We start from the raw sequence: 57,671 nt of genomic DNA, 5'->3' as shown, positions 1-57,671 counted from the left end.
ACCCTTGCTGCCTGGAGCAACGCGCTGATGTTCGACCTGCCGCCCGGCGCGGTGATGTTGAACCCGCTGCCGCAATTCCATGTCGGCGGCTCGATCTTCGGCGCCTTGTCAGGCGTCGCCGCCGGCTGGACGGTTGTGATCCCGACGCCGCTCGGCGCCCGCAATCCCAATGTGGTGCGCGATTGGTGGAGCATCGTCGAGCGCAACAAGGTGACGATCGGCGGCGCCGTGCCGACCAGCCTGGCCGCGATCATGAACGTGCCGCGCGACGGCCACGACCTCTCGTCCCTCAAGGTCTTCGTGTCGGGCGGCTCGACGGTGCCGGTCGAGCTGATCCGCCGCATCGAAAGCGAGATCGGCGTGCCGGTGGTCGAGGGCTATGGCATGACCGAGGTGCATTGCTATTCGACGATGAACCCGATGCACGGCGAGCGGCGGCCGGGCTCGGTCGGGCTGCGCCTGCCCTACACCGAGGTACGTATCGCCAATGTGGCCGGCGACGGCACGATCCGCGGCGACTGCCCGCTGGGCACGATCGGCCACGTCCTGATGCGCGGGCCGCAAGTGACGCCGGGCTACCTCGATCCGCGCCACGACAAGGGCGCGATGCTGGCCGACGGCTGGCTCGACTCAGGCGATCTCGGCCGGCTGGATGCCGACGGCTATGTCTGGCTCACCGGCCGCTCGAAGGACCTGATCATCCGCGGCGGCCACAACATCGACCCGATCGTGATCGAAGAGGCGCTGGTCCGCCATCCCGCGGTCGAGACCGCCGCTGCGGTCGGCCTGCCAGACACTTATGCCGGCGAGCTGCCGATGGCGTTCGTGCAGCTCAAGCCCAACGCGACGGCGACACCCGAGGAGCTGCGCGAATTCTGCCGCCAGGAAATCCCCGAACGCGCCGCCGTGCCGGTGCAGGTCGTGCCGATTCCGACCATGCCGCTCACCGGCGTGGGCAAGATCTTCAAGCCGGCGCTGCGGCTCGACGCGGCGCAGCGCGCGTTCGACGCCGCGCTGATGCCGCTGCGCGCTGACGGCGTGACGGCCGACGTCACGGTCGGCAACGATCCGACCCACGGCACGCTGGCGACGGTGCGGGTCGACGGGCCCTCCAGCGCGGCGATCGTGAAGCGCTGTGCGGAGCTGCTGGGCGGCTTCCAGATCCGGCACGCCGTCCGGTTCGGCTGATACCCATGGCGAAGAAACGCAGCGCCGGAATCCTTCCCTTTCGTCCGCGACGCGACGGGCCGGAGCTGTTCCTGGTCCATCCTGGCGGTCCGTTCTGGAAGAACAAAGACGAAGGGGCCTGGTCGATCCCCAAGGGCGAGATCGATCCGAACGAAGACCCGCTGACGGCCGCCCGACGCGAGTTCCGCGAAGAGACGAGCCTAGCGCTGGAAGGCACCTTCATCGAGCTCGACCCGGTCACAATCGCCAGCGGCAAGGAGATCCTGGTCTGGGCGGTCGAGCGCGATCTCGACGCGACGGCGATGAAGAGCAACACCTTCACGATCGAATGGCCGCCGCGCTCGGGCAAGGTCGAGGAATTCCCCGAAGCCGACCGCGCCGCCTGGTTCGCCTGGCCGGTGGCGCTGCAGAAGGTGACGGCCGGCCAGGTGCCGGTGCTGCTGCAGCTCCTGTCGATCCTCGGGATCTCGGCGGCGGCGCCCGCTCTGCCGGCGCCGCCGCCAGACGACCCGCCGGGTCCGCACGGTCCAGCGGGAAAGCGCGAACGCCGAAAACGCACAGCGCGTCAGAAAGCGTAGGCGCCATCGCGGGAAGCCCCGGGAACCGGACACAGGGCACTCACGTTACGCCCCGTGCTCGATCAGCAGGATACCACCCAGGACGATCTACGGGGCGGCTGTGCCCCTTGGCGCAAGGGTGGCCGGCCGCCCAGCCGCATCCTCGAGGACGATCGCCGCTGCGAGGTTCTCGTCGTCGGCGCGGGTATCACCGGGGCGATGGTGGCCGAGCACCTGACGTCGCTCGGCCACGAGGTCTGCCTCGTCGATCGCGAGCGGCCAGGCTTCGGCAGCACGGCGGCGAGCACCGCGATGCTGCAATGGGAGATCGATCGATCGCTGACCGAGCTCACCACCCTTTACGGGTTCGAGCGCGCGGCCAACATCTACCGGCAAAGCCTGCACGCCGTGACTGGCCTGAAGGAACTGATCGAGACGCAGCACCTGCCCTGCGAGTTCCGCCCGCGGCGCTCGCTCTACCTCGCCAGCGGCGCGGGAACGGGCGCCGCCGAGCTGCGCGCCGAGCACGAATTGCGCGAGCGCGCCGGCCTGCCGGGCTTCTATCTCGACCACCCGACCCTGCTGCGCGAATTCGGAATCGCACGCGAGGCCGCAATCCTTTCTCCCGGCTCGGCCGAGGCCGATCCGATGTGCCTTGCCCATACGCTGCTGGTGACCGCCATCCGGCACGGCGCCGTCGTGTATGACGGTGAAGCGACCCGGTTCGAGGCGATCGGCGGAGGCGGTCTCGCCGTCGGGCTGGCGTACGGCCAGACGATCGAGGCCCAACGCGTGATTCTCGCGACCGGCTACGTGATGCCCGACTTCGTCGTCACCGACATGCATCGCCCATCGTCGAGCTGGGCGATCGCCACGCCACCGCAGAAGCCGCAAGTATTATGGCCCGGCCGGCCACTGATCTGGGAAGCGACGACGCCCTATTTCTACGCGCGCACCACGACCGACGACCGCATCATCATCGGCGGCGAGGACGACCCTGCGCTGGTCGAGCCCGCGGCGCGGGATGCCGCGATGCCGGAGAAATCCGAACGCATCCTCCGGCAGCTGAAGACCCTCTGCCCTGAGGCAGAGCTACGCGCCGACTACTGCTGGTCTGGCGCCTTCAGCGAGACCTCGGACGGCCTGCCCCTGATAGGCCGGGTGCGCGGCTATCCGCACCTCTATGCCGCCTACGGCTATGGCGGCAACGGCATCACCTTCAGCTTCCTCGCCGCCCGCATGATCGCCCGCATGATCGCCGGCGAGGACGAGCCCTGGTATACCGATCTCGCGGTGGATCGGCCGAAACCTTGAAGCAGGACACGTATCGCCTCGCCGGCGAGCGGGCTGACGGCCAGTCGCGGCGGTGAAGAACGAATTCTTGACCAGGACTCATCGCTAATAAAGAACTCGTTCTTAACGAGAATCGGTATGAACGAATACGTTCTCCGATTGGACCGAACACTGGCGACAGTCAGCCAACGACGACACGCGCGATCGAAATCCTGCGCAGGGCCGGAATCCTGGTCGAAACGACGGGGCGGAAGAGAGATCGCTCCTTCGCCTATCAAGCCTATCTGAGGCACCTGCAAGCCGGCACCGAACTGGAGCAGCGGTAGCTGCCTTATTCCGCCGCTACCTTCGTCCTGAGCCGCGCCGTCTCGGCGGCGTCGAGCACGCCGTCCGCATCGACCGCCACGCCATAGTGCTCGCGTGCCGCCTCGACCGAGACCAAGCCGCGAGCCACGTCGTCGGCGACCTTCCCGGCCGGGCGCTTGTGCGGGTCGCCGTAGCCGCCGCCGCCGGGCATGGAGACGATCAGGCGGTCACCGACCGCGATCGTCGATTGCGCCTTGGGCGGCAGGGTGCGGCCGCTGCGGGTCTCGACCCGGCCGGTCGTGCCGTTCTTGCCGCCGGCCCGGCCGCGCGGCGGATAGACCACGCGGTCGAAGCTGGTCGAGATCGCGAACGGCATGTCCTCGGCGGTCTCGATCTCCATCACCTGGCCGAGGCCGCCGCGGAACTCGCCGGCGCCGCCGGAGTCCTGGCGGTATTCCTTGCTCCACACCAGCACCGGCGCGTTTGTCTCGGTGATCTCGACCGGCACGTTGCGCACGCCGCTCGGGAAGGCCGTTGCACTGAGGCCATCGAGCTTGGGCCGCGCGCCGGTGCCGCCGGAGTGGAAGCCCGTGACATTGTAGGGCGTTGCGCCCTTCAGCTTTTCGGGATCGGCATCGACCCGGCCCATGCCGCCCATCAGCCGCACGTTCCACAGGCACGACGTTCCTTCGGCCGGCACACCCTCGGGCATCGCTTGCTGCAGGCAACCGAACACCACGTCGGGCAGCATCTGGCCGATGATCGAGCGGCCGGCGACCGGCGCGGGATGCTTGGCGTTCAGGATGCAGCCCTCGGGCGCGGTCACGCGAATGGTGGCGAGGGAGGCCGCGTTGTTGGGCACATGCGGCGCCACGATGCATTTCACGCCGAAGCTCGTGTAGGCCTCGGTGTAGCAAAGCGGCACGTTGATGCCGAGCTGCACCACGCCCGCGGAGCCCGCAAAGTCGACGTCGATGCCCTCGGGCCCGATGGTGAGCTTGGCCTTCAGCTCCATCGGCTTGCCGTTGATGCCGTCGACCATCATCGAATTATGGTAGGTGCCGTGCGGCAGCCTGTTGATCGCCTCGAGGCTCGCCTCCCGCGAATGGTCGAGGATGTGCTTGGCGAGATCGTCGAGATGCTCGAGGCCGAACTCGTCCATCATGGCGACCAGCCGCTTGCCGCCGACCTCGTTGCTGGCGATCTCCGAATAAATGTCGCCGATCACCTGGATCGGCTCGCGGACGTTGGCCTTGATGATGTCGATCAGCCACTCGTTCATCTCGCCGCGATCGACGATCTTGGTGATCGGGAGGTAGATCCCCTCCTCGTAGACCTGCTTGGCCTCCCCGATGATGCCGCGGCCGCCGATGTCGACGACGTGCAAGGTGCAGGCGAACAGGCCGACCGGCTTGCCGCGCCGGAAGGTCGGCGTGACGATGACGATGTCGTTCAGGTGGCCAGTGCCCTGCCACGGATCGTTGACGATGAAAGCGTCACCCTCGTTCATCTTGGTGATCGGCACCTTGTCGAGCACGTAGCCGGTGCTCATCGCCATCGAGTTCACATGACCCGGCGTGCCGGTGACGGCCTGGGCCAGCATGCGGCCCTTCGTGTCGTAGACGCCGGCCGAGAGATCGCCCGCCTCGCGCGTCGCCGTGCCGAAGGCGGTGCGCACCAGCGTCTGCGCCTGCTCCTCGACGACGGAGATCAGTCGGTTCCACATCACCTGGTATTCGATGCGGCTCAGCGGATGGTTGGCCCTCTTCGCTGAACTTGGGGTGCTCATTGCGCGGCCTCCTGCAGAACGGCCTTCCTGGCCAACAGACGAATGGCGCCCGAGGGATCGAGCGTGGCGGTGAAACCCGAGGTGATGATCGTGGTGGTCTCATCCTCGGCGATGACGGCGGGTCCCTGGATCGACTGGCCGGGCTTCAGCGCGGTGCGAGCATAGACCGGGACGCTGGCGAATTCCCGCAGCATCGGATCGAACAGGGTGCGCGTGCCGAGCGCCGCCGGCGCGCCGCCTTCGGAGGCCGCGGCCATCGGCAGTGCGGCAGCGCGGCCCGGCGCGGGCGCCTCGGCCTTCAGGATCCACCCCACGACCTCGATGTCGAGCGCGGGGATCACGCGGTTGAACAGGGCGCGGTAGCCGGCATCGAAGCGTTTCTGCAGCTCGGCGACGGAGTCCTTGGTGAATGGCCCGTCCGGCAGCTCGACCAGGATCTCGTGACCCTGGCCGGCATAGCGCATGTCTGCGCTGCGGCTGATCGTGATCGGAGCGGACCCTGCGCCCAGCTTGACCACGTCGGTCGCCTCCTTGCCCATCTCCACGAACATGGCGTTGATCGCGGCCGGATCGAAGGTCGAGAGCCGCGCGAAGCGGCTGCGGACGACTTCGAAGGCGATCGGAGCGCGCAGGAAGCCGACGGCCGAGCCGACACCGGCGCTGGCCGGGATCAGCACATCGGCGATGCCGAGCTTTTCCGCGAGCCGTGCGGCATGGAGCGGGGCGCCGCCGCCGAAGGCGATCAGGGTGCGGCCTTCGAGCTCTGCGCCGCGCTCGACGGCGTGGACGCGGGCGGCGTTGGCCATGTTCTCCTCGACCACCTCGGAGACGCCGAACGCCGACAGGGTGGTGTCGAGGTCGAGCGGCGTGCCGACATGGGTGTCGAGCGCCTGCTTGCTCAGGGAGGCATCGAGCTGGATCGAGCCGCCGGCGAAGCGGTCGGGATCGATGCGGCCCAGCACGACGTTAGCGTCGGTCACGGCCGGCCGGCTGCCACCGAGCCGGTAGCAGGCCGGACCGGGATCGGAGCCGGCGCTTTCGGGGCCGACGGTGATGCGCTTCATCGGATCTACGCCCGCGAGCGAGCCACCGCCCGCGCCGATCTCGACCATCTCGATCACGGGGATGCGCACCGGCAGGCCGCTGCCCTTCATGAAGCGGTAGCGGCGATCGACCTCGAAGCTGCGCGAGGCCATCGGCTTGCCGTCGTCGATGATGCAGATCTTGGCGGTCGTACCGCCCATGTCGAACGACAGGATGCGATCGATGCCCATGTTCTCCGCTATCCAGGTCGACAGGATCACGCCGCCGGCGGGTCCCGATTCGACGAGGCGGATCGGGAAGCGCGCTGCCGTCTCGAGCGTGGTAAGGCCGCCGCCCGAGGTCATCAGCAGCAGCGGGCAGGCGAAGCCCGCGGCATGGGCGCGGTTCTGCAAGCTCTCGAGATAGCGCGCCATCAGCGGCTGGACGTAGGCATTGGCACAGGTCGTCGAGAAGCGTTCGTATTCGCGCACCTCGGGGCAGACTTCAGACGAGATCGAGATGCGCACTTCGGGCAGCTTCGCCGCCAGGATCTCCGCCGTGCGCCGCTCGTGCGTGGGATTGGCGTAGCTGTGGAGGAAGCCGATGGCGATCGCCTCGACGCCCTTGGCTTTGAGCGTATCGGCCAGCGCTTCGACTGCCGCCTCGTCGAGCGGCAGCCGCACGCCGCCCTTCGCGTCGGTGCGCTCAGGCACGGTGAAACGCAATGTGCGCGGCGCCAGGGGCTCGGGCTTCTCGATGAAGATGTCGTACTGCTCGAAGCGGTTCTCCTGAGCCATCTCGATCGAATCGCGGAAGCCTTGGGTGGTGACCAGCGCCGTCTTCGCGCCCTTGCGCTCGATGATCGCGTTGGTCGCCAGGGTCGTGCCGTGGACGATCAGGCCGACCTGGCCCGGCTCGATGCCGCCGAGCTTCAGGGCGCGCATCATGCCGTCGAGCACGCCCTCCTCGGGGGCCGCCTTGGTGGTTAGCACCTTGGTCGAATAGCGCGCCTCGGGCGTCTCCAGCACCACGTCAGTAAAGGTTCCGCCGATGTCCACCGCGAGGCGGACCGACTCAGGCGAAATGGCAGGCGGCATGATGTCCTTCTCCAATCGGCCGCAGCAGCGGCTCCTCCGCCCGGCAACGTTCCGTCGCGGCCGGGCAGCGTGAATAGAATCGGCAACCCGCGGAAATATCCGTTGTCGCGAGCTCGCCCTTGATCGGCGGCGCGCTCCGCTTGTGGGTCGGATCGGCCGAAGGCACCGCGGCGAACAAGGCCTTTGTGTACGGGTGCCGTGGGTTCCTGAACAAGGTGCCGTGCGGCGCGCTTTCCACGATGCGGCCGAGATACATCACCAGCACCCGGTCGGCGAAGTAGCGCACCACCGACAGGTCGTGGCTGATGAACAGGTAGCTGAGGCCGAGGTCGCGCTTGAGCTCGACCAGGAGGTTCAGGATCTGCGCCTGGATCGAGACGTCGAGCGCCGAGACCGGCTCGTCGCACACAATCAGCGCCGGCCGCAGGATCAGCGCGCGGGCGATGCCGATGCGCTGGCGCTGGCCGCCGGAGAATTCGTGCGGATAGCGGTCGAGCGCGTCGATGGGCAGGCCGACCTTGGCAACGATCTCGCGCATCTGCCGCTCTCGTTCGGGCCGGTCGCCGAGGCGGTGCACTTTCAGCGCGGTGTCGAGGACGGTGCGGATAGTCTGGCGCGGGTTGAGCGAGCCGAACGGATCCTGGAAGATCATCTGCATGCGCCGGCGGTGCGGCGCCATGGCCGCGTCGCCGAGCCGCGTGATGTCCGCGCCGTCGAGCGTGATGGCGCCCTCGGCCGACGGCACGAGACGCAGGATGGTCTTGCCCAGCGTGGACTTGCCGCAGCCCGACTCGCCCACCAGCCCGACCGTCTCGCCACGCTCAAGCTCGAACGAGACGCCGTCGACCGCACGCAGCATCTGCTTGCCAACGGCATAGCGCGTGTGCAGGTCGCGGACGGAGAGCAGAGCGGTCATCGTGCGCTGCCTCTGTTCACGTGTCGACCCTCGGACAGGCGACTGCGCGCTCGCCGTGCGTGATGAGCGGCGGCGGTGCGAGCCGGCAGCCGGGCACGACGATCGGGCAGCGCGGCGCGAAGGAGCAGCCCGCCTCGCCGGCCGCCGAGCCGACGCTGCCGGGAATCTCGCTCAGGCGATTGAGCGAGTAGTGCTCGTCGGCCTCGACATCGACCCGGGCCCCCAAGAGCCCACGCGAATAGGGATGCAGCGGCTCGGCGAAGAACGGCCGGATGCCGGCCTGCTCGACGATGCGGCCGGCATACATCACCGAGATGCGGTCGGCCCACTGCGCGACGACACCGAGATCGTGGGTGATCAGCAGCACCGCCATGCCGAGCCGGTGGCGCAGGTCGTCGAGCAGGTCGAGCACCTGCGCCTGCGTCGTGACGTCGAGCGCCGTGGTCGGCTCGTCGGCGATCAACAGCTTCGGGCTGCAGGCGACGGCCATGGCGATCATCACCCTCTGCCGCATGCCACCGGACAGATTGTGCGGATAGTCGTCTATCCGGCGGTGCGCATCGGGAATGCTGACCAGGTCGAGCAGCTCGGTCGCGCGCGCGCGCGCAGCCTTGCGCGAAACCTTCTCGTGCCGGCGCACGACCTCGGCTATCTGCAGCCCGATCGACAGGACGGGATTGAGCGAGGTCATCGGTTCCTGCTGGATCAGCGAGACCTTCTTGCCACGCACCTCGCGCATCTCGGCGGGTGACAGAGCGAGCAGATCGGTGCCGTCGAACAGGATGCGCCCCGACGTGACCCGGGCGTTGGGCGGCAGCAGGCGCATCACCGAGAATGCCGTCACCGACTTGCCGCAGCCCGACTCGCCGACCAGCGCGAGCGTCTCGCCTGGCGCGATGGTGAAGCTGGTCTCGCGCACGGCGATCTGGCCGGGAAAGGCGACGGTGAGCTTCTCGACCGACAGGAGGTTCGTCCGGTTCATGACTGGTCGGAGCGTGGATTGAGGATCTCGTTCAGCCCATCGCCGACGAGATTGAGCGACAGTACGGCCATGGCGATCGCCGCTCCCGGCAGCGCCGTGAGGAACCAAGCGTTGCGCAGCTGGTCGCGGCCGTCGCCGATCATGCCGCCCCAGCTCAGCACGTTTGGATCACGCATGTTGAGGAAGCTGAGGCCTGCCTCGGTCAGGATGGCGTTGGCGATCATCACCGAGGCCGCCACGATCACCGGCGGCAGGGCGTTCGGCAGGATCTCCTGCACGATGATGCGCAGGCGCGAATAGCCCAGGCTGCGCGCGGCCATGACGAAATCGGACTCGCGCAGGGAGCGGAACTGCGCCCGCACCAGGCGCGCCACGGTCGGCCAGGAGGAGACGCCGATTGCCATGGCGATGGTCGGCAGGCTGGGATCGACGATCACCAGGATCACGATCACCAAGAGGAAAGTCGGCGTCGTCTGGAACAGCTCGACCAGACGCATCAGCAGCGTGTCGGTCCAGCCGCCGAAGAAGCCGGCCGTTGCACCGACCACCATGCCGATGGCGAGCCCGATCGCGGCCGAGAAGACGCCGACCAGCAGCGAAGCGCGCGTCCCGTAGACGAGCTGGGCCAGCACGTCGCGGCCGAGCGAATCGGTGCCGAGCGGATACTCTGCATCCTCGCCCGGCCACAGCAGCGGCTGGGCCACCATGTCCTGCGGATCGCCGGGGAACAACACACCCGCCAGCAGGGCCAGCAGGACGAAGAAGCCGAGGATCGCCACCCCGGCGATGAAGGTCGGATTGCGCAGGAAGGCGCGCAGGCGGCGCCCCTTGCGCGGTGCCGCGCGGCTGCCAACGTCCGCGATCCTGGGGTCGGCCACCTTGGGTGTGAGCTCGGCGTCGATCGTCACGTCACGCCTCGCCGATTCGCGGATCGAGCCAGGCGTGCAGCAGGTCGATCACCACGTTGGCGACGATCACCAGCAGCGACGACAGCAGCAGCACGCCGAGCAGCACCGAGAAATCGCGCCCCAGCACGGCCTCGAGCGCGAGCCGTCCCATGCCGGGCCAGCCGAACAGCGTCTCGACCACGACGGCGCCGCCCAGCAGGTTGCCGAGATGCATGCCCGCGACCGTCGTCACCGGGATCAGGGCATTGCGCAGCGCATGGCGCAGCTGGATCAGCAGCGGGTGAAGGCCCTTGGCGTGGGCGGTGCGCATGAAGTCCTGGCGCTGCACCTCGAGCATCGAGGCCCGCACCAGCCGGGCGTAGACCGCGACGAAGAACGAGGCCAGCGCCAGCGCCGGCAGCACGAGGTGCACGGCGCGATCGGCGATCATGGCCCAGCCCGTGAAGTTCGAGCCGATGGTCATGTTGCTGTCGTTCGGCAGCCAGCCGAGCTTGACCGAGAACAGCACCACCGCCATCAGACCGACCCAGAAGCCAGGCATGGAATAGAGCAGCAGCACGACGACCGAGAGCACACGGTCCGGCCAGCGCCCGGCCCACGCCGCCATAACCGAGCCGACGACGATGCCGAGCAGCAGCGCGAACGACAGCGCAGTCGCCATCAGCAGCACGGTATTGGGCAGCCGAGTCATGATGATGTCGAGAACGGAGGCATTGAAGCGCGGCGAATAGCCGAGATCGAGCTGCGCGAGGTGGCCGAGGAAGCTGGCGAGCTGGCTGAGCATCGGCTGGTCGAGGCCGAAGCGCTCGCGCATCATCGCCATCGTTTCCGCAGTGGCAGATCCCGCTTCGAACGCCATCACGTCAGCGACGTCGCCCGGCATGAGCTGCAGGAACAGGAAGTCGAGCACGATGATGCCGAGAATCGTCGGCCCGGCATGGATTGCCGTCCGCTTGAGCGTCGCCGCGATGCGCCGGCCCATCCTCATGGATAACTCCGTCGTCTCGACCAAGGCCCGAAGGGCCGCGTGGAGAGACCTTCTGTCAGCGACAAGCCGCCAATCGTGGAGAGAAGGTCTCTCCACTGCGCGCTTCGCGCTCCGGTCGAGACGACGGGAAAAGTCACGCGTCGACCCATACGCGCGACATGTTGGCCTCGACGCCGTCGGCGGTTGGCGAGTCCTCGTGCACGCGCTTGTTCTTGATGGTCAGATAGAGCGGCGTGTAGAGGCTGATGTCCGGCGCTTCCACGGCGTAGATCTTCTGGAACTCGATGAACATCGCCTTCCGCTTGACCGGGTCGTTCTCGACCGCGGCGCCTTCGAGCAGCGCATCGACCTTGGGGTTGTTGTAGTTCGAGCCGTTGGAGAACGGCACGCCCTTCTTGAAGTTCTTGGACCAGTAGATGCGCTGCACGCCGACCGTCGGATCAAACAGGTTCGAATGCCCGTTGTAGGTCATGTCGAATTCGCGATCGGTATAGATGCGCTTGGCGAAGGCCGAGAGATCCTGGGCGCGGATCTCGACGGTGATGCCGATGCGGCCGAGCGCCGCGCGGGTGAATTCGCAGACCTTGCGGCTCTCGTCGCCGATCGGATTGTAGTCCATCGGCACCTTGAAGCGGACCTTGTCCGGACCGCGCGGGAAACCCGCCTCGTCGAGCAGCTGCTCGGCCTTCTTGAGGTCGAAGGCGTACGGACTCGGCGTCGGATCGTGGAACTCGCTCTTGGGCGAGATCGGCACGTGGCAGACCGTGCCGACGCCGTAGGCGACGGCCTTGAGCATCGCGGCGCGATCGATCGAGTGGAGCACGGCTTGCCGCACCTTGAGGTGCTTGAAGTACTGGCTGTCGAGATTGAACTGGATGGTCTGGACGTTATACGAGTAGCTCGTGCCATCGGTGCTGAACACGAGATGTGGCAGCTTCTTCAGCCGCTCGAGGTCGGCCAGCGCCACCGGCGTGCGGTAGCCGATGTCGCCGGAGCCGTTCTCGAAGGCCACCGAGCGCGCTCCTGCATCGCGCACGAACTTGCAGACCATCCGGTCAATACGCGGCAGGTCGGCATCCCAGTAGTTCGGATTGCGCTCGTAAATGACGTGGCTGCCGCGTACCCATTCCTTGAAGAGGTAGGGACCGGTGCCGATCGGCGCATTGCCGTTCTGGTTGGTAAGGGGATCGCTCCCTTCGTAGATGTGGCGCGGCACCATCGGCGATTCGGCCGCCGTCAGCGCCTTGATCAGATAAGGCGCAGGCTTCGACAGCACGATGACCGCCGTCAGCGGGTCGGGCGTCTGGACCTCGACCACGTTGGCATAGGTGTTGCGGCCCCGCGGATGCACCGTCTTCAGCAGCTGGATCGAATAGGCGACGTCGGCCGAGGTGAACGGCTTGCCGTCATGAAACTTCACGTTCGGCCGGAGCTTGAAGCTGTAGCGCGTGCCGTCCGGGCTGATCGACCATTCGGTGGCGAGCGCGGGACGCGGCTTGATGTCGTAGTCGTATTCCAGCAGGCCTTCGGTGGTCTTTGCGCTGCAGGTCAGCGACGGCGTCGCCACCGTCGTGAGCGACACCAGGGTCGTCGGCTCGGCATTCTGCAGGAAGGTGAGCGTGCCACCCTTCTTCGGTGCCTGCGCGCGAGCGCCGCCGGCAAAGGCAAGGGCGGATAGTCCGGTGAGCGTCGCACGGCGTGTAGTACGGAATTTAGCAGTCATGTCCGGATCTCCAGGTACGGTGCGCGAGATGAGCCTAATAACGTCCGGCCATCGCGACACGCAGCAAAATGTAGGCCACAGATCAGAATCTTGTGGCGCACGCGGCAATTGGACGTTCATTCTTCCGCCGCGCCGAATGTTGGAAATGATTTCCGCGCGTACGGCAATTCGCTGGGAATATATAAAATCCTGACGGGTTTGCCGTGTCGGAATACGGCACAGGGTGAAGGGAAACGACATGACGCTACCAGTGGCAACGCTCGACCACGTCGTGATCAATGCGCGCGACGACATGGACCGCGCCGCCGACATCTACCGGCGGCTGGGCTTCACCCTGACAGAGCGCGGCTACCATTCGCTCGGATCGATGAACCACCTCGCGATGTTCGGCACCGACTATCTCGAGTTGATCGCCGTTCCCAAGGGGGCAACGTCAGGTCGTCTCGATCTGCTGGACTTTCCCTTTGGGCTCAACGGGCTGGTGTTCGGCTCGGAGGATTCGGCGGTCACCTATGACGCGCTCTCCAAGGCCGGCGTCCCGGTCGAGCCGCCGGTCGAATTCACGCGTCCCGTGAAATACGACGGCGGTCAGGGCGATGCGCGTTTCCGCACTGTTCGCATGAAGAGCGGCGTCGTGCCCTATGGCCGCGTCTACTACTGCCACCACTTCACCCGTGACCTCGTATGGCGCGACGAATGGCGCCACCACGCCAACGGGACCGTCGCCGTGCAGCGCGCGCTGATCGTCGAGCCCGATCCGGCGGCCGGCGTCACGCTCTATTCCGACATGTTCGGGCCGGAGGCCGTGCGCGACATCAAGGGCGGCAAGACGGTCGTGATCGGCAATTCGCGCTTCGACATCGTGACCGCGGCCGAGCTCGCGGCGCAGGTCGGCGATGCCGCCCCCGACGCCGGAGGCCGCACGGCCTATATGGCAGGGCTCACTTTCCGCACCACCTCGCTATCCAGGGCTGCGGCTGCCCTGACCGCCGGCAAGATCGCCTTCACCCAGAGCGGCGGCCGCATCGTCGTGCCCGCAAAGGAGGCGGTGAACGCCGTGCTGGAATTCATCGAATAGGGGCTTGCGGAGTGGCGATCGATCTCTTCTGGACCGCATGAGCATGGGCAACATCAAGTACGACAACCAGGGTGATGCGCTGTCGCGCGACGTGCCGGCCGACTCGCTGGCGCTGATCGACGAAGGCGGCAACGGCACGGAGCGGCGCTACAGCTACGCCGATCTGATCCGGCTGAGCGGCGCGGTTGCGCGCGGCCTGTTGAAGCGCGGCCTGCAGCGCGGCGATCGGTTGGCCATCCTGTCGGCCAACCGGGCCGAGTTCCTGCTGACTTTTCTCGGCACGATGCAGGCGGGCCTCGTTTCGGTGCCCGTCAACTGGAAGCTGCCGCCGGAAACCGTCGCCTACATCGTGGGCGATTCGGACGCCACGCTGATGATCGGCGACGATGCGCGCCTCGCCCTTGCACCGGAGTCGGTGCCGAAGATTTCCTTCGACGGGGACTGGGACGCCTTCCTCGACGAAGGGCCGTTCACGCCGTTCGCGATGAAGCCCGAGGAACCGGCGATGTTCCTCTACACTTCGGGCTCGACCGGCCGGCCCAAGGGCGTGGTGCTGTCGCACTACTCGCATCTCTGGGCGATGAGCCAGCGGGTGCGCCGGCCGGTGCCGCAGGGCCAGCGCTCGCTGGTTGCGGCGCCGCTCTATCACATGAACGGGCTGGCGATGAGCCAGACCACCCTCAGCCACGGCGACACCGTCGTGCTGCTGCCGCAGTTCACGACCAAGGGCTATATCGAGGCCGCGGCCAAGCACAGGGCCGGCTTCCTGACCTCGGTGCCGACAATGATCGCCATGATGCTGCGCGAGAAGGAGCTGCTGGCGACCACCGACCTCTCCGCCGTCGAGGCGGTGCGCATGGGCTCGGCGCCGATCACCCAGTCGCTGATCGACCAGGTGCGCCAGGTGTTCCCGAAGGCCGTGATCAGCAACGGCTACGGCACGACCGAAGCCGGGCCCGTCGTGTTCGGCCCGCATCCCGCGGGCATCCCGCAGCCCGAGCTGTCGACCGGCTATCCGCATCCCGAGGTCCAGCTCCGCCTCGTGCGCGATGGCCGGGAGGTACAGGACGAAGGCGAGCTCCACATGAAATGCGGCGCGCTGATGACGCATTATCACAAGCTGCCCGAGACCACGGCCAAGGTGATGACCTCGGACGGGTACTACCGCACCAGTGATGTGTTCCGTCGCGACGAGAACGGCTTCTTCTATTTTGTGGGCCGGGTCGACGACATGTTCGTCTGCGGCGGCGAGAACATCTATCCCGGGGAGGTCGAGAAGATGCTGGAGAAGCATCCCGCCATCCACCAGGCCGCCGTCATCCCGGTGCCCGACGAGCTGAAGGGCCACAAGCCCGTCGCCTTCGTCGTGCGCGCCAACGGCGCCGAGGTCGACGAGCAGGCGGTGAAAACCTATGCCCTCGCCAACGCGCCGGCCTATCAGCATCCGCGCCGCGTCTTTTTCGTCGACGAGATGCCGCTCGCCGGCACCAACAAGATCGACAAGCGCGTGCTCGCTAGACAAATCCCGGAAGGAATGGAGATCCAAAAATGAAAGCAGCCGTCGTTCGCGCCCATGGCGGTCCGGAGGCATTGGCCTTCGAAACGAATTTCCCCGATCCCGCACCGGGCGAGGGCGATGTGATCGTGGCGGTGAAGGCCTCGTCACTGAACTACCACGACGTCTTCACGCGCCGCGGCATGCCCGGCATCAAGGTGCCGATGCCCGCCATCATGGGCCTCGATGTTGCCGGCGAAATCGCCGAGGTCGGACCGGGCGTCACCGGTTGGAAGAAGGGCGTTCGCGTGCTGGTCGATCCGATCAACCGGATCGAAGGCGGGCTGATGGGCGAGACAGTTCATGGCGGACTGGCCGAACTGTGCAAGGCGCGCGCGCACCAGCTGATCAGGATTCCCGACGGCGTGTCGTTCGCGGACGCGGCCGCGCTTCCCGTCGCCTACGGCACGGCGCTGCGCATGATGGTAACCAACGGCCACGTCTCCAAGGGCGAGAAAGTCCTCATTCTGGGCGCTTCGGGCGGCGTCGGCGTGTGCTGCCTGCAGCTCGCCAAGCTGGCGGGCGCAGAGGTAATTGCCTGCGCCGGCACCGATGCCAAGGCCAAGCGCCTGATGGAACTCGGCGCCGACAAGACGATCAATTACGTCGAGAAGGATTTCATGAAGGAGGTCTTCGCGATGTACGGCAAGCCGACAAGGCGCGGCAGCGGCAGCGATCAGGGCGTCGACGTGGTGGTGAACTACACCGGCGGCGACACCTGGGTGAACTCGCTGAAGACGCTGAAGGTCGGCGGCCGGCTGCTGACCTGCGGCGCGACGGCGGGCTATGCGCCGACCGAGGACATCCGCTTCATCTGGACCTTCGAGCTCAAGATCCTGGGCTCCAACGGCTGGATGCGGAGCGACATCGAGAAGCTGCTCGAGCTGGTGCAGAGCGGCAAACTCAAGGTGCTGGTCGACAAGGTCTTCAAGCTCGAGGAGGCGCGCGAGGCACTGCGCGTGATCGAGGACCGCGAAGTGTTCGGCAAGATCGTGGTGGCACCATGAGCGACGACGCCAGGCCGCCGCTGAGCGGTGACGCGCTGCAGAACATGCTCGACCATTCGCCGTTCATCGCCTTCCTAGGCCTCAAGGTCACCGAGGCCGATCCCGCGCAGGAACGGGTCACCATGGAATGCGAGATGCGGCCGGAGTTCGAGCGCGGCAAGGGCACCGGCCAGTGGCATGGCGGCCCGATCGCGGCGATCATCGACACGGTCGGCGACTACGCACTGATCATGGCCCTGCGCCGTGCTCTGCCGACCATCAACTTCCGCGTCGATTACCTGCGGCCGGCGATCAAGACGAAGCTCATCACCACCGCGACGGTGCGCCGCAATGGCAAGAGCGTCGGCGTCGTCGATGTTGACGTCTTCAATGACAAAAGGGTGCTGCTCGCGATCGGCCGCGCGACCTACTCGACGCTTGCTGGCTAGGGAGGCTCTCTATCGGGGAAGCGGTCGGGACGGACGTTGCCTTGGTGGGACGGAATCGAAGGGGCTCATGGTGAAGGTTACCCGTCGAGTCTTCGGAGCCGGCGCGCTGGCGACCAGCCTGGCGGCCAACCTCAAGCCGGGGTGGGCACAGGACGAGCCGCGGCGCGGCGGAACGCTGGTCGCGACCTGGGGCGGCGGCGAGCCGCAGGCTTGCTACGTCCCTGCGGGCGGCGGCTCGAGCCCGACCTTCTCGTCGTCCAAGCTGTTCGAGCGGCTGGCCAACCGCAAGATGACCGGCGAATTCGAAGGCGAGCTGGCCGAGAGCTGGAAGCCCGCCGACGACTTCAAGTCCTACACCATCAAGCTGCGGCAGGGCGTGAAATTCCACGACGGCAAGCCGATGACTGCCGACGACGTGGTCTATTCGATCGACGAGATCTGGAAGAGATACGCCGCCGCTGCGGCGCTCACCGACTACACCGGCATCGAGGCGCCGGATGCGGGCACGGTGATCGTGAAGTTCGCCAAGCCGATTCCCGAGTTCTTCCTCTCCTCGCTGCTCTGCGGCAGCGTGAACTATATCGTGCCCAAGCATGTCTACGCCGGCTCCGATGCAGCCACCAATCCGGCCAACAACGCACCGCTCGCAACCGGACCGTGGAAGTTCAAGGAGTGGGTGCGCGGCAGCCACTTCGAGTACGTCCGGAACGAGGACTACTGGCGCAAGGGCTTTCCCTACATGGATCGCTTGATCATCCGCTACGTGCGCGATCCCGCGGGGCGCGCCGCGGCAATGGAATCGGGCGAGATCCAGATCGGCGTGTTCAATCCGGTCGCGCCGCCCGACATCAAGCGCCTGACCGGCACCGGCAAGTTCGTCGCCACGCCCAAGGGCTACGAAGAATGCGTGTGGTCGAGCACGCTGGAGTGCAACATGCGCAATCCAGTCTTCGCCAAGCGCGAGGTGCGGCAGGCGATGTTCCATGCGGTTGATCGCAACCTGATCGCCAAAACGGTCTACTACGGTTACGCCCGCGCGGGGACGAGCCCGATCTTCTCGCCAAACAAGGAATTCTTCACGCCCGACACCTACAAGACGGGCTTCGATCCGAAGAAAGCCGCCTCGCTGCTCGACGCGGCAGGCTATTCGAAGAAGGGCAACGCGCCGCGCTTCAGCGTGAACCTGCTGGCCGCCGGCTGGTTCGCGGAGAACGGCAAGATCGGCGCGATCGTGAAGCAGCGCCTCGAAGACATCGGCATCGCCGTGAACCTCACCGTCCCCGACCGTCCGACCTCGATCAAGCGGATCTACACCGACTACGACTTCGACCTGGCGATTTCGAACCAGGCCAACCCGTCGGAGCCGGTGCCCTCGACCACGCAATACTACACGACGGATGGCATCAAGAAGGGCGTGCCCTTCCGCAACGCCTCGGGCTTCTCGCTGCCGGCGATGGATGCGCTGGTCGAGAAGATCAAGGTCGAGACCGACCCGGCCAAACGCAAGGCACTGGTCGTCGATTTCCAGAAACTGGCGACGCTCGAAGCACCCAACCTGCCGCTGGTCGAGCTCGAATCGATCACCGTGGCCAGCACCAAGGTGCAGAACCACTCGAACGACCCGAACTACCTCGCCGCGAGCTGGTACGACATATGGCTGGCGGCCTGACCGCATCGTCCCTTCCCTGGTGGTGGTCAACTTCGTGCTGATCCATATGGCGCCGGCCGCAGCACCCTACACCAGGGCGCTGCACGAGACGGCACCGGTCGCCAATCCCGGGCTTGCCCGCGCTCGCAAGCGGACCGTGCTGCAAGGCGACCTGCCCAGCCCGCTCAGCCCCTGGCCGCCGGCCCCTCCCATTCACGCTGCCCGATCACGCAGGATCGCTGCAAATCGTCCCGGCCCAAGCTGCGGCCTGTTGACGGCGGCAGCCTGGCGGCCTGTCACTTCGTCTAGCGCTCGTCTAGGGTAACCTCATGATGGGGCGGCATATTCTGGGCGTGATCGGCATTGCCGCCGTCGCTGTCGTCGCCCTGCTGGCCTTCGCGTGGCGGACGGCGATCGAGCCGATCGCGCCGCCCTCGCCGACCGGCTTTCCGCGCGATCTCGTCGACTCCGGCGAGACGCTGGCCAGTGCCGGCAACTGCATCGACTGTCATACCGCACCCGGCGGCACGCCGAACACCGGTGGCAAGTCGATCTATCGGAGATTCGGTACTTTCTTTTCCACCAACATCACGCCCGATCCGGAAACCGGCATCGGCACCTGGTCCGAGGCCGCTTTCGCCCGTGCCTTGCGGGAGGGCGTGTCGCGTGACGGCACCCACCTCTTCCCGGTCTTCCCCTATATGCATTACACGCAGCTCGCCGACGCCGATGTCCGCGCGCTTTACGCCTACTTCATGACCCGGCCGCCGGTGAAGGCGCAGAACCGGCTCAACACGCTGTATTTCCCGCTCGATGTCCGGCCGCTGCAGGCTCTCTGGAAGAGCCTTTTCTTCAAGCCCGGCCCCTATCGTCCCGATCCCGGCCACGATCCGCAATGGAACCGCGGCGCCTACCTCGCCGAGGCGCTGGCCGGCTGCGCGGTGTGCCACACCGACCGCAACCTGCTGGGCGCCCAGCAGGGCGGCCATCCCTATGCCGGGGCCGCGTTCGAGGGCTGGTACGCGACATCGCTCGACATCAGCCCTTCGCCCGCGCGCTGGAGCGCGGAAGAGCTGTTCACCTTCCTGCGGCGCGGTGACAGCCCGCCGCACGGCGTGGCACTCGGCCCGATGCGCTCCGTCGTGCGCAACCTCTCCAGGATATCGGACGATGACCTGCGCGCGATGACGGCCTACTTCATCAGCCTCAACACGCCGTCCGGCGCGGCGCTCGAGCCCCGGATCGCCCGCGCACTCGCCCCCGTCCCGCCGACGACCGACAAGCAGCGCGTCGGCCACAAGCTCTACATGGAGAATTGCGCGAGCTGCCACGGCGCGCCGGGCAGCGCCCCCACGGTCGCGCGCTCGCCGCTCGGCCTGTCCGAGGCGATGTGGAACCCCTACCGGGCGTACAATCTGGTGCTCACCGTCCTGGATGGTATCGATGGGCGCGACGGCCTGCCGGGCGCCATGCCGGGTTTCCGAGATAAATTTTCGGACGATGACATCGAGGCACTCGCGATCTATCTCCGGACCGCCTACACGACCATGCCGATATGGGGCCTGCTGGCCGAGCGAATCAAGCTCTCGCGCAACGATCCGATGTCCCTGCCCTGAGACTTGTCTATGATCGACCGCATGCTCCTGCGCTGCCTGCCGTTCGTCCTCGCCATGACCGCAGTCGCGGGCACGGCCTCCGCCCAGACCATGGAATTCGCCTGCCCACCCCCCGGCACGACCTTCGTCTTCGACAGCGGCGCCAACATCGTCGCGCGCGGCCAGGAGGGCATGGACTGCAGGATGGAGATCGTGGGCGGCAAGCCGTTCAAGGTGCGCGGCCTGCTGTTCGACAATCCGGCCGCGGACGGCAGCGACAAATCGGCCTTCATCGAGGCGCTCAAGCCAGAGCGGCTATGGCCGCTGGCCGTCGGCAAGAAGATCGAGGCGACCTACAGCGTCGGCGGCCGAAGCTGGAAATACATCCTCACCGTCGCCCGCTATGAGAAGCGTATGGGCCCGGACAACGCACTGTTCGACGCCTTCGTGGTCGAGATGAACGAGCAGGGCGACAAGGGCGAGCGCTCGGTGTCGCGCTGGTGGATATCACCGGTCGAGAAATACGCGCTGCGCTTCGACTGGAGCAACGGCGCGGGCGGCGCCAATCGCGCCGTCGTCACCAGCGTGAAGCACTGAGGCGGTCTTCAAGCCCGATTACTCGAGCATTGCGTATGCTCCTGCCGGGAGCGCGGATCTGGAAACCCGCGCTCCCGGCCGAGATTCAGACGACGGACCCGGGATCCGTATTGGCGCCGCAGACCAGTGTCGCCACCCGCTCGCCGGACGCGGGCTTGTAGGCGCCGGACATCAGGGCTGCGAGGGCCGTGGCGCCGGACGGCTCTGCGACGATCCGCAGCTCTTCCCACAGCGCGCGTTGCGCGGTCCGCACGGCGTCGTCGCTGACCAGCACCGAGTCGCGCACGAGCTTCTGGGCGATCTCGAAATTGGGTGTGCCGATCCGGCTGGCGCCCAGAGCATCGGCGGCGATCCCCGAAATCGCCACGTCGACCGGCCGGCCGGCGCGGCGCGCTTCGTAGAGCGTCGGCGTGCCCTCGGTCTCGACGGCGACGATCCTGGTACCCTCGCCGATCGCTGCGGCGCAGCCTGCGATCAGCCCCCCGCCGCCGACCGCGACCAGCAGCGTGTCAAACGTCGCCTGCTCGGCGAACTCCAGCGCGACGGACCCTGCACCCGCGAACACGACTTCGTCCTCGTAGGCCGGCACGATCAACGCACCGGTCTCCGCCGCGCGCTTCTCCGACAGCGCCCGCGCCTCGGCATAGACCGCCCCGACCTGATGGACCACTGCGCCGTAGCTCTCGAGCCGCGCGACCTTGGTCGGGGAGGCCACGGTCGGCACGAAGATCTCGGCTTTGTGGCCGAGAGCGCGCGCAGCATAGGCGGCGGCGGCACCATGGTTTCCGCCTGACGCGGCGACGATGCCGGTTGAACGCACCTGCGAGGCAAGCAGCTTGTGGAACGCGCCGCGACCCTTGAACGAACCGCTGAGCTGCATCGATTCGAGCTTGAGGGCGAGCGGAGCGGCAATGCCGAGCGCGCCGGCCGGCAACTCGATCACTGGCGTGCGACGAACATGCTTCCTGATCAGCCGCCAGGCCGCCTCGACTTCCTGTCGGCCGATCATGGGACCCGGCACGCCTCGACATGGCGCAGGAAGTAATCGAAATCCGGCGTCGACGCGCGCGGGTCCTTGGCCTGCTCGTCGATGCGGCGCAGCCGTACCGCCTCTCGGTGCAGAGGATTGGAGCGGAACGCCTCGACCTCGTCGGCCGACATCAGCCCGCCCTGCAGCTCGAGACTGCGGACTGAGTCGGGCGCGAGCTTGCCGAAGTAATCCGGCTCAACCGTGCAGAGATAGCGCTTGGCCGCGACATGCAGGCGGACCGGCTCACTGACCTCGGGCCCGAAGCGCTCGGCCAGCCAATCGGCACCGAGCTGCTCGTGCACGTCGTCGACGCCGCGGCTGGCCGGGTCCTCGCCCAGCCGATGGATCATGTGGCCGACATCGTGCAGCAGGCAGGCCAGCACGGTCGCCGGCGGCGCCTTGTCGGCTTCGGCCAAGGCCGCGGACTGGAGCGCATGCTGCAGCTGGTTGATCTCGCTCAGGCCGTAGCGCCGCGTGGCGCGCCCGACGAAGATGTCGAGGAGTTCCTGACGAAGGGGATCGCTCATGCGCCCTTCTTACCAGCGCGCACCGTTTGCGGGTACCCGGGAATCATCGTCAGCGCCTGTTTGAGCGGATCGGGCCCCCAGGCGCGTGTCATGAAATCGCCATGCATCTCCAAGCCACCGCACGGCACGAAGGCATTGGTGCCGGGCGTCAGGGTCGTGGGCAGGCCGCTGGTGAACGGAATGCGCCGCTTGCCGAGCAGGCTCTGCAGCGTGCTGTTCTCCTCGCGCGTCGATTCGGTGAAGGCGCTCAGCAGGAAGGCAAGCCTGCGCCGCGCCGCGGCCCAGGCGGCGAATTTCTCCTCATCGCCATAGAGCGAGTCCATCAGGATCACGCCCTTGATACGATGAACTGCGCCGCCGTGCGCCAGCGCATAGGCAGTCGACACATAGCCGCCGCTGTAGGAGACGATGACCACGCCCGAGGCGTTGAAATGCGCACCGGCGCGCTTGTTGCCGTAGAGTCGCATCAGCCGCTCGGCGGCCTCGTCGATATAGGCCGCGAAATGCCCCGGCTTCCAGAAATTGCCGGCGCTCGAATCTGGCGCGTCGAACGCCAGCTGGGGCGCAACCAGCGCCACGTTCTGGCCGGAGTCGGCAATCTGGCGGGGGATCGCCTGACGCGCCTGCACGTCGCGCTCGAGCGTCGCGCCCTGGCCGTGAAGGTAGAGCACGATCAGACCCGGCAGCTCCGCATTATAGCCGGGCGGCAAATACAGCAGCGAGCGGCGGTCGCTGTAGGTCGTATCCTCCCAGCAGACATCGCCTTTGAGCGTCGTGTGCCCGACGCGCTTGCCGTTCCGGACATCGAGGAACGGCTTCTTGCTGTCGGGAACGGTGCCACGATAGGGGAAGGCCGACGCATTGAAGGCGACGAGCTGGGTCTTCCCTTCCATCGGACGTTGCGATTGAACCGGGGGCCGCGGCTTCGGCGCCGGTTGTTTCGGCGGCCTCTTGAATTTCTGCTTTGGCTTCGGCTTTGTCGTTCGGGCGTGCGCGGCCATCGGCATCAGAAGAGCCCCTAGCAGCAGCGCGCGACGCTTCACGCAGCCGCTGGCCGCCCCTTCACGAGCGGCATCAGCACCGAGAAGAACGCCGGCAGCGCGACAAGATAGGCGAACGCCCCGACCAGCACGACGGCCGGCAGGCCGAAGCTGGTGGCGATGATCGGCACCAGCGCCGCGCCGATCACCGAGAAGCAGCCGTTGATGCCCCAGGCCCACAGGAACATGTGATCCTTGCCGAGCCGCCCGAGCGTGGTCATCGCCGTCGGCATCGGGAAGCCCATCAGGAACGCCGGCGGCATCACCAACAGCAGGCAGAGCAGGATGCGCAGCGCGTAGGGCAACGTACCGATCCAGTCGAGCGCGAAGTCGATGGTGAAGGCGTAGAGCGCCAGGATGGCGAAGATCGCGAGGAAGATGCGGGGCATCACGCGGTGTGCGCGGTCGATGTAGCGCTCGGAGAGGAAGCTGCCCAGCCCCGAGAAGACCAGCATGCCGGTGATCAGCACCGAGGCCGACACGGTCGGGTTGGAAAGCGCCAGCACGAAATGCGAGATCATGCCGACCTCGACGATGATGTAGCCCAGCCCGAGACAGAGGAAATAGACCATCGTGCCGGCCTTGCCCGGATAGCGGCTGAAGATCGTGCGCCAGCCGAAGATCACCGGAAACAGAACCAGCGTGAAGGCAAAGACCGAAGCGATGCCGAGCGTCGCCCACAGCAGCAGATAGCCCCATTCGTCCTGCACCAGCTCGAGCCGGTCGGTGAACTTCAGCAGGTCCTGCACCTTGATGTAGGCGGCGAAGTACGGCTGGTGATTGGTCAGGACGCGAGTATCGAAGACATACTGGTCGGCCACCTTTTCCCAGCCGCCGTCGACCAGGAAATGCCACCACAGCCGGCCCAGCACTGTCGCCGGCACCTTGGGAACCGGCGGCGCCTCGCCATCGGCCTTGGCCGGCTCGGCGCCGGGGGCGCCGGGCGGCGGCTTGTCGTTCGGCTCCTTCTCCGACGGCCCGGTCGGGTCGACCGCCTCACCCGTGGCGAAGAACTGGTCGCGATAGTCCTGCAGGATCTGGGCGAGGTCGGACTCATCGACCTTCATGCCGGGATGGTAGATCTGGTCGAAGGACATCGCCTTGGTGTGGGCGTTGAGCTTCTCGATCTCCTCTGGCGTGAAGCCGCCGCGCTTGTAGAGCACGGTCGCGGTCGAGAGATAGGATGACACGACGTAGAACTTGTCGGCGATGTTGCCGCCGTCGACGTCGCGCGCCGCGGCCGCCATGGTGGCGTAGAGCTTGAGCACCGACTTGGGCGGCTCTTCCTTGTTCCATAGCGTGACCGACAGGATACCGCCCGGCTTCAGCGCGCGCATGTAGGCGCTCATCGCCTCGCGCGTGTAGGAGTATTTCTCGACGATCGAGAAGCCGCCGGGGCTCGACAGGCCGGCCGAATCGGCCAGCGACAGGTCGACGATGTCGTAACGGTTCTTGGTGTTGGCGAGGTAGAGCCGGCCGTCATAGTCGATGACGCTGATCTTGGGATTGCGCAGCACGTCGCTGGTGAAGGCGCGCAGGCCGGGGTCCTCTCGGAACGCCGTCAGCACCGCGGGATTACCTTCAGCGACCGTGACGTGGCTGGAGCCCGATTTCAGCGCCACCGCCGTCGAGATGCCGCCGCCGAACTGGACCACGAAGGTCTCGGGCGCCTGCTTCAGCACGTAGGGATAGAACATCGGCAGGTAGCGGAAGTAGGGCGTCTCCTCGGCGGGCAGGTCCTTGATGATGCCCGACGGCCCCTCCGAATCGATGTACATGCCGAGATAGGCATTGGCCGGCATGTTCTTGAGGTTGAACGCGGCGTTGTCCGACTGGCCCGGCGCGAAATGCAGATAGGAGGAGGAATAGACCTCCATGTAGCCGAACGGCGAGGCACGCTCGTAGGTGCGCTTGTTGTCCGGGAACTTGCGCGCGTAGGACACGCCCTTGTAGTCCGACACCGCGAGCTTGGGGATACCGAGCGCTGGCGGCACGACATAGTGGACGGCTGCCGACAGCACCGCGACGGCGAGGATGGCCAGCATGCCGCGCCGGTCGCCGAGCGCCACGAACCACAGCAGGCCGCCGGCCAGCCACAGCGCCAGCGGCGCCATGATGATGTCCTCGGGCGTGAAGAGGTACATCGCCAGCAGCACGGCCAGGCCACACAGCCCCGAGCCGACCAGATCGGCGAAGTAGACGCGGTTGAAGGTCTTCTGCGCCTTCAGGAAGATCGTGCCGAGATAGAGCGCGCCGGCCAGGAACGGCAGGAAGTAGAGCACGAAGTTGGCGAGCAGCCGCCACTTCTGCATCGGATCGGAGATCAGGAAGATGGCGTTGAACGGCACCTGCTGGGCGGCGAGGTTGCACACCACCATCAACGGTCCGAAGGCCAGCAGCGCACCCTTCACGGCGCCGATCCAGTGGCGCTCGAACCAGCCCTTGCCGACGCACATCACCGCCGAGGTCAGGCCGAAGCCGAACATGGCGAGGCTGACAACGAGCGAGCCGAAATGCGCCCAGCTCCCGACGGAGAAGACCCGCATGATGCCGATCTGCAGCGCGATGATGCTGCCCGCGACCAATCCGACGGACAGGTAGAAGGAAAGCGGCGGACGATGGTCGAGGTCGACAGAAACGCTCAACGGGCTGATCTCCGGCAAAGTGACAGTGTCATCCCGAGCGCAGCGAGGGATCTAGGGTCGGCATCGCGATAGATCCCTCGCTTACGCTCGGGATGACACAGAGGCGGGTCGCGTCTCTACCGGTTATGGCTGCCGACGATCTTGTCGCCTTCGAGCTTGGTGAACGGCACGAACGGCACGATCTTGCCGCCGTAGATGTCCTCGCGCGACGTCGTGATCGAGCCGTCGGCGCCCTGGATCTTGGAGACCTTCAGCACCCGCTGCGCGCCCGGCGGACCGACAGGGATCACCATCAGGCCGCCCGGCTTGAGCTGCTGAAGCAACGGCGGCGGCACATGGTCGATGCCGCAGGTCACGATGATCTTGTCGAACGGTCCCGCCTCCGCCCAGCCGTAGTAGCCGTCGGCGGCCTTGGTCTTGATGTGCTGGAACTCGGTGTAGCCCTTCTCGATCAGCTTGTCGTAGATCCCGCGGGTACGGTCGGCGAGCGGCTTGATGATCTCGATCGTGTAGGCGTTCTCGGTCAGGTTGGCGATGTAGGCCGACTGGCAGCCCGAGCCGGTGCCGATCTCGAGCACCTTCTCGCCTCGCTTGACGTCGATCACGTTGGTCATGCGGCCCTGGATATGCGGGCCGGACATGGTGACGCCGTAGCCGATATCGAGGAACGCGTGCTCGTAGGCGCGCTTGTGGATCGCGGCGCTGACCGCCGAGAACTCCTCGCGCGGGGTCAGCAGGAAGGCGCGGATGGTGGCGGCGCCCCAAAGGTCCTTGTTGCGCACCATGGCCTGATAACGGTCCCAGCGCTGGCCGAGGAAAAACGGGTCCTCGCCCCGGCCCTTGCCCCAGGCGATGAAGTTATCGCGGGTGTCGGTCGGCGGGTTGAGGTCCCAGCTGTAGGGCTTGATGGTCGCGGCGAACGCGGGGCGGGCCAGAGCGGCGGCGGCGAGCGCAGCCGTACCGGAGACGAAATTGCGTCTCTTCAAATTATCCTCCTTGGCGCGGGTCCCTTTGTGGGAGGGGTAGTCCGGGGTGACCGCACACGTCATTAAATAAGGGAATTATGGCAGATTTGCCAGTGCGGCCGAGGTGCGGCACGGTCGCGGCAAGAAACTGGAGGAAACAATGACCCGCCGTCTCAGCCGCCGTGCCGCCCTGGCCGGCACAGCCGCCCTGCCTGCCGCGACTTTCCTGCCCGGCAGCCTCAGGGCGCAAGCCGCCTGGAAGCCGACCCAGGGCGTCCGGATCGTCGTGCCCGCCGCACCGGGCGGCACGACCGATATCCTTGCCCGCATGATTGCAGCCCACCTGCAGCAAGCCTGGGGCCAATCCTGCGTTGTCGACAACAAATCGGGCGCCGGCGGCGTCATCGGCTCGGCCGAGGTCGTCAAATCGGCGCCGGACGGGCTGACCGCGCTAATGGGCAACATCGGCCCGCAGTCGATCGCCTACTCGCTCTACCGCAACCTGCCCTACACGCAGGCGAGCCTGATCCCGGTATCGAACGCCATCACCGCGCCCAACGTGCTGGTGGTCCACCCGTCGGTGCCGGCCAAGACCGTCCCCGAGTTCGTCGCCTGGCTCAAGGCCCAGAACGGCAAGGCGTCCTATGCCTCCTCGGGCACCGGCCAGTCGCCGCATCTCTCGGGTGCGTGGTTCCTGCAGCTCACCGGCACCAAGGCCGAGCATGTGCCCTATCGCGGCGCGGCGCCGGCGCTGAACGACCTGCTCGCCGGCGTTACGCAGTTCTTCTTCGACAACCTCACCAGCAGCATCGAGTTCATGCGCGCGGGTAAGCTGCGCGCGCTCGGCCTCACCTCGGCCCAGCCCAACCCGATGGTGCCCGACGTGCCGCCGATCTCCGGCACCATGCCGGAACTGAAGCCGTTCGACGTCTCGACCTGGTTCGGTGTCTTCCTGCCGGCCAGGACGCCGCGCCCCATCGTCGATGCCTTCAACGCCGAGATGAAGGCATGGCTCTCCGATCCGAAGACCCTCGAGCGCATCTCGGCCATGGCCGGCTTCCCAGCCTATGGCACGCCCGAGCAGTTCGACGGCTTCGTCAACGCCCAGATCGCGCTCTGGAAAGGCGTGATCGACAAGGAAGGGCTGAAGCTGGACGTGAATTGAGGCTGGGAGCGCGGCTCTCCAGAGCCGCTCGTGGGATGTGGCAAGCCGATAGAAGAGCGGCTCTGGAGAGCCGCGCTCCCAGCAGGCACGTCCCCATCATGTATACTTCCGCACGTCATCGATGACCTTGCCGTCGTTGGGCAGGCTGCCGACCGAGGCGAACTCGACCTTGCCGCCGACCTTGCAGACGGTACGGATCGTGTCTGCCATCGCCTTCTCGAGATCGACCGACGGCGCGGTAGCCTCGACCTTGAGGGTCATGACGTCGGCCTGGTTCACCCAGTCGATGACGAGGCGCAGGCGGCCGAGGCCGGGATGTTTCTTCGCGATCTCGGCGATCTGCTCGGGATCGACGAACATGCCGCGCACCTTGGTGCGCTGGTCGGCGCGGCCCATCCAGCCCTTGATGCGCATGTTGGTGCGGCCGCATGGGCTCGGTCCCGCCAGCACCGCCGACATGTCGCCGGTGCCGAAGCGGATCAGCGGATAGGCCCTGTTGAAGGTCGTGACGACCACTTCGCCGACATCGCCATCGGGCACCGGATCGCCGGTGCCGGGCCGCACGATCTCGACGATCACGCCCTCGTCGACCGTCATGCCCTGGATGGCTTCGGACTCGTAGGCGATCGTGCCGAGATCGGCGGTGCCGTAGCTCTGCTGGCAGGTCATGCCTTTGTCGACGAACATCTGGCGCAATGACGGCGGCAGCGCCTCGGCACCGACGAAGGCGTGCTTGATCGAGGAGATGTCCTTGCCCAGCTCGGCCGCCTTCTCGATCAGGATCTTCAGGAAGGATGGCGTACCGACATAGCCTTTTGGCTTGATCGCCGCGATCGCGTCGAGCTGCAGCTCGGTATTGCCGACGCCGCCCGGCACGATCACGCAGCCCAGCGCCTTGAGCGCCGATTCCATCATGATGCCAGCCGGCGTCAGGTGATAGGAGAAGGTGTTGTAGACCACGTCGCCGGGACGGAAGCCCGCCGCATGCATTGCGCGCGCGCCGCGGAAGTAGTCGGGATCGTCGGTGTCGATCTCGAAGATCGGGCCGGGCGACATGAAGATGTGCCGCGCCCTCGACAGCGGCACCGCGATCAGCCCGCCCATCGGCGGGTCCTTCTTCTGCACCTCGCCCAGCATCGACTTGCGCAGCACCGGCAGGGTCGCGAGCGCGGCACGCGAGGTGACGGCGGCGGGATCGACGTCCTTCAGCCATCGGGCGAAGAACGGCGCGTTCGCCTTGGCGTGCGCGATCTGCTGCGGCAGCGCCTGCATCAGCGCCTTCTCCCGCTCCTCCGGCGTGCGGGTTTCCAGGGTGTCGTAATGCTTGGACATCGGTGCGTTTCCCTCGATTTGCGCGAACCGTACCGTTCGGGGGATTGCTTGGGTAGTCTCAGCGCGGCGGCGGCAGGGCCGCGACGATCGCTTCCATGTACGAGACAAGCAGGGGTATGTCGCGGCTTGCCGTCTTCCAAAGTTCGTCGGGATCAACGCGGCCATATTCATGGGCGATGATGTTGCGCATTCCGATTATGTCTCGCCATGCAATGAACGGATAGGCCTCTCGCGTGCCTACTGAGATTCGCCTGGCACATTCGCCAACGAGTTCTAAAGACCGCTCCAGCGAGCGCAGGAATGCCCGATCGCTGTCGAGATCTTCGCGGTTGCGCCCACGGATAAAAATGACGACTTCGCGAGCAAAGCCCAGCATGTCGACCAATGAAGCAGGGTCCCGCGCGTCAGGACGCATAGAGCTGCCGGCGATCCCGCCTAATCGAGGCGAGCCTGTAGGGATTGGTGACGTTGCGCTCGCGCACCAGATCGACCGGTCGGCCGAACAGCTCGGCGAGTTCAGCGCGCAGCCGTGCCGTGTCCAGGAGGCTCCAGTCGGCCGTTGGCTCGTATTCAACAAGCAGGTCCACGTCACTGTCGGGCGCGGCCTCACGACGGGCCTGTGAGCCGAACAAGCTCAGCTCACGGATCTTCCAGCGGCTGCACAGCGCCTTCAGCTGTTCGGGCGGCGGTAGGATGGGTGCGGACATGGTGTCATTTTATCATGCCGGGAAGCGCGGCCCAACGTCAGTGGCCGGCGCCCAAAGCCTGCTACGTTCCCCGCCAGAAGCGTTTCGGGAGAGTGCAATGGGCAAGACGCGCAAGATGCGCCTGGTGGCGTTCCTCAAGACCGGGCCGACTGCCCACCACCACGGCATGTGGCGGCATCCCGAGACCGACAACGATTTCCTCGACCCCGCCTGGTACGAGCACGTCGCGCGGGTGCTGGAGAAGGGCAAGTTCGACTGCCTGTTCTTCGCCGACACGCTGGGCCTGTTCGACAATTACCGCGGCACCTTCGAGGCCATCCTGCGCGGCGGCGGCCAGATGGGCTTTCTCGATCCGCTGCCGGTGCTGGCGGTGATGTCGCGTGTCACCCAGCACATCGGCCTCGGCGCCACCCTGTCGACGACCTTTCACAATCCCTACCAGATCGCCCGCACGCTGGGCACGCTCGACGTGCTGAGCAAGGGCCGCATGGCGTGGAACGTCGTGTCCTCGATCAGCAACCTCGAGGCGCGCAACTTCGGTCATGACGAGCTGCCGCCGCGCAACACGCGCTACGACCGCGCCGACGAGGTGATGGAGGCCTGCTTCAAGCTGTGGGAAAGCTGGGAGCCCGACGCGCTGATCGTCGACAAGGAAAGCGGCGTCTTCGCCGATCCGTCCAAGGTCCATTATGTTGACTATGCGGGCAAATGGATCAGGACGCGCGGGCCGCTCACCGTGCCGCGCAGCCCGCAGGGCCATCCCGTCATCATGCAGGCCGGCGCCTCGGACCGCGGCCGCGACTTCGCCGCGCGCTGGTCGGAGATGATCTTCACCCTGCAGCATTCCAAGGCCGACATGCAGGCCTTCTATGCCGACATCAAGCGACGGATCGCGAATGTCGGCCGGCCGCCGGAGGATTGTGCCGTGCTGCCGTCGGTCGACCCGCTCATCGGCGAGACCGAGTCGATTGCCCGCGAGAAGCAGGCCTATATCAACGAGATGGTTCCCACGGAAGTGGCGCTGGCGCTGGTTTCGACGCATATCGGCGTCGACCTCTCGAACTATCCGATCGACCAGCCGCTGCAGGACATCGAGATCGAACAGGGTGCGCGCGGCTCGTTCGAGGTCATCCTGCAGGGCACGAAGGCTCATGGCCTGACCTTGGGCGACGCGGTCAGGCGCTTCGCCACCAGTGAGCTGTGCCCGCAGATCGTCGGCACGCCGAAGTCGGTGGCCGATCAGCTCCAGGACTATTTCGAATCGCAGGCTTGCGACGGTTTCATCCTGACGCCGACCGTCTTCCCCGGCACCTGGGAGCAGTTCGCGCGCAGCGTCGTACCGGAGCTGCAGAGGCGGGGACTGTTCCGCACCGACTACACCGGCCGCACCCTCCGCGAGCACCTTCACGACTGACGGGCATCTCACCGGTTGATCATGATATCAGACCTCTTATATTATAATCCTCCCAATCCGAGGCCCGACATGAGCAAACCCCGCATTTCCTACGATGCCTTCGCCAGGATCGCGCCGATCGCCCAGAATTCGCTTATCACCATGGGCCGGCAGGCCGACGAGTCGGGAATCGACAAGACGATCATCGAGCTGGTGAAGCTGCGCGTGTCGCAGATCAACAACTGCGCCTTCTGCCTGCAGATCCATCTCAACGTGTCGCGCAAGCTGGGCGTGCCGCAGGAGAAGCTCGACCTCGTCGCCACCTGGGAGGAGGCCGGCATCTTCTCGGACAAGGAGGGCGCCGCACTCGCCTGGGCCGAGACGCTGGCAAATCTCGCCGGTCACAGCGTGTCCGACGCGGCCTACGCAGCGGTCCGCGAGCACTTCAGCGAGGAAGAGGTCGTGTTCCTGTCGGTGTCGATCGCAACGATCAACGCCTGGAACCGACTGGGCGTCGCGTTTCGATTTGCGCCGCCGATCCCGAAGAAGGGCGCGGCAGCGGCTTGATCATGGTCTCACTGACCGCGAGCTTCCAGCTCGCTCTTGCTCATGGCCGAGCTGGAAGCTCGCAGCCTGGAAGAGCATGACGCGCCCCAGCGTCAAAGCCAGCGCTTGCGGCGGCGGTAGTGCTTGACGTCGCGGAACGAACGACGGCCCTCGCCGCCGACGCCGAGGTAGAATTCCTTCACGTCCTCGTTCTCTCGCAGCGACGCGGCGTCGCCGTCGAGCACGACCCGGCCGTTCTCGAGGATGTAGCCGTAGTGGGCGTAGCGCAGCGCGACGTTGGTGTTCTGCTCGGCCAGCAGGATCGAAACCTTCTCCTGCTCGTTGAGGTTCTTCACGATCTCGAAGATCTCCTCGACGAGCTGCGGTGCCAGGCCCATCGAGGGCTCGTCGAGCAGGATGGTCGTCGGACGGCTCATCAAGGCGCGGCCGATCGCGGTCATCTGCTGCTCGCCGCCGGAGGTGTAGCCGGCCTGGCTCGCGCGCCGGACCTTGAGGCGCGGAAAATAGTGGTAAACCTTCTCGAGATCGTCGGCGATCTGGCGCCGTTTGCCGCCCTGGATGAAGGCGCCGGTCAGCAGGTTCTCCTCGACCGTGAGATGGCCGAAGCAGTGCCGGCCTTCCATCACCTGGATGACGCCGCGCCGCACGAGATCGTTGGGCGTCAGTCCATCGATGCGCGCGCCGCGGTAAAGGATGCGGCCCTTGGTGACCTCGCCGCGCTCGCTGCGCAGCAGGTTTGAGATCGACTTGAGCGTCGTCGACTTGCCGGCGCCGTTGGCGCCGAGCAGGGCGACGATGGCCCCCTGCGGCACCGACAGCGACACGCCCTTCAGCACGAGGATCACGTGATTGTAGATGACCTCGATGTTGGCGATGTCGAGGACGTTGGCGGGGGCGGGAGTTGTGCCAGGAAGGCTCATTGTCCCTGTTTTTCCTTCGTGCTCCTCTCCCTTTGATACTCCTCTCCCCCGCTAGGGGGAGAGGACGGGTGAGGGGGTTGCAGGCGGTGTGCATCGCCCCCTCACCCCACCTCTCCCCCGGCGGGGAAAGGTGGAAAGAGAGAGAAGCGCGCCGGTCGTTCAGCTTTCCTTCGAGCAGTCGCGCGGCGTGATCTTCTTCTCTGCCGCGTACTTGGCGGCGGTGTCCTTGACCAGCGGCATGATGATGCCATCGTCGGCGGTGTACCAATCGGAGATGATCTTCCACTGCTTGCCGTCCCACTGATGGACGCGGCTCAAGCGCGCGCCCTCGTGATCGGCGCACGAGACCTTGATCGGTCCGAGCATGCCCTCGAAGCCGAGCTGCTTGATGCGGTCGGCCGAGAGGTCGAGATGCTCGAAGCCCCAGCGGACCTGCTCGCCGGTCAGGGGCTTGTTGCCGAACTTGGCCATGGCGGTGCGGATCGCCTCGGTGCCCAGCATCGAGTTGATCAGGCCACGATTGTAGAGCACCGTACCTGTCTCGTCCGGCTTGGCCATCGACTTGCCCTGCGAGGTCACGAACTTCTCGATGTCCTTGTGGACGCCGAACTTGCCGGACGGATGCTGCAGCATCAGCGCCTTGTAGCCCGCGGCCTTGTCGCCGGCCGGCAGCACGTCTGGCTCGGCGCCCGACCACCATACGCCCAGCATCCTGTCGCGCGGGAAGTTGACGTTGCCCGCTTCGGTGACCGAGGCCGAGTTCATGACGCCCCAGCCCCACAGCAGCACGTAGTCGGGCCGCATCTGGCGGATCTGCAGCCACTGCGACTTCTGCTCGGTGCCGGGATGGGGCACCGGTATGGGGGTGAACTCGAAGCCGTACTTCTTGCTCATCGCCTCGAGCGCCGCGATCGGCTCCTTGCCATACGGCGAGTCGTGATAGACCAGCGCGATCTTCTTGCCCTTGAGCTTGTCCAAGCCGCCCCATTCCTTGGCGATGTGCTGGATGGCGACGTTCGCTGCCGTCCAGTAGGTGCCCAGCAGCGGGAAATTCCAGGTGAAGACGGCGCCATCGCGGCTGTCGGAGCGGCCGTACCCCATGGTCAGCAGCGGGATCTTGTCGCCCGGCGCCTTCTCGGTCAGCGCGAAGGTGATGCCGGTCGAGAGCGGGCTGAAGTAGGCGGCCCCGGTCGGGCCCTTCGCCTTGAGGCGCTCGTAGCATTCGACGCCGCGGTCGGTCGCATAGCCGGTCTCGCACTCCTCGAAGGTCAGCTTGACGCCGTTGATGCCCCCGTCGCGCGCGTTGAGCATGCTGATGTAGTCCGCCACGCCGTCGGCGAACGGGATACCGTTCGGGGCATAGGCGCCGGTACGGTAGACCAGGCTAGGAATGAACTGCTCGTTCTGTGCCATAGCCGATGCCGCGGCGGTCATCCCGGCGGCCAGTGCCGCCGCGCCCATGATCAGCATTTTCTTGAGTTGCATGCGTTTCCCTCCTGTTTTTGCGTGTTTGTGGGACCCTAGCTTTTCACACTCAATGCGGGAAGGGCCAAAGCCTGAGCTTCTGCTTGGCCACCGACCAGAGCCGCGCCAGTCCGTGCGGCTCGACGATCAGGAAGAATACGATCAGGGCGCCGAAGATCATCGCCTCGAAATGCGAGACGGTGGCGGTGCTGATCTTCCAGCCGATCGCGGCGCCGAGCGGGGGCAGGGCCTGGTTGAGGAAGATCGGCAGCAGCACGATGAAGATGGCGCCCAGCACGCTGCCCAGGATCGAGCCCAGCCCGCCGATGATCACCATGAACATGAGCTGGAACGAGCGGTCGATCGAGAACGCCGCCGGCTCCCACGAGCCGAGATAGAGAAACGCCCACATGGCGCCCGCCACGCCGATCAGGAAGGACGAGACGGCGAAGGCGGTGAGCTTGGCGTACATCGGCCGCACGCCGATGATCTCGGCGGCGATGTCCATGTCGCGGATCGCCATCCATTGCCGGCCGATATGGCCACGCACGATGTTCTTGGCGGCGAGCCCGAGCCCCAGGGTGAAGCAGAGCGCGATGATGTAGGTCGCGGCCGGCGAGGACAGGTCGAAACCGAACAGCTGGATCGGCGGCGCGTTGACCGAGCCCGAGGGCGTGTAGTTGGTGATCCACTTGACGCGCAGGAAGGCCCAGTCGCCGAAGAACTGCGCCGCCAGGGTCGCGCAGGCGAGATAGAAGCCCTTGATGCGCAGGCTGGGGATGCCGAAGGCGATGCCGATCGCGGCCGCCACGAAGCCACCCAGCAGGATGCAGACCAGCGGGTTGAGGAATGGCACGCGGATCGCGAGATTGTAGGCGGCGTAGGCGCCGACCCCCATGAAGGCGCCCGAGCCGAGCGAGACCTGGCCGCAATAGCCCATCAGCACGTTCAGGCCGATCGCGGCGAGCGCCAGGACGACGACCGGAATCAGCACGGCGCGATAGATGTATTCGCTGGCGACGAACGGCACGACGAGGAAGGCGATCGCCAGCAGGGCCAGCATGACGAAGCGGTCCTGGGCGATCGGGAAGATCGCCTGGTCGGCTTCGTAGGTCGCCTTGTACTGCCCGGCCTCGCGGTAGAACACGGTCAGACTCCTCTACACCCGCTCGATGATGCGTTCGCCGAACAGGCCCTGCGGCCGGAACAGCAGGAAGAGAAGCGCCACGACATAGGCGAACCAGATCTCGATGCCGCCGCCCATGGACGGCCCGAGGAAGACCTCGGCGAGCTTCTCGCCGGCGCCGATGATCAGCCCGCCGATGATCGCGCCCGGCACCGAGGTGAAGCCGCCCAGGATCAGCACCGGCAGCGCCTTCAGGGCCAGCAGCGTGAGCGAGAACTGCACGCCGAGCTTGCTGCCCCACACCGCGCCGGCGACGAGTGCGACGAGGCCGGCGACCAGCCAGACGATGAACCAGATCTGGTTGAGCGGGATGCCGACCGACTGCGCCGCCGCATGGTCGTCGGCCACGGCGCGCAACGCGCGGCCGATGCGTGTCTTCTGGAAGAAGATCGCCAATCCGGCCACCAGGAGGCCGGCGATGACGGCAGCCCAGATGTCGAGCTCGTTGACAAGGATGCCCCCGTCGAACAGCGATTCCAGGACGAACAGCGGCTCCTTGGGCAGGCCGATGTTGAGCGGATAGACGTCGGCGCCGAACAAGGTCTGCGCCAGGCCCTCGAGGAAGAAGGTGACGCCGATGGTGGCCATGAACAGGATGATGCCTTCCTGGTTCACGAGCTTGCGCAGCACTAGCCTCTCGGCGCCCCACGCGACGACGGCCATGATGGCAGCGGCGAAGAGGAAGGCCGCAACGAGCGCGATCCAGAACGGCCACTTCCATTGCTCGAACAGCTCGAGCGCGCGGACCAGCGCGAGGGCGGCCGTCAGCACCATCGCGCCCTGCGCGAAATTGAACACGCCGGAGGCCTTGAAGATCAGCACGAAGCCCAACGCCACGAGCGAGTAGAGCACGCCTGCGAGCAGTCCGCCGATCAGCACTTCGAGGAAGAAACCCATGGCTCAACCTCTTCTTCCGGAAATATTCCCTCCCCCGCTCGCGGGGGAGGTGGCGCGGTAATCCGCGACGGAGGGGGCGTGACGCACGAGCCTTACCGCCCTCCCCCTCCGTCGGCGTAAGACGCCGACACCTCCCCCGCGAGCGGGGGAGGAAAAAGAGAGGTGCCGCAGACTCCGCGTGCCCATCAATGCCCCACCCCGAGATACGCCGCGATGACGGCGCGGTCGTTCTTCACCACGTCCGGCACGCCGTCGCCGATCTTCTTGCCGTAGTCGAGCACCACGACCCGGTCGGAGATGTCCATCACCACGCCCATGTCGTGCTCGATCAGGCAGATCGTCGTGCCGAACTCGTCGTTCACGTCGAGCACGAAGCGGCACATGTCCTGCTTCTCCTCGAGGTTCATGCCGGCCATCGGCTCGTCGAGCAGCAGCAGGTCGGGCTGGGCGGCCAGCGCGCGGCCGAGCTCGACCCGCTTCTGCAGGCCGTAGGGCAACTGGCCGACCGGCACCTTGCGGACGTGCTGGATCTCGAGGAAGTCGATGATCCGCTCGACCACCTTGCGATGCTCGATCTCCTCGCGCGCGGCGGGGCCGATGCGCAGCGCCTGCCAGAACAGGCCGCTCTTCATGCGCAGGTTGCGGCCGGTCATGATGTTGTCGAGCGTCGACATGCCGCGAAAAAGCGCGATGTTCTGGAAGGTGCGCGCGATGCCCTGCTCGGCCGCCTCGTGAGGCCGCATGCGCGGGCGCTTGACGCCCTTGTAGGTGATCGCGCCCTGTTGCGGGTGGTAGAAGCCGTTGATGCAGTTCAGCATGGAGGACTTGCCCGCGCCGTTGGGGCCGATGATGGCGCGAATCTCGCCCTTCATGATGTCGAAGCTGATGTCTGTCAGCGCCTTAACGCCGCCGAACGACAGGCTGATGCTCTCGACCGAAAGCAGGACCTCGTTGAAAAGACGCGCGCGAGTCATGCCGGGAGCGCGGCTCTCCAGAGCCGCTCATGGGGCTTAGCAATCCGAAGAAGAGCGGCTCTGGAGAGCCGCGCTCCCAGCGATCCAAAGTGGGCGACGCCGACAGCCATCAGCTCGCCTTCCTGAGCGGCATGGCGTGCCGTGGGGCGAGGTCGCGGATCGCGATGTCGCCCTCGATCGTGCCCTTGCGGCCGTCTTCGAAGGTCATGTCGACCTTGATGTGCACGTCCATCACGCCGCTGTAGAGCGCATCGACCAGCGCCTGGTAGCGCTCGCCGATGAAGCCACGCCGTACCTTGTTGGTGCGGGTGAGCTCGCCGTCGTCGGCCTCGAGCGCCTTGTGCAGGATCAGGAAGCGGCGGATCTGCGCGCCGGCCATGCGCGGGTCGGCGGCGAGGTCGAGATTGACCGTCTCGATCTCGATCTGGATCAGGTGGTAGACCTCGGGATGCGCCGCCAGCTCCTGGTAGCTCGCGTAGGCGATATTGCGCCGCTCCGCCCAGTCGCCAACCGCGGTCATGTCGATGTTGACGAACACGGCGACGAAATCGCGGCCATGCCCGAAAGCGACCGCCTCGTTGATGTGCGGGAAGAACTTCAGCTTGTTCTCGATGAACTTGGGCGCGAACAGCGTGCCGTCGTTCAGCTTCCCGACATCCTTGGCGCGGTCGATGATGCGTAGGTGGCCGCGGTCGTCGAGATAGCCCGCGTCGCCGGTGTGGACCCAGCCGTCAGCCGTCTTGGTGTCGTTGGTCGCCTGCGGATTCTTGAAATACTCCTTGAACACGCCGGGGCTGCGATAGAGCACCTCTCCGGTGTCGGCGATGCGCAGCTCGACCTCGGAGACGGGTTTGCCGACCGTGTCGGAGTAGACCTCGCCGTTGGGATGGATGGTGACGAACACGCTGGCTTCGGTCTGGCCATAGAGCTGCTTCATGTTGACGCCGAGCGCGCGGAAGAAGTTGAAGATCTCCGGCCCGACAGCCTCGCCCGCCGTGTAGGCGACCCGCACGCGGCTCATGCCCAGCGTGTTCTTGAGCGGGCCGTAGACCAGCAGGCTGCCCAATCGGTAGAGCAGGTTGTCGAGGACGCCGACCGGCCGGCCGTCGACCAGCGCCGGGCCCACCCGGCGCGCCAGCGCCATGAAATTGTGGAAGAGCTTGCGCTTGATCAGCCCCGCATCCTCCATGCGGATCATCACCTGGGTGATCAGGTTCTCCAGCACACGCGGCGGTGCGAAGTAGTAGGTCGGCCCGATCTCGCGCAGGTCAGTCATCACCGTCGCCGCCGATTCGGGGCAGTTCACGACGAGGCCCAGCACGTAACCCTGGGCGTAGGAGAACAGATGGTCGCCGACCCAGGCCATCGGCAGATAGGACAGCAGCTCGTCCCCCGCCTTCAGCCCGTCGAACGCCGCGCCCGCACGCGCCGCCCAGACGAGATTGTCGTAGCTCAGCACAGCGCCCTTGGGCCGGCCGGTTGTGCCCGAGGTGTAGAGCATGATGGCGTCGTCGCCGCCATGCCCCTTGGCGACCTCGGCGGCCACTGCGGCCGTCGAGCCGCGCGCCTGCACCTCGTCGTACGACAGCAACCCCTCGTAGTGCCGCAGGCCGCGCGGGTCCTCGTAGATCAGGACGCCAAGCGACGGCACGCTCTTCTGGATCTCGAGCAGCTTGTCGATCTGCTCCTGGTTTTCGGCGACCGCATAGCGCGCGCCGGCATGGTCGACGACGTAGGCCAGCTCCTCGGTGACTGAATCCTGGTAGACCGGCACCGGCACACCACCCAGCGACTGTGCCGCCGCCATTGCCCAGTAGAGCCGGGGCCGGTTATCGCCGATCACGATCAGCCGGTCGCCGCGGCCGAAGCCGAGGTCGGCCAGGCCGGCCGCCAACCGGTTCACCTGATCCGAGACGTGCGCCCAGTCATAGGTCTGCCAGATACCGTATTCCTTTTCCCGATAGGCCGGCGCATGGGCACGCGTTTTCGCAAGCCCTGCCAACAGCTTGGGAAAGGTATCAGACCTCGGATCTGAGGGTGCCCTCGTCATCCCTGCATTGCTCCCCTGCCCCGGCCGGTTGTACCCGACTCGTTAGGCTTTCCTCCCCATTCCTATGGCGAGGAAAGTTCTGATTATCGAACACCTAGCCACACCCCGGTCGAAGCGGTCAACTGGCTGCTGGTCGCAGCTTGAGTGTGAAGATGGAGCCGCCTCCGGGCCGATCCTCGACCGCAACGCTGCCGTCGTGCGCTTCTGCCACGCGCGACACGATGGCGAGTCCCAGGCCGCGGCTCTCGCCTTTGGTGCGGTCGCGGCGCCAGAAGCGGCGGAAGATCAATTCGCGGTCGGCTTCAGGCACACCCGGCCCGTCGTCGAGCACACGTACCATGCCGTCTTCCGTCACCTCGACCTCGATCGAAACGCCGGCAGGGGTATGACGGATTGCATTCTCCACCAGATTGCGCACGGCGCGGAACAGCGCCTCGGTATGGCCGCGCACCCAGACCGGGCCCGGCGCGCCGGTGAGCGCGATCGTCTGGCCGCGGTCGACTGCGAGCGGCGCCATGAAGGTGACGGCTTCGACACAGACCTCATGCAGGTCGGCCCGTTCATCGGTCGCGACCAGAAAGCTCTCCAGGTCGGCGATGTCGAGCACCTGGTTGACCGTGCGCGCCATATTGACGAGGTCGGTGCGGAGCTGGTCGCGCAATGGTCCGGCCGCCAGCGAATCGACGCGCGCGCGGGTGATGGCGAGCGGCGTGCGCAGCTCGTGCGCCATGTCGGCGGTGAAGTCCCGCTGGGCGCGGAAGCCCGCCTCGAGGCGATCGAGCGCCTGGTTGACGGCATGGACCAGCGGCGCGATTTCCGTCGGCACCGCCTGCTCGGGAAGACGCACCTCGGTGCGCTGCGGGCCGATCGAGGCGGCGGTCATCGAGGCCTCGCGCACCGACTCGAGGGCGCGGCGGAAGATCACGATGTCGATCAGGAGCAACACGAGGAGGATCGGAAAGGTGATCCACGCGACCCGCGGGAAGAACGACGACACGACATCGTCGATGATCACGTCGCGATGCGCGAGGTCCTGGGCGACCTGGACGAAATACATGCGATCGCCAATCGGCCGCGCGACACTGACGCCAAACAGCACCGCCCCTGTGCTGCGCCGCCGGACGTACCAGTCGCGTACCGCCTGCTCGTCGTGCGCGAACAGCGCCGCGCCGTCGGGGCGCGAGGAGAACAGCACCCGTCCCTCCGGATCCAGCACGGCATAGGCATAGAGGCCGTAGCCGCCGGAATAGAGCGGCCGCACTTCGGGCGGAATGTCGAGTGAGACGCCCCCGTCGGGCTGCGGCCGGATAAAGCTGCCGATAGTGAAGGCCTGGCTGCGCAAGGCATCGCGGTGCAGACTATTGGCCGCTTCGTTCAGGAGATAGTAGAGCGCGAGCGGCATCAGCACCGAGGTTACGCCGATCGCCACGACGTGGAATGCCACGATTCGGCTGATGATCGACCGGAAGCGCATCACCCGGGCTTTTCCTCCGCCATCAGATAGCCGACGCCGCGCACGGTATGTATCTTCACACTGGCACCGGCATCGCCGAGCATCTTGCGCAGCCGGTGGACGTAGACCTCGACCGCGTTCGATCCGACATCGCCCGACAGGCCGAACAGCTGGTCCTCGAACAGGCGCTTGGGCGCCACATTGCCGCAGCGCCGCAACAGGATCTCCAGCACCGCCGTCTCGCGCGCCGGGAAGGCGCGGGCGGCGCCGCCGACGAAGACCTGGCGGCCTTCGGTGTCGAGCGAGACATTGCCGAAGGTGAGCAGCCGGCCGAGCAGGTTGCCAGGACGGCGCAGCAGCGCCTGCAGGCGCGCGACCAGTTCCTCCATCGCGAAAGGCTTGGCGAGATAATCGTCGGCGCCTTCGCGCAGGCCGATGACCCTGTCGCTGACGCCGTCGCGCGCCGTCAGCACCAGCACCGGCGTGGTGTCGTGCTTGCGCCTCATGTCGCGCAGCAAGATGAGGCCGTCCTCGTCCGGCAGGCCGAGATCGAGAACAACTGCGGCGTATTTCATCGTCGCGAGAACGTGAAGGGCGTCGCCCACCGTTCCGACCGAATCGGCCGAAAAGCCGCTTTGGCCCAAACCCTTGATCAGGAGGGACACAAGCTCTGGGTTATCTTCGACAAGAAGCACCCTCATTGGTATCGACCCTCCCTGACTTCGCTCAAGTCATCATACTGCAGGGACCTGCAGGCTCGGGGCTTCCTCGCGGTCGTCCTGAGCGCAGCGGGGACGTCACGCTAGGCACGCGGCCCGTCTCCGATCGTTCGGTGAGATCCTTCGCTGCGCTCAGAGTTTGTGAATTTATTGGCCAGCGGTGAAATGACCGGTCTGGCAACCCTCCCGCCTCATCCTGAGGAGCGTAGCGCAGCGGAGCGTCTCGAAGGATGGCCACTCGAAGGACGTGGCAACGGTGCTGGAAACACGGGAGTTCAGCAAGGTCATGCGCGTTGCCACCCTTCGAGACGCTCCGCTGCGCTGCGCTCCTCAGGGTGAGGTAAGTGGGTGGCGAGATCGTCATTGAGTCGCGACGTCGAATTTTTCACAAGCTCTCAGGATGACGAGGATGAGCGTGGGCAACATTCTGCACGTCTTTGTTGGTCTGAGGTGCGGCTTCCCTGGTCATTGACCGCAGTGCGATCATAGCACGCCGAAGCCGAGGCCGGCGCGTCAGGTTGACGTAATAGGAACACGCTAGTTTGCCCGACATTCATTCCGATGCTCACGGCGAACGGAACCGCGTTCTCATGATGACCGAGGCCCCATCGACTTCATCCACCCGCCTCAGGCGCAATCGCCTGTGGCTCGCGGGAGGAGTTGCCGTTGCCGCCGCCATCGTCGCCGGTTTCTGGGTCATGAACAGTGGACCGGGCAATGCCGTGGCGCGGCCAGAGAAGGTGACGCGCGATGCCGACGGCGCCTTCCGCCCGAGCGAGACGCAATGGGCGAGCCTCAAGCTCGCGTCGGTAAGCCAGGTTTCGTTCCGCGACGAGCGCGCGACCGACGGCAAGATCGCGATCAACGAGGACACCACCACGCCCGTGTTCTCGCCCTACTCCGGCCGGGTCACGCGCCTGATCGCCAAACCCGGCGACGTCGTCGAGCGCGGGGCCCCGCTGTTCGCGATCGACGCCAGCGAGTACGTGCAGGGCCAGAACGACCTGGTGACCGCCGTCGCGAGCGTCGACAAGGCGAAGTCCAGGCTGGCGCTCGCACAGACCAGCGAAAAGCGCCAGCGCGAGCTCCTGGCGATCCGCGGCGGCGCGCTCAAGGACCTCGAACAGGCTCAGTCCGACCTGATCGGCGCGCAGGGCGACCTGCGCTCGGCCGAGATCGCCCTCGCCGCCTCGCGCAACCGCCTGCGCATCCTCGGCCGCTCCGACGAGGAAATCGGCAAGCTCGAGACGGTCGACCGCATCGGCGCCGAGACGATCGTCGCTGCGCCGATCAACGGCACGGTGATCCAGCGCAGGATCGGCGTCGGCCAGTACATCACCGTCGGAGCGACCGACCCGATCTTCACGGTCGGTGACCTCTCCACCGTGTGGCTTATCGCCAACGTGCGCGAATCGGACGCACCGAAGATGAAGGTCGGGGCCGCCGTCGAGGTCGCGGTGCTCGCCTACCCCGGCCGCGTCTTCAATGCCCGCCTCGCCTACGTGGCGCCGGCGCTCGACCCCAACACGCGCCGCCTGCCGGTGCGCGCCGAGATCCGCAATCCGGATCATGAGCTGCTGCCGGAGATGTTCGCGTCCTTCCGCATCGTCTCGGGCGAGAGCCGCCTGATGCCGTCTGTGCCGCAGGAAGCCGTGGTCTACGAGGGCGCTCAGGCGCGCGTCTGGGTCGCGCGGCCCGAACAGAAAGCCGTCGTCACCCGCCCGATCGAGGTCGGCGCCACCACCAACGGCCTCGTCGAAGTGCGCAAGGGTCTCAGCGTCGGTGAAACCGTTGTCGCGAGCGGTACCCTTTTCATCGACCGCGCCGCCACCCGCGACTGACCGGCCCCTGACGCGGCCCGGGCCGGACCTTTCCCTCATGCATGCCATCGTCGCCGCCGCCCTCAAGCAGCGTATCCTGGTGATTATCCTGGCGGCGGTCATGATGGTGGGCGGGCTATTCGCGTACGGGACGCTGAATATCGAGGCCTATCCCGACCCGGTGCCGCCGCTGGTCGACATCATCACCCAGAATCCCGGCCAGTCGTCGGAGGAGATCGAGCGCTACATCACGGTGCCGATCGAAATCCAGATGGCCGGCCTGCCCTACGTCAGGGCGGTGCGCACCATCTCGCTGTTCGGCCTCTCGGACGTCAAGGTGCAGTTCACCTACGACGTCGGCTATGAACGCGCCGCACAGCTCGTCCTCAACCGCCTGGCCCAGCTGCCGCCCCTGCCCAACGGCGTGCAACCCGTGCTCTCGCCGACCAGCCCTATCGGCGAGATCTTCCGCTATCGCGTCGTCGGTCCGCCCGGCTACAGCGTGACCGATCTCAAGACCATCCAGGATTGGGTGCTCCAGCGCCGCTTCAAGGCGCTTCCCGGGGTGATCGACGTCACCGGCTGGGGCGGCAAGACCAAGACCTACGACATCACCATCGACCTCGACCGCCTGCTCGCCTACGGCCTCACCCTGAAGCAGGTGCTCGACGGGCTGAACAGCGCCAACATCAACGTCGGCGCCAACACGGTGAACATCGGATCGCAGTCGGCGATCGTGCGCTCGGTCGGCCAGATCCGCTCGATGGACGAGATCCGCACCACCATGCTGTCGGCGCGCGACGGTGCGCCGGTGCTGGTCTCCGATGTCGCCACCGTGACCGTGGGCAATGAGCCGCGACTCGGCATCGCCGGCCAGAACGACGACGACGACATCGTGCAGGGCATCGTGCTGATGCGCCGCGGCGCGGAAACGCTGCCGACCCTGACCGCGGTGCTGGCCGAGGTCGACCGGATCAACGGCACCGACGTGCTGCCGCCCGGCGTCCGCGTCGAACGGATCTACGACCGCAGCGCGCTGGTCGACGTCACCACCCACACCGTGCTGCACAACATGCTGATGGGCGTGACGCTGATCTTCCTGATCCAGTGGTTGTTCCTCGGCGACCTGCGCAGCGCCCTGATCGTGGCCGCGACGATTCCCTTCGCGCTCCTGTTCGCCGTCGTCATCCTGGTGCTGAACGGCGAATCGGCAAACCTGCTGTCGATGGGCGCGATCGACTTCGGCATCATCGTCGACGCGACCGTGATCATGGTCGAAAACATCTTCCGGCATCTCGCCGAGGCGAGCCATCGCGGCCGCGCCTTCGACAAGAACCGGATGATCTTCCAGGCCTCGACCGAGGTCACTCAGGCGATCTTCTTTTCCGCCACCATCATCATCGCGGGCTTCCTGCCGCTGTTCACCCTGTCGGGCGTCGAAGGCCATATCTTCGGGCCGATGGCCCGGACTTATGCCTACGCGCTGGCCGGCGGCTTGCTCGCGACCTTCACCGTCACGCCCGCGCTCTCCGCGCTGATCCTGCCCGCTACCGTGGCCCATGCCGAGACGCGGGTCGTGCGCGGCCTCAGCCGATTCTACGGCCATGTGCGCGACTGGGTGCTCGCCCGCCGCCGCACGACGCTCTCTCTGGGCGTTGCGACCGGCCTGGTCGGCATCCTGGCAGGCAGCTCGATCGGGCTCGAATTCCTGCCCAAGCTCGAGGAAGGCAACATGTGGATCCGCGCCGTGATGCCCGCGTCGATCTCGCTCGAGGCCGGCAACGACTACGCCAACCGCATGCGCCGGCTGATCAAGGGCTTCCCAGAAGCCGAGACCGTGATCTCGCAGCACGGCAGGCCGGACGACGGCACCGATTCGACAGGCTTCTTCAACGCCGAGTTCTTCGTGCCGTTGAAGCCTTTCAACCAGTGGCGCAAGGGCGTCGACAAGGAAGCGCTGATCGCCGAGATCAGCGAGGCGCTGGAGAAGGCCTTCCCCGGCGTCGAGTTCACCTTCTCGCAATACATCCAGGACAACGTCCAGGAAGCGGCCTCGGGAGTGAAAGGCGAGAATTCGGTGAAGGTGTTCGGCAACGAGCTCGAAACGCTTTCCAAGGTCGCCGACGACATCAAGAACGCTATCGCCGCTGTGCCGGGGGTCACGGATCTCGCGGTCTCCGCCTCGCTCGGCCAGCCGACCATCCGCATCGACATCGATCGCGCCAAGGCGGCGCGCTACGGCCTCGCGCCGGGCGACATCAACGCCACCATGCAGGCCGCGATCGGCGGCCAGGCGGCCGGCGACGTCTACGAGAACGGCAGCGACCGCCATTTCCCGATGGTCGTGCGCCTCGCCCCGCGCTATCGCGAGAACCTCGAAGCCATCAAGCGCATCCCGATCGGCGCACAAACCGACAAGGGCGTGACCCAGGTACCGTTGTCCGAAGTGGCGAATGTCGCCCTGGTGTCGGGTGCCTTCTACATCTATCGCGAGCAGCAGGCGCGCTACGTGCCGGTCAAGTTCTCGGTCCGCGGCCGCGATCTCGGCAGCGCCGTGCTGGAGGCGCAGCAACAGGTCGCCGAGAAGGTCAGGATCCCGGGCGGCTACCGAGTCGAATGGGTCGGCGAGTTCGGCAACCTCAAGAGCGCATTGCAGCGGCTCGCCATCGCCGTGCCGATCGCCATCGCGCTGATCCTGCTGCTGCTCTACGTCAGCTTCGGCAGCCTGCGCGACACTTTGCTCGCCGGCAGCGCGATACCGATGGCGTTGACGGGCGGGGTGCTGGCGCTCTTCGCGGCGGGCATGCCCTTCAGCATCTCGGCCGCCATCGGCTTCGTGGCCCTGTTCGGTATCGCCGCCATGAACGGCATCATGGTGGTCAGCTGCTACAACCGCCTGATCGAATCGGGCATCGAGCGCGAAGAGGCGCTTCGCGCGACCTGCGCGCTGCAAATGCGGCCCGTGCTGATGACCTGTGTTGCGGCCTGCGTCGGCCTCCTGCCCGCCGCCTTCTCGACCGCGATCGGCAGCCAGGTGCAACGGCCGCTGGCGATCGTCGTGGTCGGCGGCACGCTGATCGCGCCGCTGCTGTTCCTCACCGTGTTGCCGGCTGCGATCGGCCTGTTCTCGCGCCGACGGCCACAGGAAGCGCCTGCGCCGGCGGCCGTCACGGAGCCGTCATGATGCGTCGCCTCGTCAAGCTCCTGAACCGCTGGGAGCGCGGCTCTCCAGAGCCGCTCATGGGACGTAACAAGCCGAAGGAAGAGCGGCCCTGGAGAGCCGCGCTCCCAGCAGAGCTCATCGGTGTGATCCTCGCCAGCGTGGCGTTGGCCGGCTGCACGCTCGGACCGGGCTTCGCGCGCCCCGATGCGCCCAAGCCCGAAGCCTACCTGCCCGACACTGCGACCAACCTCGTCGCCGGCGGCATCGATGGCGGCGAAGCGCAACGCATCGTGCAGGGCCTCGATATCCCGGGCCAGTGGTGGAGCGTGTTTCAATCGGCCGAGCTCAACCGCCTGATCGAGACGGCGCTGCAAGCCAATCCCGACATCCAGGCCGCCGCGGCAGGATTGAAGATCGCGCGCGAGAATGCCCGCGCACAACGCGCCACGCTCTTTCCGACCATCCAGGGCGGCCTCGGCGCGTCGCAGAACCAGACGCCGCAGAGCCTGTCCTCGGCGACGGCCGACAACAGCTACATCTACGGACTGTTCACGATCGGGCTGACGCTCACCTACAATCTCGATCTGTGGGGCGCCAACCGCCGGCAGATCGAATCGCTCGACGCGCTGGCCGAGGCGCAGTGCTTCCAGCTCGAGGGCGCCTATCTCTCGCTCGCCTCCAACGTCGTGGCGGCGGCGATCCTCGAAGCCTCGCTACGCGCCCAGATCGAGGCGACCGAGCGCATCATCGCCGCCCAACGCGGCACGCTCGATATCCTGAACCGCCAGTCGGGCCTGGGCGCGGTGACTGGCGCCGACGTCGCGACCCAGCAGGCCTCTCTTGCCCAGGTCGAGGCGACCCTGCCGCCATTGCAGAAGGCACTGGCGCAACAGCGCAATCTGCTGGCCGCCCTGACCGGCCGGCTGACGGATCAGGCCATGCTCGAGCGCTTCAAGCTGACCGACCTGCGCCTGCCCCAGGAGCTGCCGCTCAGCCTGCCATCGAAGATGGTCGAGCAACGGCCCGACGTACGCGCGGCCGAGTCCAATCTCCATTCGGCCTCGGCGCTGGTCGGCGTTGCGGTCGCCAACCAGTTCCCCAACATCGTGATCAATGCCGGCATCAACACGCAGTCGCTCAGCACCGCCACGCTTTTCGGGCCGGGCCTCGCGGGCTCCGTGGTCGGCGCCAACGCCCTGCAGACGATCATCGACGGCGGCGCGCTGGCGGCAAAGAAGCGCGCGGCGCAGGCGGGACTGGAGCAGGCCGATGCGCAGTATCGCTCGACCGTCATCGGTGCGTTCCGCAATGTCGCCGATACGTTGCGCGCGCTGGAGTACGACGCACTCACGTTGCGCGCCGCGGTCGCCGCCGAGCAGGCGACGTTGACCAGCCTCACCATCGCCCGGCGCCGGCTCGAGCTCGGCGACACGACCTACATCTTCGTGCTCACCGCCGAGCTCGCCTACCAACAGGCGTCGCTGCTGCGCGTGCAGGCGCAGGCGGCGCGCTACACGGATACGGCGGCGCTGTTTCAGGCCCTGGGCGGCGGCTGGTGGAACCGCGACCAACCTGAACCAGATCCCAAGGGCGGCGCGCCACGTTGCCGTCCACCCGCGCCGCAACCGGCTGCTCCGAGGTAAAGGATGCAAGGTGTCGTCGGCGCAGCGCTACGCCAGCGCGTTCTGGTGCTCATCCTCAGCATCGCGCTGATCGCTGGCGGATTGTTCGCCTACAAAAAGCTGAACATCGAGGCCTATCCCGATCCGGTGCCGCCGCTGGTCGACATCGTGACCCAGAATTTCGGCCAGTCATCGGAGGAGATCGAGCGCTACATCTCGATCCCTATCGAAGTGCAGATGTCGGGCCTGCCCTACGTCACATCGGTGCGCTCGATCTCGCTCACCGGACTCTCGGACGTGAAGGTGCAGTTCAACTACGACATCACCTACCGCGAAGCCTCGCAGCTGGTGACCAACCGGCTCAACCAGCTCGCCCCCCTTCCCAACGGTGCGCAGCCGTTCCTGTCACCCACGAGCCCGATCGGCGAGATCTTCCGCTACCGCGTGAGCGGGCCGCCCGGCTACACGGTGACCGACCTCAAGACCATCCAGGACTGGATCCTCGAGCGCCGCTTCAAGGCCATCCCCGGCGTGATCGACGTCACGACCTGGGGCGGCAAGAGCAAGGCCTACGACATTACCGTCGACCTCGACCGGCTGCTCGCCTACGGCCTCACGCTGAAGCAGGTGCTCGACGCGCTGAACGGCGCCAACGTCAACGTCGGCGCCAACACGGTGAACATCGGACCGCAGTCGGCGGTGATCCGGTCGGTCGGCCAGATCCGCTCGATGGAGGACATCCGCAACACCATGCTGCTGGTGCGCGACGGCGCGCCGGTGCTGGTGAGCGACGTGGCCAACGTCACGGTCGGCTTCGAGCCCCGGCTCGGAATCGCCGGCCATGACGGCGACGACGATGTCGTCGAAGGCATCGTTCTGATGCGCCGCGGCGCCGAGACACTGCCCACGCTCGGCGCCGTCAAGGCCGCGGTCGAGAGGATCAACCGATCCGACCTGCTGCCGCCCGGTGTGCACGTCGAGCGCATCTATGACCGCAGCGTGCTGGTCGACATCACGACCAAGACCGTGCTGCACAACATGGTGATGGGCGTGTCGCTCATCTTCATCATCCAGTGGCTGTTCCTCGGCGACCTGCGCAGCGCGCTGATCGTCTCGGCCACCATCCCCTTCGCCCTACTGTTCGCCGTGGTGATCCTGGTGCTGTCGGGTGAGTCGGCGAACCTGCTGTCGATGGGCGCCATCGACTTCGGCATCATCGTCGACGCGACCGTGATCATGGTCGAGAACATCTTCCGCCATCTCGCGCACGCGAGCCACGGCGTGGCCGCCGTCAGCGCCCAGCGTGCGCCCCAAGGCATGACCGGCAAGCTCGCCACCATCTATTTTGCCTCGAGCGAGGTGACCCAGGCGATCTTCTTCTCCGCCACCATCATCATCGCGGGCTTCCTGCCGCTGTTCACCCTGTCCGGCGTCGAGGGCCACATCTTCGGCCCGATGGCCAAGACCTACGCCTACGCCCTGATGGGGGGCCTGATCGCCACCTTCACCGTCACGCCCGCTCTGTCGGCGCTGCTGCTGCCGGAGAAGGTGTCGGAGACCGAGACGATCGTCGTGCGCGCGCTGCGGCGGGTGTACGGCGCGGTAATCGAGGTCGTGCTGGCCCATCGGGGGCTCACCCTCGCGGGCGGCGGCGTGCTGGTCGGCATCGCCGCCCTGGCCGCAAGCTCGGTCGGGCTCGAGTTCCTGCCCAAGCTCGAGGAAGGCAACATCTGGATGCGCGCGGCGCTGCCGCCCTCGGTGTCGCTCGACGAGGGCAACGGCTACGTCAACCGCATGCGCGGCCTCATCAAGGGCTTCCCGGAGGTCGAAACCGTCGTCTCCCAGCACGGCCGGCCGGACGACGGCACCGATCCCGACGGCTTCTCCAACGGCGAGTTCTTCGTGGCGCTGAAGCCGATGCAGCAGTGGCGGGCCGGCCTCGACAAGGAGGGCCTCGTCGGCGAGATGGCAGGCGCGCTGCGCCGCGGCTTCCCCGGCGTCAACTTCGCCTTCTCCCAGTACATTCAGGACAACGTCCAGGAGGCCGCCTCCGGCATCGATGCCGAGAACGCCATCAAGATCAGCGGCGGCGACCTGCAGCAGCTCAGCAAGGTTGCGGCCGACGTCCGCCGCACGCTCGAGAAGGTGCGCGGCATCACCGACATCCAGGTGCCGCCGCTGCTCGGCCAGCCGACGATCCGCATCGATATCGACCGCCAGCGCGCGGCGCGCTACGGACTGTCGCCGGGTGACATCAATGCCACGATCCAGGCGGCGGTCGGCGGCCAGGCGGCGGGCGACCTTTACGAGAGCGGCAGCGACCGCCACTTCCCGCTGAAGGTGCGGTTCGCCGCGCAATACCGCCACGACATGGAAGCGCTGCGCCGGATCGCCATCGGGGTGCCCGGTCCCGCCGGCGGCGTGGTCCAGGTGCCGCTGGCCGAGGTCGCCTCGATCGGCTTGTCGAGCGGTGCGTTCTATATCTATCGCGAGCAGCAGGAGCGCTTCATCCCGGTCAAGTTCTCGGTTCGCGGGCGCGACCTTGGCAGCGCGGTGCTCGAGGCGCAGGAGAAGGTCGCGGCAGAGGTCCAGCTTCCCGGCGGCTACCGGCTCGACTGGGCAGGCGATTTCGCCAATTTCCAGAATGCGATCGACCGGTTGTCGATCGCCGTGCCGATCGCCATCGCCCTGATCCTGCTCCTGCTCTACGTCAGCTTCGGTACGCTGCGTGATACCTTGCTGGCGGGCAGCGCGATCCCGATGGCGCTGATCGGTGGCATCCTGGGCCTCAAGCTGGCCGACATGTCGTTCAGCATCTCAGCCGCCATCGGCTTCGTGGCGCTATTCGGCATCGCGGCGATGAACGGCATCATGGTCGTAGGATGCTTCAACCGCCTGGTCGATTCCGGGCTGGACCGCGAGTCCGCGCTGCGCGAGACCTGCCGCCAGCAGATGCGGCCCGTCCTGATGACCTGCGTGGCCGCCTGCGTCGGCCTGCTGCCGGCTGCCTTCTCGACCGCGATCGGCAGCCAGGTGCAGCGCCCGCTGGCCATCGTGGTGGTCGGCGGCATGCTGCTGGCGCCTATCCTGTTCCTCACCGTGCTGCCGGCCGCAATCGGCTTCTTCTCCCGCCGCCGCGTCCCGGTTACATCAGAGGCGTGAACGACGAATTCATCGACCTCGGCGACCGCACCCTGCGGGTCCGGCGCCTCGTCCCGCAGCGCACCGACGGGTTGGAGCGCACGACGCTCGTCTTCCTGCACGAGGGGCTGGGCTGCATCGAGATGTGGCGCGACTTCCCGCAGAAGCTTTGTGACGTCCTGCAATGCAACGGCGTGGTCTACGACCGCACCGCTTACGGCCAGTCGAGTCCGTGGCCAGCCGATCCCGGCCTCGCCTATATGGAGATCGAGGCCGACGTGGTGCTCCCCAGGCTCCTCGCCGCGCTCGCGATCGACGACTGCGTGCTGGTCGGCCACAGCGACGGCGGCACGATCGCGCTCAACTACGCCGCGGCCGATCCTGAGCCACTGCGCGCCGTGGTGACCCTGGCCGCGCACGCGATCAACGAGCCGGTCTGCATCGCCGCCATCCATCGCGCGCGCGAGCAATACGCCACCGGCGACCTGCGCGCGCGGCTCGCCAAGTACCACGGCGACAACGTCGACCGCGCCTTCCGCCTGTGGTCCGACGCCTGGGTGGCGCCGGGCTTCGAGCCGATGGACGCCAACGGCCGCCTGCCCCGAATCGAGGTACCGGTGCAGGCGATCCAGGGCGAGGACGACGACTATGGCAGCGAGCTGCAGCTCGGCCTCATCGCCGGCAAGGTCGGCGGCTATTGCGAGACGCGCCTGATCCCCGACTGCGGCCACAGCCCCCACCTGCAGCAGCCGGCCTGGGTGCTGGGCGAGATCGCGCGGTTCGTGGCGCCGCTGGCGCTGGCGGGGTGAGGGGACGTGCGCGTTCCCGGCCTCAAAGCTTGAAGGCGCGCGCCTGCTCGACAATCGCCTTCCGGTCGAACTTGTTGACATCGTCGATCAGGTCGTTGCTGTAGATCCTTGCCGGGTCGCCGAGTTCCTTGGCGAGATTGGGATTCTTGGTGATGTCCGAGGCAATTTGCACCTGCGTCTGCCAGTCCCTCGCCGTCGACGGCCCCATCCGCTGGTCGGGATCGTCTGCATAGGGCATCCACGCGTCCTTGCGATCGCGCAGGATAAACTCGACCTCCTTGCGCCCCTCCTCGTCCGATTTCGATTTGGGCTTGCTCTCCGGATAGAGGTCCCAGTGGATCCGGATCGCTTCGGCGAGATTGGTGCGGGCGAAGATCGTCGACTTTGCGAGGCCGCGGAACAGCCCCACCAGGTGCTGGCGGTCCTCGCGCAGGTTCTTGCGGGTCACGCCGAACCATGACCAGCCGATATCGGTGAAGGATTTCGTCAGCGGGATATAGCGTACCTGGAAGCCCGCGAGCTCGACGCGGGCGGCTGCCGTGTCGAACGTCGCCATGGCGTCGACCCGCCCCTTCTCGAGCGCGCTGCCGGCGGTGCCGGCGTCGCCGATCGCGATGTACTCCACGCCCGAATCGTCGACCCCGCTGTCGAGCAGGGCCATGCGGGCGGTCGGCATCCCGGGATCGCCGAGATTGCGCACGCCGATCCGCTTGCCCTTGAGGTCGGCCATCGTCTGGACGGGGCTGTTCTTCTTCACGATGATGGCCGACGCCGGCCGTGGCAGCCATTTGTAAACGGCCACGACATCGAGGCCGGGGTTCTTGGCAAGAGTCGGCAGGAAAAGCGCCGGCGTCACTGTCCCGAACGTGACTTGGCCGGTGGCGATCGCCTGCATCGTCTGCGAGGGGTTGCTCATGTTCACGAACTCGACGTCGACCCCCTCGGCCGCGTAGTAGCCGAGCCTCGGATGGCGGCCGCAGGTGATGAAGCATTGCTGCGCGTCGTTCAGGCCAGCGGCATTGCCTATCTTCAGGACCTTGAGGCCCTGGCCGTGACCCGAGGGGGCCACGACCGCGATAATGCCGAAGGCGGATCCTGCGCCGACAAAGCTACGTCTTTTCATCGGAACCTCCGTTCAGGTGCTCAGGGTCTTCGCGTCGGCCTCCGCCGGCATCCAATGCAGGACCCGGCGCTGCACGCGGCGCAACAGCGTGGTGATCAGGATGCCCATCACCGAGAGCACGACCAGCACCGAGAAGCTGCCGCCAGTATCCATCTGCGCGTCGAGCTGCAGGATGAGCACGCCCAGCCCCGCATCCGCGCCGACGAACTCGCCGACAATCGCACCGACGACGGAGAAGGCGGCCGCCATGTCGAGGCCGGCGAAGATGTAGGGCAGCGCGCTCGGGAACCGGGCCTTCTGGAAGATCTGCCACCGGGTGGCCGACAGCGAGCGCAGCAGGTCGATGCGGTCCTGATCGACCGCCCGCAGCCCGGCAAGGCTGGTCACCAGCACGGGAAAGAAGGTGAGCAGGCAGACGATCGCCACCTTGGAACCCAGCCCGAAGCCGAGCCACATGATGATGATCGGCGCGATCGCCACCTTCGGGATGCTCTGGAAGGCTGTGATGTAGGGTTGGATCAGGGCATTGAGCCGGTCGCTTTGCGAGATGGCGACCCCCAGCACCAACCCGATGGTGCTGCCGATGAAGAAGCCGAGCAGCACCTCCGAGAGGGTGATGAACGAATGGTACCAATAGCCGTCCTTGGCCAGCGGGCCGGCATAGAAGCCGCGCCACAAGGCCCGCAGAACGTCGCTGAGCGGCGGAATCAGGAAGCTCGGCACCTCGAAGAACTTCGTGCCGTACTCCCACAACAGGAGGAGCGCGGCGAGCAGCAGGATCGAGGCGGTGCGGTTCGAGAGCCGAGGTCGGCGGGGCTCGCCCTGCACCTGGGAGCGGGAGAGCGTCCGGTCACGAGCGATCGCATCGGGCAGGGACTGGGCTTCCATCGCGGTCTCCGGAGTGGGGGTCAATCGAAAGAGGCCGAGTGGTTGAACAGCTCGCGGATCTGGCGGGCAGCCTCGACGAACTGAGGCGCTCCCATGACATCGAGCGAACGGGCGCGCGGAAGGTCGACGGGGATGATCCGGGCCAGCGAGCCCGGCCGCGCGGTCATCACGAAAACGTAGTCGCCCAGGAAGATCGCCTCGGGGATGGAATGGGTGATCAGCACGATTGTCTTGCCGCTCATCTGCCAGATCCGCTGAAGCTCGAGGTTCATCTGCTCGCGGGTCATGGCGTCGAGCGCGCCGAACGGCTCGTCCATCAGCAGGACCTTGGGATCGTGCAGCAGCGCGCGGGCGATCGAAGCGCGCTGCTGCATTCCGCCGCTTAGCTGCGTCGGCAGCTTGTGCTCGAAGCCCTGCAGGCGGACCATCTCGAGCAGCTCGAAGGCCCGCACCTTCGCCTTGCGGAGGTCAAGACCCAGCACCTCTGCCGGCAGCATCACGTTGTCGAGGATCGTGCGCCACGGCAGCAGGATGGAGCTTTGGAACACCATGCCGACATCGCGCCGCGTGCCGAGGATCGGCTGGCCGTCCATCGCGACCCTGCCGGTGCTGTAGTCGAGCAGGCCGGCCAGGATGCGCAGCAGCGTGCTCTTGCCGCAGCCGCTCGGCCCGACGACGGTGACGAAGCTGCCTTCCCGGATCGTGCAGTCGATGTTCTGGAGGGCATGGACCGCCTGCCCGTCGCGTCCGCGATAGACCTTCGACAGCTGCTCGATGCGGATGTAGTCGCGCCGCTCCATCACGCTATCCATCGAGCGTGCCCGCGAAATCGAGGACGTGGCGGGCCACCAGATCGGGGACCTGCAGCGTCGTCGCATGACCTACTCCCGTGAGGGCGACTGTGCGTGCTCCCGCGATTGTGGCGGCCATGCCAAGGGTGACCGATGCCGGGACGATTCGATCCTCCTCGCCGGCGATCAGAAGGGTGGGCCGCCCGATCGCGTCGGCGCTCGCCTGCGACCCATCCGCGATGACGCTCCGGCGCCGCCCGGCGCGCTCCGGGTCGCTGCCGCCCATCGCCATCAGCCGGTCGCGCAGGGCCGGATGATCCTGCAGGAATGCCGGCGGCACGAACATCCCGGCCATCTCCGCGGCGGTTCCGGGCAGTCCCGCCCGCAGCTCGATCATGCGCGCGATGCCGGCGGGGTTGAGGGCGGGCAAGGCCAGCGGCAAGGGCCAGGCGCTGCCAAGGACGAGGCCGCGCACGACCTCGGGGTGGCGAATGGCGACGAGCTGGGCGATGCGGCTGCCGAATGAGGTGCCATAGACCACGGCCGGCGCAAGACCGAGCTTCTCCAGGAATGCCGCCGCATCGCTCGCCAGTTCCTCGAGCGTCGCAGAGGTCGGCGAGTTGCGCGTCTCGCCGCAGTCGCGCTGGTCGTAGCGCACGACGGTGAAATCGCGCTCCAGGACCCGGACGAAGTCGTCGAACATCCGCCGGCCGCCTTCGGCGCCGTGGATCAGCAGCAGCGCCGGTCCACGCCCCGTCATGTCGTAGGCGGTCGCTGTGCCGTTGATCTCCGCGATGGCAGTCATGATGCCTCCGGCACGTCGAAGGTCAGCTCGATCTTCAGGCCGCCCGGATCGAGGAAGAAGATCTGGTGCAGCGGCCAACCCGGCACGGGCGCCTCGTCGAACGGGATCGCCTGCGCCCGCAGGCGGCGGCGCGTGCCCTCGAGATCGAGGCCCGTGAAAGAGATGTGGTCGAGCGGGCCGGTCGAACGGGCGGCCGGATCGTCGAGCAGGCCCGCGAGGTGCACGATGGGACGGCCGCTGCCGTAGAGCCAGTGGCCCGGGAAGGGGAAGTCCGGTCGCGCGCCCTCGACCAGGCCGAGGCTAGCGACATAGAAGTCGCGCAGCGGCGCGAGGGCGCCGGGCGTACATTTCAGCGTGACGTGATTCAAGCCCGACGTGCTTGCCGACGACATGTCGCCTCCTGGCGCGCGAACGGCGCTCATCCGAACAGTTCCGCCATGGCGCCGGACAGCTCGGCGACGGGATCGCTCGGGGCATAGGGAATGCGCCACGCGACGTGCCCATCGGGCCGGACCAGAACCGCGCCCTTGAGACCCATCTGCAGGGCATCGGAGAAGTGATGGCCTTCGAGCACGCGCGGGACGACGGACATGCCCGATCGCTCCGAGCAGGCGCGGGCGGCATCGACCCAGTGGCCCCCGAGCGGGCCCGTCACCAGCGTGAGCTCGGTATCGAACCAGTCGAGGGTCGAGCGGGTCCGCTCGGAATCCGTCCAGTAGTGCGGAAAGCGCGAGCCGGGGCGATCGGTGGGCGTGTAGTGCCGCGGGGTCACGGGCGTCGCCGCTGTGCCGTCGGGGATCACGGCGCCGGTTTCGTACCGGAAGCCGAGCTGCTGGCCGATGCTGTGCAGATGATTGTCGAAATCATACATCCAGAAGCGCCGCCAGTCGGCGTCGCCGGAGCGCATGGCGCGCTCCATGGTCTGCATGCGCTTGCGGTTTCCCATACTGAAGTCGGCGTTGGAGTGCGCCACCGGGCGGCGCTCCGCATCGTAGCTTGCGAGCAGCGCGTCGCCGGCCTGTCCCTTGAGCGCGAAGGCCAGCTTCCAGACGAGGTTGTGCGCGTCCTGCACGCCCGAGTTCAGGCCGTAGCCGCCCGTCGGCGGAAAGCGGTGCGCGGCGTCGCCGACGAGGAAGACCGATCCCTTGCGGAAAGATCGCGCGACCTGCCGGCTCACGCGCCAGATCGACCGATTGATCATCTGCACGGGCAAGTCAGGAATGCCAACCTGGGTGCGAATCATTCCAATGGTGGCCTCGTCGGACGGGATATCGACCCGGGCCGTTCCGTCGCCGATCTGGGTGACGGTCAACCACCGGTCGCGGCCATCTGTATTGAGAATGGTGGAAGCCGGGACACCCGGCGTATCCGAATAGATCCGGCAGCCGGCGACGTCGGCCAGGCGCCGGATGTGGCTGAGGTCGCAGCGCCAGTAGTCGTTGGACATCAGCGCGATCGACGATGGGCCGTCCATCGCGATGCCTACCGCCTGACGCACCTCGCTCGCCGCCCCGTCCGCCCCCACCAGGTAGCGGGTCTGCCAGACGGTCTCCTCGCCCGTTTCGACCGATCGCGTCACGACCCTGACGCCCTCGGCGTTCTCGTCGAGGCCGACCATCTCAGTCGAGAACAGGACGCGGACATGGGGCGAGTTGCCGAGGGCGGCCAGCAGCTCTTCCTCGACCGCGTCCTGCGCGACCATGCTCTTCCAGCTCGGCGTATGCCCGACATTCGGTTCTGGCGTGGTCCGTCCGAGCTCTTCCCCCACCAGGGACTTCGCAGACACCCAGATGTCGG

General features: G+C 66.6%; 47 protein-coding genes (2 of these 47 cut by a window edge). 18 read left to right on the top strand and 29 right to left on the bottom strand.

All coding sequences use genetic code 11. The annotated features are described in order from the left end of the window. The 3 genes in view from ACQY8M_RS07005 to ACQY8M_RS06995 are tightly spaced (at most 54 nt apart) and all read left to right on the top strand, a layout consistent with a single transcriptional unit that may run on beyond the window. On the top strand, positions 1–1,188 hold the 3' portion of the coding sequence (locus ACQY8M_RS07005; RefSeq protein WP_428670248.1) for an acyl-CoA synthetase. Its footprint begins 663 nt before the window's first position; 1,188 of the gene's 1,851 nt are visible here — the last part of the coding sequence; the start codon falls outside the window, past its left edge; its stop codon occupies positions 1,186–1,188. 5 nt (positions 1,189–1,193) lie between these two features. Then, positions 1,194–1,766: an NUDIX domain-containing protein gene (locus ACQY8M_RS07000; RefSeq protein ID WP_428670246.1), complete on the top strand. Its 573-nt coding sequence runs from the start codon at positions 1,194–1,196 to the stop codon at positions 1,764–1,766. Between the two features lie 54 nt (positions 1,767–1,820). Next, positions 1,821–3,059: an NAD(P)/FAD-dependent oxidoreductase gene (locus ACQY8M_RS06995; RefSeq protein ID WP_428670244.1), complete on the top strand. Its 1,239-nt coding sequence runs from the start codon at positions 1,821–1,823 to the stop codon at positions 3,057–3,059. A gap of 310 nt (positions 3,060–3,369) precedes the next feature. Here ACQY8M_RS06995 and ACQY8M_RS06990 read toward each other — a convergent pair whose 3' ends face one another. From ACQY8M_RS06990 to ACQY8M_RS06960, 7 genes are all read right to left on the bottom strand, one after another. Next, complete coding sequence (locus tag ACQY8M_RS06990) at positions 3,370–5,133, bottom strand: hydantoinase B/oxoprolinase family protein (RefSeq protein WP_428670242.1); 1,764 nt, start codon at positions 5,131–5,133, stop codon at positions 3,370–3,372. Next, positions 5,130–7,253 (bottom strand): hydantoinase/oxoprolinase family protein, encoded by a 2,124-nt coding sequence (locus ACQY8M_RS06985; protein WP_428670240.1) that lies wholly within the window; start codon positions 7,251–7,253, stop codon positions 5,130–5,132. The genes ACQY8M_RS06990 and ACQY8M_RS06985 overlap by 4 nt, the downstream gene beginning before the upstream one ends. After that, on the bottom strand, positions 7,231–8,169 hold the full coding sequence (locus ACQY8M_RS06980; RefSeq protein ID WP_428670238.1) for an ABC transporter ATP-binding protein: 939 nt from the start codon (positions 8,167–8,169) through the stop codon (positions 7,231–7,233). The genes ACQY8M_RS06985 and ACQY8M_RS06980 overlap by 23 nt, the downstream gene beginning before the upstream one ends. A gap of 16 nt (positions 8,170–8,185) precedes the next feature. Further along, positions 8,186–9,151 (bottom strand): ABC transporter ATP-binding protein, encoded by a 966-nt coding sequence (locus ACQY8M_RS06975; RefSeq protein WP_428670236.1) that lies wholly within the window; start codon positions 9,149–9,151, stop codon positions 8,186–8,188. Then, the gene (locus tag ACQY8M_RS06970; protein ID WP_428670234.1) at positions 9,148–10,059 is read right to left on the bottom strand and encodes an ABC transporter permease; all 912 of its coding nucleotides are present in this window, start codon (positions 10,057–10,059) and stop codon (positions 9,148–9,150) included. Before ACQY8M_RS06970 ends, ACQY8M_RS06975 begins: the two co-directional genes overlap by 4 nt. 1 nt (position 10,060) lies before the next feature. After that, positions 10,061–11,047 carry an ABC transporter permease gene (locus tag ACQY8M_RS06965; protein ID WP_428670232.1) on the bottom strand — a complete coding sequence of 329 codons (987 nt, stop codon included), beginning with the start codon at positions 11,045–11,047 and terminating at the stop codon, positions 10,061–10,063. Between the two features lie 133 nt (positions 11,048–11,180). Continuing rightward, a complete protein-coding gene (locus ACQY8M_RS06960) occupies positions 11,181–12,770 on the bottom strand; it encodes an ABC transporter substrate-binding protein (RefSeq protein ID WP_428670230.1) in 1,590 nt (529 codons plus the stop codon). A 238-nt stretch (positions 12,771–13,008) separates the two neighbouring features. Here ACQY8M_RS06960 and ACQY8M_RS06955 point away from each other — a divergent pair, with 238 nt between their 5' ends. From ACQY8M_RS06955 to ACQY8M_RS06925, 7 genes are all read left to right on the top strand, one after another. After that, positions 13,009–13,848 carry a VOC family protein gene (locus tag ACQY8M_RS06955; protein WP_428670228.1) on the top strand — a complete coding sequence of 280 codons (840 nt, stop codon included), beginning with the start codon at positions 13,009–13,011 and terminating at the stop codon, positions 13,846–13,848. 43 nt (positions 13,849–13,891) lie between these two features. Next, positions 13,892–15,400, top strand: coding sequence for a class I adenylate-forming enzyme family protein (locus tag ACQY8M_RS06950; RefSeq protein ID WP_428670226.1), 1,509 nt, complete (start codon positions 13,892–13,894; stop codon positions 15,398–15,400). After that, positions 15,397–16,410, top strand: coding sequence for a zinc-binding dehydrogenase (locus tag ACQY8M_RS06945; protein ID WP_428670224.1), 1,014 nt, complete (start codon positions 15,397–15,399; stop codon positions 16,408–16,410). The genes ACQY8M_RS06950 and ACQY8M_RS06945 overlap by 4 nt, the downstream gene beginning before the upstream one ends. Further along, positions 16,407–16,838: a PaaI family thioesterase gene (locus ACQY8M_RS06940; RefSeq protein WP_428670222.1), complete on the top strand. Its 432-nt coding sequence runs from the start codon at positions 16,407–16,409 to the stop codon at positions 16,836–16,838. Before ACQY8M_RS06945 ends, ACQY8M_RS06940 begins: the two co-directional genes overlap by 4 nt. Before the next feature lie 67 nt (positions 16,839–16,905). After that, entirely contained in the window at positions 16,906–18,507 is a 1,602-nt protein-coding gene (locus tag ACQY8M_RS06935; RefSeq protein WP_428670220.1) for an ABC transporter substrate-binding protein, read from the top strand. 308 nt (positions 18,508–18,815) lie between these two features. After that, positions 18,816–20,102, top strand: a complete 1,287-nt coding sequence (locus tag ACQY8M_RS06930) for a c-type cytochrome (RefSeq protein ID WP_428670218.1) — start codon at positions 18,816–18,818, stop codon at positions 20,100–20,102. Between the two features lie 9 nt (positions 20,103–20,111). Beyond that, entirely contained in the window at positions 20,112–20,678 is a 567-nt protein-coding gene (locus ACQY8M_RS06925) for a hypothetical protein (protein WP_428670216.1), read from the top strand. An 85-nt stretch (positions 20,679–20,763) separates the two neighbouring features. Here ACQY8M_RS06925 and ACQY8M_RS06920 read toward each other — a convergent pair whose 3' ends face one another. From ACQY8M_RS06920 to ACQY8M_RS06900, 5 genes are all read right to left on the bottom strand, one after another. After that, positions 20,764–21,687 (bottom strand): serine/threonine dehydratase, encoded by a 924-nt coding sequence (locus tag ACQY8M_RS06920; RefSeq protein ID WP_428670214.1) that lies wholly within the window; start codon positions 21,685–21,687, stop codon positions 20,764–20,766. Continuing rightward, on the bottom strand, positions 21,684–22,235 hold the full coding sequence (locus tag ACQY8M_RS06915; RefSeq protein ID WP_428670212.1) for an HD domain-containing protein: 552 nt from the start codon (positions 22,233–22,235) through the stop codon (positions 21,684–21,686). Before ACQY8M_RS06915 ends, ACQY8M_RS06920 begins: the two co-directional genes overlap by 4 nt. Further along, positions 22,232–23,128 carry an alpha/beta hydrolase gene (locus tag ACQY8M_RS06910; RefSeq protein ID WP_428670210.1) on the bottom strand — a complete coding sequence of 299 codons (897 nt, stop codon included), beginning with the start codon at positions 23,126–23,128 and terminating at the stop codon, positions 22,232–22,234. Before ACQY8M_RS06910 ends, ACQY8M_RS06915 begins: the two co-directional genes overlap by 4 nt. Before the next feature lie 146 nt (positions 23,129–23,274). Then, positions 23,275–25,920 (bottom strand): hypothetical protein, encoded by a 2,646-nt coding sequence (locus tag ACQY8M_RS06905; protein ID WP_428670207.1) that lies wholly within the window; start codon positions 25,918–25,920, stop codon positions 23,275–23,277. A 116-nt stretch (positions 25,921–26,036) separates the two neighbouring features. Continuing rightward, positions 26,037–26,906 carry a protein-L-isoaspartate O-methyltransferase family protein gene (locus ACQY8M_RS06900; protein ID WP_428670205.1) on the bottom strand — a complete coding sequence of 290 codons (870 nt, stop codon included), beginning with the start codon at positions 26,904–26,906 and terminating at the stop codon, positions 26,037–26,039. Between the two features lie 139 nt (positions 26,907–27,045). Between ACQY8M_RS06900 and ACQY8M_RS06895 the strand changes: the two genes are divergently transcribed. Beyond that, entirely contained in the window at positions 27,046–28,050 is a 1,005-nt protein-coding gene (locus ACQY8M_RS06895; RefSeq protein WP_428670203.1) for a Bug family tripartite tricarboxylate transporter substrate binding protein, read from the top strand. A gap of 96 nt (positions 28,051–28,146) precedes the next feature. Here the strand turns inward: ACQY8M_RS06895 and ACQY8M_RS06890 are convergent, their stop codons facing one another. The 3 genes from ACQY8M_RS06890 to ACQY8M_RS06880 are packed head-to-tail and all read right to left on the bottom strand — an operon-like array spanning position 28,147 to position 30,089. Further along, the gene (locus ACQY8M_RS06890; RefSeq protein WP_428670201.1) at positions 28,147–29,382 is read right to left on the bottom strand and encodes a phenylacetate--CoA ligase family protein; all 1,236 of its coding nucleotides are present in this window, start codon (positions 29,380–29,382) and stop codon (positions 28,147–28,149) included. A gap of 58 nt (positions 29,383–29,440) precedes the next feature. Further along, on the bottom strand, positions 29,441–29,758 hold the full coding sequence (locus tag ACQY8M_RS06885) for a HepT-like ribonuclease domain-containing protein (protein WP_428675324.1): 318 nt from the start codon (positions 29,756–29,758) through the stop codon (positions 29,441–29,443). A gap of 28 nt (positions 29,759–29,786) precedes the next feature. Beyond that, complete coding sequence (locus tag ACQY8M_RS06880) at positions 29,787–30,089, bottom strand: nucleotidyltransferase family protein (protein WP_428670199.1); 303 nt, start codon at positions 30,087–30,089, stop codon at positions 29,787–29,789. Between the two features lie 97 nt (positions 30,090–30,186). Between ACQY8M_RS06880 and ACQY8M_RS06875 the strand changes: the two genes are divergently transcribed. Next, entirely contained in the window at positions 30,187–31,503 is a 1,317-nt protein-coding gene (locus ACQY8M_RS06875) for an LLM class flavin-dependent oxidoreductase (protein WP_428670197.1), read from the top strand. Positions 31,504–31,572: 69 nt separating this feature from the next. After that, positions 31,573–32,049, top strand: coding sequence for a carboxymuconolactone decarboxylase family protein (locus tag ACQY8M_RS06870; RefSeq protein ID WP_428670195.1), 477 nt, complete (start codon positions 31,573–31,575; stop codon positions 32,047–32,049). Positions 32,050–32,141: 92 nt separating this feature from the next. On the opposite strand, the gene ACQY8M_RS06865 is transcribed toward ACQY8M_RS06870, so the two are convergent. From ACQY8M_RS06865 to ACQY8M_RS06830, 8 genes are all read right to left on the bottom strand, one after another. After that, on the bottom strand, positions 32,142–32,969 hold the full coding sequence (locus ACQY8M_RS06865; RefSeq protein ID WP_428670193.1) for an ABC transporter ATP-binding protein: 828 nt from the start codon (positions 32,967–32,969) through the stop codon (positions 32,142–32,144). Positions 32,970–33,128: 159 nt separating this feature from the next. Continuing rightward, positions 33,129–34,454 carry an ABC transporter substrate-binding protein gene (locus ACQY8M_RS06860; RefSeq protein WP_428670191.1) on the bottom strand — a complete coding sequence of 442 codons (1,326 nt, stop codon included), beginning with the start codon at positions 34,452–34,454 and terminating at the stop codon, positions 33,129–33,131. 49 nt (positions 34,455–34,503) lie between these two features. After that, the gene (locus tag ACQY8M_RS06855; RefSeq protein WP_428670189.1) at positions 34,504–35,580 is read right to left on the bottom strand and encodes a branched-chain amino acid ABC transporter permease; all 1,077 of its coding nucleotides are present in this window, start codon (positions 35,578–35,580) and stop codon (positions 34,504–34,506) included. 12 nt (positions 35,581–35,592) lie between these two features. Beyond that, entirely contained in the window at positions 35,593–36,516 is a 924-nt protein-coding gene (locus ACQY8M_RS06850; protein WP_428670187.1) for a branched-chain amino acid ABC transporter permease, read from the bottom strand. A gap of 185 nt (positions 36,517–36,701) precedes the next feature. After that, complete coding sequence (locus tag ACQY8M_RS06845) at positions 36,702–37,490, bottom strand: ABC transporter ATP-binding protein (RefSeq protein WP_428670185.1); 789 nt, start codon at positions 37,488–37,490, stop codon at positions 36,702–36,704. 109 nt (positions 37,491–37,599) lie between these two features. Then, positions 37,600–39,540 carry an AMP-binding protein gene (locus tag ACQY8M_RS06840; protein WP_428670183.1) on the bottom strand — a complete coding sequence of 647 codons (1,941 nt, stop codon included), beginning with the start codon at positions 39,538–39,540 and terminating at the stop codon, positions 37,600–37,602. Between the two features lie 118 nt (positions 39,541–39,658). Then, positions 39,659–41,014, bottom strand: coding sequence for an ATP-binding protein (locus ACQY8M_RS06835; RefSeq protein WP_428675323.1), 1,356 nt, complete (start codon positions 41,012–41,014; stop codon positions 39,659–39,661). After that, positions 41,014–41,694 carry a response regulator gene (locus ACQY8M_RS06830; protein WP_428670181.1) on the bottom strand — a complete coding sequence of 227 codons (681 nt, stop codon included), beginning with the start codon at positions 41,692–41,694 and terminating at the stop codon, positions 41,014–41,016. The genes ACQY8M_RS06835 and ACQY8M_RS06830 overlap by 1 nt, the downstream gene beginning before the upstream one ends. Positions 41,695–42,302: 608 nt before the next feature. Between ACQY8M_RS06830 and ACQY8M_RS06825 the strand changes: the two genes are divergently transcribed. From ACQY8M_RS06825 to ACQY8M_RS06805, 5 genes are read left to right on the top strand one after another with little or no spacing between them, the layout of a single operon-like run. After that, positions 42,303–43,553, top strand: coding sequence for an efflux RND transporter periplasmic adaptor subunit (locus ACQY8M_RS06825; protein WP_428670179.1), 1,251 nt, complete (start codon positions 42,303–42,305; stop codon positions 43,551–43,553). A gap of 37 nt (positions 43,554–43,590) precedes the next feature. Further along, positions 43,591–46,716, top strand: coding sequence for an efflux RND transporter permease subunit (locus ACQY8M_RS06820; protein WP_428670177.1), 3,126 nt, complete (start codon positions 43,591–43,593; stop codon positions 46,714–46,716). Continuing rightward, entirely contained in the window at positions 46,713–48,338 is a 1,626-nt protein-coding gene (locus ACQY8M_RS06815) for an efflux transporter outer membrane subunit (protein ID WP_428670175.1), read from the top strand. Before ACQY8M_RS06820 ends, ACQY8M_RS06815 begins: the two co-directional genes overlap by 4 nt. 3 nt (positions 48,339–48,341) lie before the next feature. Next, positions 48,342–51,479 carry an efflux RND transporter permease subunit gene (locus ACQY8M_RS06810; protein WP_428670173.1) on the top strand — a complete coding sequence of 1,046 codons (3,138 nt, stop codon included), beginning with the start codon at positions 48,342–48,344 and terminating at the stop codon, positions 51,477–51,479. Next, a complete protein-coding gene (locus ACQY8M_RS06805; protein WP_428670171.1) occupies positions 51,476–52,267 on the top strand; it encodes an alpha/beta fold hydrolase in 792 nt (263 codons plus the stop codon). The genes ACQY8M_RS06810 and ACQY8M_RS06805 overlap by 4 nt, the downstream gene beginning before the upstream one ends. A 22-nt stretch (positions 52,268–52,289) precedes the next feature. On the opposite strand, the gene ACQY8M_RS06800 is transcribed toward ACQY8M_RS06805, so the two are convergent. The 6 genes in view from ACQY8M_RS06800 to ACQY8M_RS06775 are tightly spaced (at most 26 nt apart) and all read right to left on the bottom strand, a layout consistent with a single transcriptional unit that may run on beyond the window. After that, on the bottom strand, positions 52,290–53,390 hold the full coding sequence (locus tag ACQY8M_RS06800; protein ID WP_428670169.1) for an ABC transporter substrate-binding protein: 1,101 nt from the start codon (positions 53,388–53,390) through the stop codon (positions 52,290–52,292). Between the two features lie 12 nt (positions 53,391–53,402). Continuing rightward, positions 53,403–54,278: an ABC transporter permease gene (locus tag ACQY8M_RS06795; protein WP_428670167.1), complete on the bottom strand. Its 876-nt coding sequence runs from the start codon at positions 54,276–54,278 to the stop codon at positions 53,403–53,405. A 20-nt stretch (positions 54,279–54,298) separates the two neighbouring features. Further along, positions 54,299–55,090: an ABC transporter ATP-binding protein gene (locus ACQY8M_RS06790; protein WP_428670165.1), complete on the bottom strand. Its 792-nt coding sequence runs from the start codon at positions 55,088–55,090 to the stop codon at positions 54,299–54,301. Beyond that, positions 55,083–55,874 carry an alpha/beta fold hydrolase gene (locus tag ACQY8M_RS06785; RefSeq protein ID WP_428670163.1) on the bottom strand — a complete coding sequence of 264 codons (792 nt, stop codon included), beginning with the start codon at positions 55,872–55,874 and terminating at the stop codon, positions 55,083–55,085. Before ACQY8M_RS06785 ends, ACQY8M_RS06790 begins: the two co-directional genes overlap by 8 nt. After that, complete coding sequence (locus tag ACQY8M_RS06780) at positions 55,871–56,266, bottom strand: VOC family protein (protein ID WP_428670161.1); 396 nt, start codon at positions 56,264–56,266, stop codon at positions 55,871–55,873. The genes ACQY8M_RS06785 and ACQY8M_RS06780 overlap by 4 nt, the downstream gene beginning before the upstream one ends. A 26-nt stretch (positions 56,267–56,292) precedes the next feature. After that, a protein-coding gene (locus tag ACQY8M_RS06775; RefSeq protein WP_428670159.1) for an FAD-dependent monooxygenase crosses the window boundary here: on the bottom strand, positions 56,293–57,671 show its 3' portion. The gene runs 229 nt beyond the window's last position; only the last 1,379 of its 1,608 coding nucleotides appear in the window; its start codon lies off the right edge, out of view; it ends in the stop codon at positions 56,293–56,295.

It is taken from the genome of Reyranella sp. (assembly GCF_965279465.1).
Taxonomy (GTDB): domain Bacteria; phylum Pseudomonadota; class Alphaproteobacteria; order Reyranellales; family Reyranellaceae; genus Reyranella.
Note: the sequence above shows the minus strand (reverse complement) of the source record. Positions and strands in the feature narration are given on the sequence as shown.

What these genes read in the sequence shown, in the direction of transcription:
- ACQY8M_RS07000 (WP_428670246.1), top strand. Translation starts at nt 1,194, where the DNA reads ATGGCGAAGAAACGCAGCGCCGGAATCCTTCCCTTTCGTCCGCGACGC.
- ACQY8M_RS06990 (WP_428670242.1), bottom strand. Translation starts at nt 5,133, where the DNA reads ATGAGCACCCCAAGTTCAGCGAAGAGGGCCAACCATCCGCTGAGCCGC.
- ACQY8M_RS06985 (WP_428670240.1), bottom strand. Translation starts at nt 7,253, where the DNA reads ATGCCGCCTGCCATTTCGCCTGAGTCGGTCCGCCTCGCGGTGGACATC.
- ACQY8M_RS06980 (WP_428670238.1), bottom strand. Translation starts at nt 8,169, where the DNA reads ATGACCGCTCTGCTCTCCGTCCGCGACCTGCACACGCGCTATGCCGTT.
- ACQY8M_RS06975 (WP_428670236.1), bottom strand. Translation starts at nt 9,151, where the DNA reads ATGAACCGGACGAACCTCCTGTCGGTCGAGAAGCTCACCGTCGCCTTT.
- ACQY8M_RS06965 (WP_428670232.1), bottom strand. Translation starts at nt 11,047, where the DNA reads ATGAGGATGGGCCGGCGCATCGCGGCGACGCTCAAGCGGACGGCAATC.
- ACQY8M_RS06960 (WP_428670230.1), bottom strand. Translation starts at nt 12,770, where the DNA reads ATGACTGCTAAATTCCGTACTACACGCCGTGCGACGCTCACCGGACTA.
- ACQY8M_RS06955 (WP_428670228.1), top strand. Translation starts at nt 13,009, where the DNA reads ATGACGCTACCAGTGGCAACGCTCGACCACGTCGTGATCAATGCGCGC.
- ACQY8M_RS06950 (WP_428670226.1), top strand. Translation starts at nt 13,892, where the DNA reads ATGGGCAACATCAAGTACGACAACCAGGGTGATGCGCTGTCGCGCGAC.
- ACQY8M_RS06945 (WP_428670224.1), top strand. Translation starts at nt 15,397, where the DNA reads ATGAAAGCAGCCGTCGTTCGCGCCCATGGCGGTCCGGAGGCATTGGCC.
- ACQY8M_RS06940 (WP_428670222.1), top strand. Translation starts at nt 16,407, where the DNA reads ATGAGCGACGACGCCAGGCCGCCGCTGAGCGGTGACGCGCTGCAGAAC.
- ACQY8M_RS06935 (WP_428670220.1), top strand. Translation starts at nt 16,906, where the DNA reads ATGGTGAAGGTTACCCGTCGAGTCTTCGGAGCCGGCGCGCTGGCGACC.
- ACQY8M_RS06930 (WP_428670218.1), top strand. Translation starts at nt 18,816, where the DNA reads ATGATGGGGCGGCATATTCTGGGCGTGATCGGCATTGCCGCCGTCGCT.
- ACQY8M_RS06925 (WP_428670216.1), top strand. Translation starts at nt 20,112, where the DNA reads ATGATCGACCGCATGCTCCTGCGCTGCCTGCCGTTCGTCCTCGCCATG.
- ACQY8M_RS06920 (WP_428670214.1), bottom strand. Translation starts at nt 21,687, where the DNA reads ATGATCGGCCGACAGGAAGTCGAGGCGGCCTGGCGGCTGATCAGGAAG.
- ACQY8M_RS06915 (WP_428670212.1), bottom strand. Translation starts at nt 22,235, where the DNA reads ATGAGCGATCCCCTTCGTCAGGAACTCCTCGACATCTTCGTCGGGCGC.
- ACQY8M_RS06910 (WP_428670210.1), bottom strand. Translation starts at nt 23,128, where the DNA reads ATGGAAGGGAAGACCCAGCTCGTCGCCTTCAATGCGTCGGCCTTCCCC.
- ACQY8M_RS06895 (WP_428670203.1), top strand. Translation starts at nt 27,046, where the DNA reads ATGACCCGCCGTCTCAGCCGCCGTGCCGCCCTGGCCGGCACAGCCGCC.
- ACQY8M_RS06890 (WP_428670201.1), bottom strand. Translation starts at nt 29,382, where the DNA reads ATGTCCAAGCATTACGACACCCTGGAAACCCGCACGCCGGAGGAGCGG.
- ACQY8M_RS06885 (WP_428675324.1), bottom strand. Translation starts at nt 29,758, where the DNA reads ATGCTGGGCTTTGCTCGCGAAGTCGTCATTTTTATCCGTGGGCGCAAC.
- ACQY8M_RS06880 (WP_428670199.1), bottom strand. Translation starts at nt 30,089, where the DNA reads ATGTCCGCACCCATCCTACCGCCGCCCGAACAGCTGAAGGCGCTGTGC.
- ACQY8M_RS06875 (WP_428670197.1), top strand. Translation starts at nt 30,187, where the DNA reads ATGGGCAAGACGCGCAAGATGCGCCTGGTGGCGTTCCTCAAGACCGGG.
- ACQY8M_RS06870 (WP_428670195.1), top strand. Translation starts at nt 31,573, where the DNA reads ATGAGCAAACCCCGCATTTCCTACGATGCCTTCGCCAGGATCGCGCCG.
- ACQY8M_RS06865 (WP_428670193.1), bottom strand. Translation starts at nt 32,969, where the DNA reads ATGAGCCTTCCTGGCACAACTCCCGCCCCCGCCAACGTCCTCGACATC.
- ACQY8M_RS06860 (WP_428670191.1), bottom strand. Translation starts at nt 34,454, where the DNA reads ATGCAACTCAAGAAAATGCTGATCATGGGCGCGGCGGCACTGGCCGCC.
- ACQY8M_RS06850 (WP_428670187.1), bottom strand. Translation starts at nt 36,516, where the DNA reads ATGGGTTTCTTCCTCGAAGTGCTGATCGGCGGACTGCTCGCAGGCGTG.
- ACQY8M_RS06845 (WP_428670185.1), bottom strand. Translation starts at nt 37,490, where the DNA reads ATGACTCGCGCGCGTCTTTTCAACGAGGTCCTGCTTTCGGTCGAGAGC.
- ACQY8M_RS06840 (WP_428670183.1), bottom strand. Translation starts at nt 39,540, where the DNA reads ATGACGAGGGCACCCTCAGATCCGAGGTCTGATACCTTTCCCAAGCTG.
- ACQY8M_RS06835 (WP_428675323.1), bottom strand. Translation starts at nt 41,014, where the DNA reads ATGCGCTTCCGGTCGATCATCAGCCGAATCGTGGCATTCCACGTCGTG.
- ACQY8M_RS06830 (WP_428670181.1), bottom strand. Translation starts at nt 41,694, where the DNA reads ATGAGGGTGCTTCTTGTCGAAGATAACCCAGAGCTTGTGTCCCTCCTG.
- ACQY8M_RS06825 (WP_428670179.1), top strand. Translation starts at nt 42,303, where the DNA reads ATGATGACCGAGGCCCCATCGACTTCATCCACCCGCCTCAGGCGCAAT.
- ACQY8M_RS06820 (WP_428670177.1), top strand. Translation starts at nt 43,591, where the DNA reads ATGCATGCCATCGTCGCCGCCGCCCTCAAGCAGCGTATCCTGGTGATT.
- ACQY8M_RS06815 (WP_428670175.1), top strand. Translation starts at nt 46,713, where the DNA reads ATGATGCGTCGCCTCGTCAAGCTCCTGAACCGCTGGGAGCGCGGCTCT.
- ACQY8M_RS06810 (WP_428670173.1), top strand. Translation starts at nt 48,342, where the DNA reads ATGCAAGGTGTCGTCGGCGCAGCGCTACGCCAGCGCGTTCTGGTGCTC.
- ACQY8M_RS06800 (WP_428670169.1), bottom strand. Translation starts at nt 53,390, where the DNA reads ATGAAAAGACGTAGCTTTGTCGGCGCAGGATCCGCCTTCGGCATTATC.
- ACQY8M_RS06795 (WP_428670167.1), bottom strand. Translation starts at nt 54,278, where the DNA reads ATGGAAGCCCAGTCCCTGCCCGATGCGATCGCTCGTGACCGGACGCTC.
- ACQY8M_RS06790 (WP_428670165.1), bottom strand. Translation starts at nt 55,090, where the DNA reads ATGGATAGCGTGATGGAGCGGCGCGACTACATCCGCATCGAGCAGCTG.
- ACQY8M_RS06785 (WP_428670163.1), bottom strand. Translation starts at nt 55,874, where the DNA reads ATGACTGCCATCGCGGAGATCAACGGCACAGCGACCGCCTACGACATG.
- ACQY8M_RS06780 (WP_428670161.1), bottom strand. Translation starts at nt 56,266, where the DNA reads ATGTCGTCGGCAAGCACGTCGGGCTTGAATCACGTCACGCTGAAATGT.